Here is a 56181-nt window from a genome sequence, read left to right on the forward strand (position 1 = left end):
ACGTAGTTCAGGCCGTCCGAGCACAGCAACCAGCGTTCCCCGGCCTGGACAGCTAAGGTGTCGAGGTCCAGTTCCGGGCTGGCATCGACGTCCCCCAGCACACGCATCAGGACGTTTTTGTGCGGATGCGTCTCGGCCTCTTCCGGGCGCAGACGGCCCTCGTCGATCAGCCGCTGGACAAAGGTGTGGTCGATGCTGACCTGTTCGAACTCACCGTCGCGCAGGCGGTAGGCCCGTGAGTCGCCTATGTGGGCGAAGTGAAGCTTGCCCTCCGCCAGGAGGAGGGCCGTGACCGTGGTGCCCATCCCGGCGAGCTTGGGATTGATGTGGACCAGCTCGGACAGCAGGGAGTTGGCCGTCTGGATTTCGTCGGCGAGGACAGTGCCGGCGTCGCCGTCGTAGTCATCATGATCAAGGTGGATCATGTCCAGGACGGTCGCGGCGGAGGCGACGTCGCCGCCTGCATGGCCACCCATGCCGTCGGCAACGACGGCGAGGTGCCGGCCCACATAAGCGGAGTCGTCATTCTTGGCGCGGATGCGGCCGACGTCTGAACGCGCGGCGTAACGCATGATGAGCGGCCGCTTCAGGGGCGTAGTTTTACCTTCGGCCCTGTCTGCGGGGCGATCGGGGGCAGCCATGGCTACGGCCTCAATTCAATGACCGTCTTGCCGATTCTCACGGGGACGCCCAGCTCCACCGGGAGGGCCCGGGTCAGCTGCTGGTCTGCCAGATACGTGCCATTGGTGGAGCCCAAGTCCTCGATGAACCAGCGGCTGCCTTGCGGGAACAGACGGGCGTGGCGGCCCGAGGCGTAGTCGTCCTCCAGGACGAGGGTCGCTTCCTGTGCCCGGCCAAGGAGAATGGGGCTCGCCGCTAGGGGGATAGTGGTGCCCTTGAGCGGTCCCTCGGTCACCACCAGTTGGCGGGCCTGCTGTTTGACGGGGGCGGGCGCGGGCTCGGCGAGGTCCGGATTCTTGCGCACCTGGCGTGCCGTTGGGGCCCCGGCCGCCGCCTTGCGACCGATCATCAGGTCGCGCCGCATGGCAGAAACAATGCTGAAGATCAGCACCCAGAGGAGGATAAGGAACCCGAAACGCAGGGCCGTGATGGTCAGTTCGCTCATGCGCGGCCGCCTGTGTTGGCGGGCAGAAGGCGGAAGATGATTTTGGTCCGTCCCATCATGATCGTGGCGCCGTCAGCAAGTTCGGAACTGCCCACGATCTTTTGGCCGTTGACGTAGCTGCCGTTCGTGGAGCCGAGATCGATCGCCTGGGCCGGGCCAGACCCCGTCCGGATTTCCAGGTGGCGGCGCGAAACGCCGGTGTCGTCAATGAGGATGTCTGCTTCCGAGGACCGTCCGAGGACAATCGAAGGCGCGTTCAGCGAGTAGCGCTGACCGTCGATGTCCAGTACGGGTTGAAGCTGTGCCGGCTGGCGTGTCGGGGCCGCCGGTACGCTGCCGTGAGCTCCCGGCTGGGCAGGGGCCGAAGGGGCGGAGCTTTTCTCGGTCCGCGAGGTGATGTCGAAATCCCCGGCGCGGTGCTCTTCGTCGCGGCGGAAACTGATCCGAACCGGTCCCTGGAGGGTGTAGCCCTGGCTGCGGACATGGTTGATGACGACGTCGCACAGTTCTTCCGCGAGCGGAGTGCCCCATTCCTGGGCGCGCTGGAAGTCGTCGCTACTAAGGAGCACGTCAAAAACGTTAGGGGCCAAGGTGCGTCCCGCGGCGATCGTAATGGCCTTATTGTCCACCTCGGTGCGGAGCCGGCTCGCGATCTCGACAGGCTCAACCTGGGCGCGAGAACCGGTGGAGAAGACTCCGCGGACGGCCTTTTCGATGCCGCGCTCGACTTTGTCCAGCAATCCCATGGTCCTTCTCCTTTCCTGTTGGCTGCAATGCAGCGCTCGTTCCGGAACTCGGTTTCCAACTTTTGCGAGCCCGCGCTCAGCGGACACTCCTACATCAGATACTACTGGGCGTGTCTGGGAATGGCCTCAATGGACGCCGCCGGGCGGCCGCCGAAATGAGCGCTGGCTGCGCTCTGACGTGCGCGAACATCGCCGACGGGGCCACCCCCGCGGGGCCCAGCGTGACGTTCGACTACAGGGCTTGATAGGCGGGAAATACACCGGGACCCGGGACCTGGACGGCTCGATTGGTGTTTTCCCGCAATTGTCCGTTATGCTTGATCTCGCTGCTTTTACGAGGTTGGCGGTCCGGGAAACCGGCCCTATCCGAGTGGAAGAAGTTGCGCGCGAGTGGCGGAACGGCAGACGCGCTGGCTTCAGGTGCCAGTGTCCGAAAGGGCGTGGGGGTTCAAATCCCCCCTCGCGCACGCAATCGAAAGACCCCGGGAAATCAACGATTTCCCGGGGTCTTTTTTGTCTCCACCCATGCCAGACGCCTGTTCGCCCACGTGAATCCCGACACGCGACCGCGCGCTGGGGGCCCGACCGGCCCGCGTCATGAGTTAGCCAGTGTTTCCAGGGCCCACCCGGTCCACCGAATTCAACGACGAGCGGGACCACCTCACTCCGTCAGCCTGCCGAGCTCATGCTCTGCCTCGATGAGCGTTGCGGCAAGGCGCCCGGGGTTCGTGAGGTGCACCATGTGCCCCTCGTCCAGGGTCAGGACGGGGATCCCGTGGGACCGTAAGTCGATGGCGGTGTCATCGAAGAACTGTCCGCGGGCGCAGTGCACGAACACGATTCGCACGGTGCTCAGATCTCCTGCCTCGTCGGGAAGCTTTTCGTCGACTGCCTTCCACAGCATGGGTGTGAGCAGCGGCGCGGCCCACTCGCGTAGCTGCGGGTCCTCGACTCCGAGTGCCTCGAGCGGGAATGGCGCAAACAGCCATGGACGGTCGGGCAGAGCCAGGCTGGCAAAGGCGTCCCGGAGCGACGGCAAGATGTCCAGGGCGGACTGCCCCGGATTTGGGACGAATGCATCCACGTACACGATCCCCGCGATCCGCTCCGGAACACGGCCTGCGACACCGGCAACCACCATTCCGCCGTAGCTGTGCCCCACCAGGACGACATCCCGAAGATCGTTCGCCTCGACAAGGCTGGTGATCTGATCGATGTGGGACAGCAACCCCACCTCCGGGGTCGCCTCGCCCGCGCGTTCTCCGACGCCGGTGAGCGTCGGCGCGTAAACCTCATGCCCGGCAGCTTCCAGCAGAGGGACGACTCGCGACCAGCACCAGGCCCCGACGAATGAACCGTGCACCAGCACATAGATCCTTGATGTCTTCATGGATTTCATTGTGCTCTTCTGCTCAGGTACTGGGAACGGGTGAAGAGATACCGGGTGCGGACAGCCCTCCTACAGCCCGCGAGGGAGCAGCCAACCCGTACTGGCGCACGTTCGCGCTCTAAGCCACAGCCCGGCGCCCGCCCCTAAGCCGCCCGCAGCGCCCCGAGTCCGGCGAGGAGTGCTTCGAGTCCCAGGCTGAAGGCGACGTCGGCCGGTTTTTCATGGCTGTCCTCGGCCAGGCGCTCGACGGCGGCCGTGAAATGCGGCGTCGAGGCGGCCATGGTCCCGGAATCGAAGATGTCCGCCGGTGCCGTGACGTCGTACGCGGAGCCAAAGATGAACGATTCGATCGCGACAATGGCCGGGACGATGCGCTCCTGGGGAAAGCCAGCCCGGCTGAAACCCGCGCTGACGGCCTCATACATGGCCAGCGTCTTGGGTGCGTCCGTCACCGGCAGCACGGCGATCACCGGGATCAACGGCGTGTGCTTGGAGAACACATCACGGTAGCTCCAGGCCCAGTCCCTCACCGCCTGCTCCCACGGCCCGGTCTCAAACGCGGCGACGTCCACGAACGACGTCAAGTGGTCCTGGACGAGGACCAGAACGTCCCGCTTGGAGGAAACGTGGTTGTACAGCGCGGAAGGCGCCACATTGAGGGTCCTCGCCAGCGCGGCCATGGTGAAGCCGTCGTATCCGCTCTTGCCGATCAGCTGCAGGGCGGCCGCGGTGATGCCGCCCTGATCCAGAACGGCCGCGGCCGGCCGGCCCACGCGGCGGCGGGGCTTGGCGGCGGGGCTGTGTTGATCTGTGGGGCTGTGAGGATCGGCGGGGACGCTGGTTGCTGCCGTCATTCCGGGCCTTTCTTCTTTGCTTGGCTGTCGTTCCGGGACTCAGCCCATTCTGCCCCCAACCTTACGGAAGAAATCCACGTGGCAGTGGGTCTTCCGGGTCTTCCCTGAACCGCAACGAAGGTCTATCATCTAAATGAACGGCATTCATTTAGTGGTCCGCATCACTCAAGCGGCCACGGAGAGGACATCATGCTGGAACTTGACCGCGACGTCGTTATCGTAGGGGCCGGGCCTTCGGGACTGACCGCAGCCCGCGAGCTGAAGAAGGCCGGATTGACTGTGGCTGTGCTCGAGGCACGGGACCGCGTGGGCGGCCGGACCTGGACCGACACGATTGACGGGGCCATGCTCGAAATCGGCGGCCAGTGGGTCTCGCCGGACCAGACGGCACTCCTGGGGCTTCTGGATGAGCTCGGATTGCAGACCTATTCCCGCTACCGCGACGGCGAATCCGTCTACATCGGCGCAAACGGCAAACGCACCTTGTACACCGGTGACACCTTCCCCGTCGGCGAGGCCACAGCCGCCGAAATGGACAAACTCACGGTCCTACTCGATTCCCTCGCCGAGGAGATCGGTGCCGAGGAGCCGTGGGCACACCCCAAGGCCCGCGAGCTGGACACCATTTCCTTCCACCACTGGCTGCGGCAGAACTCAACGGATGAGGAGGCGTGCAACAACATCGGCCTGTTCATCGCGGGTGGCATGCTGACCAAGCCCGCCCATGCCTTCTCCGCCCTGCAGGCCGTCCTGATGGCTGCCTCAGCCGGCTCCTTTAGCAATCTCACGGATGAGGACTTCATCCTGGACAAGCGGGTTATCGGCGGGATGCAGCAGGTGTCGCTGCTCCAGGCCGCTGAACTGGGCGGGGATGTGGTCCTCGACAGCCCTGTCCGGACCATTAACTGGACCGAGGACTCGAGCGGGGGACACCGCGTCACGGCAGTCTCCGAACGGGCCACCGTGACCGCCCGCTTCGTCATCATGGCCGTGCCGCCGAACCTCTACTCCCGGGTGTCCTTCAACCCGCCGCTTCCCCGCCGCCAGCACCAGATGCACCAGCACCAGTCCCTTGGTCTGGTGATCAAGATTCACGCCGTCTACAGCTCGCCGTTCTGGCGCGAGGATGGCCTCTCCGGGACGGCCTTCGGCGCCGGTGCGATTGTGCAGGAGGTTTACGACAACACGAACCACGAGGACCCCCGCGGCACGCTGGTGGGCTTCGTCTCCGACGAGAAGGCCGACGCGATGTTCGAGCTCAGCGCCGAGGACCGGCGCCGCGCCATCCTCGAATCGATTGCGTCCTTCCTCGGCGAAAAAGCCCTGGATCCCGAGGTCTACTACGAGTCCGACTGGGGCTCTGAGGAATGGACCCGCGGAGCTTACGCCGCCAGCTATGACCTCGGCGGCCTCCACCGGTACGGGAAGGACCAGCGCAAGCCGGTCGGCCCCATCTACTGGTCTTGCTCCGACCTTGCGGCCGAGGGCTACCAGCATGTCGACGGCGCCGTCCGGATGGGGCAGATCACGGCCGCCCGGATCGTCGCAGCCGCGGACCGCGCTTCCGTCTCCCGGTAGGCAAGTCGACCAGCAGATAACCCCAACGGTTCAGTTCAGTGAGGAGAGGGACCAGATGCGTTACGTAGTAGGGTATTCAGCCGATGACAGGGGCCATGATGCGGTCAATCTGGCCGTCTCCCTGGCGCTCGGGCGTGGAGCGAGCCTGGACCTCGTGCTCGTGGTACCTGAAGTGCAGCAGTCAGGGCACGCCCTCGCACCCAAGGCTGGCTTCGAAAATCTGCTCAATGAGCAGGCCCAGGAGTGGCTCGACCAGGCGCTGGCACTGGTTCCCTCGAGTGTCCCGGCGCAGGCGCACATCCGCAGCCACGATTCGGACGCGCACGCGCTGATCGAGGCGGCCGAGGAACTGGGCGCGGACATGCTGATCATTGGGGCAACCAGAAGCGGGATCTTCAAGCGGTTCACGATCGGGTCGGTGGCCAGCGCTCTGCTCCACGCGTCGACTGTTCCGGTGGCCCTGGCGCCGCACGGCTATCACCGCCAGGATGCCTTGACCCGGATCAGCTGTGGGTTCGGAACCCGGGCGGGTGCCGAGAAACTGCTCGATTTCGCCCTTGGCATGGCATCGAACAGGGTCGTGCCGCTGCGCGTGGTCTCGCTTTTGGCGCTCCACGGCGGCGATGCCGCCGATGCGGCCGGCGCAGCGGATGCGGCCCGGGAGTACGCGGAGACGCACCTTGCCGCGGCCCTGCCTGACGGCGAGCAGCAGGCCCGGGAGGCAGCCAAGACCGACGTGGTCGTCGCGCAGGGCCGCAGCATCGAGGAAGCAGTGGACCGCCTGGACTGGGAGGACGGCGAGGTCCTGTTAATTGGGTCTAGTCGGCTTGCCAAGGGCCGGTCCATCTTCCTCGGCAGCACGGCCAACCGCATTCTGCGCGCCCTGCCGGTGCCGATGATCGTGGTCCCCAGTGACTATGAACTTAAGCACCTCAACCAGTCAGCATCCAATGACGTTCCCCGAGAGGCAGAAAAATGAGCACCGAACACGCGATGTCCCAGGCCTCGCATCCCGGCCAGAAGCACGACCAGCACGGGCTCAGTGAGAAGGGCCTGAAGGCCGGATCGGTGGGCCTGATTGGCGCCGTCGTCATCGGTATTTCCTGTATCGCCCCGGCGTATACCCTTACGGCGGCACTGGGCCCCACCGTGGCCGAGGTCGGCCTGCACCTGCCCGCGATCTTCCTGGTGGGCTTTATCCCCATGCTGTTGGTGGCGCTCGGCTACCGCGAGTTGAACAACGCCATGCCCGACGCCGGCACGTCCTTCACGTGGGCCTCGCGGGCGTTTGGACCGTGGATTGGCTGGATGGGCGGGTGGGGGCTGATTGCTGCGACCATCATCGTGCTCTCGAACCTGGCGGCCGTAGCGGTGGATTTCTTCTACCTGATGCTGGCGCAGCTGACGGGTAACCCGGACCTCGCTGACCTCACTACGAACCTGCCGCTAAACATCGCCACCACGCTGGTGTTCATTGCCCTCGCCTGCTGGATCTCCTACCGCGGCATGGAAACCACCAAGACTGTCCAGTACGTTCTCGTGGGATTCCAGCTGCTGGTCCTTGGCTGGTTCTCCGTGGCAGCGTTCAGCCACGTCGCCAACGGGACGGCCTTTGACGCCACTGCCATCGCCCCGGACTGGTTCAATCCGTTCGCGGTGGGATCCTTCTCCGCTTTTGCCGCTGGCGTTTCGCTGTCCATCTTCATCTACTGGGGCTGGGACGTCACGCTGACCATGAATGAGGAGACCAAGAACCCGGAGAAGACCCCGGGCCGTGCGGCCACCCTCACCGTGATTGTCATTGTGATCATCTACATGACCGTTGCCCTGGCCACGTTGTCCTTCGCCGGCGTCGGCGACACAGGCCTCGGTGCCGGCAACCCGGAGAATCAGGGCAGCATCTTCGCGGTCCTCGCGGGGCCGGTGATGGGGCCGTTCGCCATCCTGATGTCGCTGGCCATCCTGAGCAGCTCCGCCGCATCGCTGCAGTCCACATTCGTCTCGCCGGCGCGCACCCTGCTGTCCATGGGCCATTACAAGGCCCTGCCGCAAAAATTCGGCAACATCAGCCCCACATACAAGTCGCCGAGCTATGCCACGATTGCCTCGGCTGTGGCTGCCGCGGCGTTCTATGTCATCACCCGCACGACGTCGGAGAATGCTCTGTGGGACACCATCACGGCGCTGGGCATGATGATCTGCTTCTACTACGGCATCACCGCGCTGGCCTGTGTCTGGTTCTTCCGCGCCGAGGCGTTCAGCGGGGCGAAGGCGTTCTTCTTCAAGTTCCTGGCTCCCCTTCTGGGTGGCGTCATCCTGCTGGTCATGTTCGTCAAGACGGCCTATGACTCCATGGACCCCGCGTACGGTTCCGGCTCGTCAATCGGTGGCGTGGGCCTGGTCTTCATCCTGGGCATGGGTGTCATCCTGCTGGGCGTGGTGCTCATGCTGGTGATGGCCAAGCTCCGCCCCGAGTTCTTTAGGGGCAAGGTCCTGTCCCGGGGGCACTGAGCCCGCGGCCGGTTTCAGGAGGGTCTCCGTCCGGCAGCCATTGGAAAGTAAGCACACTTACCAATAGGCTGTTCGGAGGGGGACCTTCCTCCGTTGGAACCAGGACGAGGTGAGAGCATGTCGGATGCCGGAAGCATCAGCAAAGTCACGGACATCATCAACGATTCGCACATCGGAATGTTCACCACCATCAACGAAGCCGGCGCGCTCGTCAGCCGGCCGCTGGCCGTCCAAGAGGTCAAGGACGACGGCGACATGTGGTTCTTCACCTCGGCGAACACCTCGCAGGTGGCCCACCTCCGTGCCAACCCGGCGGTGAACGTGTCTTTCGGCAAGCACACCGAGTGGGTCTCGGTGGCCGGGACTGCCGAAGTGGTGACCGACCGGCAGCTGATCCATGACATGTGGAACCAGGTAGTGGATGCCTGGTTCCCGGACGGACCGGACACCCCCGAGGTGGTCCTGCTCCACGTCGACTCGGACTCCGCCGAGTACTGGACCAGCCCGGGCGGCACGGCGGCCACAGTGCTGCAGTGGATCAAGTCCAAAGTCACCAACAGCCGGATGAGCGTCGGCGAAAGCGGAACGGTCGAGCTCTAGGCCCGCGGAACCGGCGGGCCGCTGCTGGCGAGTATTCGTCCAGCACCGCAATCAGCCACTCCCAATATGCCCCGATGACGGGATGGGTCCTGCCCCGAAAAGCCCAGTGTTTCCAAAGGTCTTCCACGCATAGTAATGGCGTCAGCGGCGGAGGGCCTAGCGAAGCTGAGCCCACAGGGTAGGGAGTTTCCTCGTGATCACTCTTCAATTTAGGGATCGACGTGCAGGGGATGGTGGCCTCGGGCCGCAGGACGGCCCTTCGGCCCCACACGAAGGGGGCGCGGACTGATGGCTGGGCAATCTGCAGAAGAAGGCGGGGTGTCCCGTAGAACCCTATTGAGGTTGGGGGCGGCCGGAGGAGCCGGTGCCGCGCTGGTTGCCGCGCAGGGCCTGGGGGTGCCGTTTCTTGCACAAAGGGGCCTGCTCACAGCGGACGGCGCGTTCGCCGCGACGTCGGCAGCGCTAGGTGACGCGTTGTTCTACATTGAGAAGTTCCCGACGAGCCCGCTGATCCTCTCGCCGTTCAGTGACCAGCTGCCCATCCCGAAGTCGCTCCGCCCGATACCGAAGTCGGTGTACAGCGCCTGGCCGAAGCCGCCGGGGCCCGGACCTGGTCAGCAGAATTCGCTGGGTAACGAGCGGCATCAGATCTGGCCCAGCCAGATCGGCTATCCGGATCCGATCGTCTACAAGATCGACGTGCAGCTTCGGACCCACTCCTTCACCACGTCGCAGGTGTTGCCGATCGACTCGGAGGGACAGCCTACGGAGTCGTTCGACTCATCCGGCAAGAAGTACCCGGCTGGCACGAAGCGGACACTGCCGCCCAGCACGATCTACGGCTTTAACGGCGCCTTCCCCGGCCCGATGATCAACGCCGAGTACGGCAAGCCCGCGCTCGTCCGCTTCGAGAACCATCTGGACGAGAACCCGCTCAACCTTGATCGCCAGGATTTTGGCTCCCCGGACTGGTCCTTCCTGACCCACCTGCACAACGGTCACACCGCGCCCGAGAGCGACGGCAACCCGCACTACTCGATGGTGTCCGGGCCGAAGCACCCGGGCTTCAGGCCGCAGATGTTTGTCGACAACCTGTACCTGAACTGGCCGGCCGGTGGAGACGACCGGGAGAAGCAGAGCTTCTTCTGGTTCCACGACCACACGATGGATCACACCGGCTCAAACGTCTACAAGGGCCTGGTCGGCCTGTATCCCATCTACGACCCGAAGAACGGCCTGGACATGGGGGACGAGCGGCGGGGCCTCCGGCTGCCCGGCGTCCGCACCAACAACTCGGACGGTTCCTTCGACGTCAAGTACGACATCCCGCTGGCCTTCTCGGACTTCCGCCTTGACGACGGCGACACCGTTCACAAGGACATCCACGACGTGCAGGGCGAGTTCCCGGCCGCCAAGAACCCGGCCAAGCACCCCGAGTGGTGGGGCAAGACGTTCTACAAGCACTTCCCCAACCACGGTTTTGTTGGCGACATCTGCACGGTCAACGGGACGGCCTTCCCGGTCCTGGAGGTGAAGCGGCGCAAGTACCGCTTCCGGTTCCTGGACGCCTCGGTCTCGAGGATCTACGACTTCAAGCTGATGAGCTCGACGCAGGGTCCCAAGTCGTCGGCGTCGCTCGGCTTCGTCGATGACGAACTCGAGGGCCAGTACCGCATCCCCGACGGCCAGCAGTCCATGCAGTTCACCCAGGTCGCCTCCGACGGTGGGCTCCTCCCGTTCCCGATCAAGCGGGATTCGTTCGAACTGTGGCCGGCCAAGCGGCGCGAGGTCATCGTCGATTTCACCAGGTACCAGGACGGCACGCCCACCACTAAAGGCGACGTCATCTACCTCACCAATGTCATGAAGATGCCCAACGGGCGGATGTGGTCCAACTCGTCCCGCTTCTTACCCGATCCGGCCTACAAGGTGCCCCTGTTGAAGTTCGTGATCGGGGATAGCGCGCCGGACGACAGCGTGATCCCGGCTGCTCTGACTCCTTTGCGTCCGCTTCCGCCACTGCCGAGCAACTGGCGGAACTTGTTGGACAACCGCCTGATCTTCGAGGTGAAGCGGGGCGCTCTGGGCGGTGAGACCGAGTGGCTCATCAACGGCAAACCCTTCGACCCGACGACGGTGGCGAGGAGTCTGAAAAACAAGGCAGGCGCGACGCCGCTGGCCGCGCAGAGGAAGAACAGCTTCAACCTCTGGGAGGTCCGCAACGGCGGCGGCGGCTGGGTGCACCCCTTCCACCTGCACATGGAGGAGCACCGCACCGTCATGCGTAACGGCAAGGACGTGACTGTTGCAGCAGATGCCGGGCATCCCGACGACGTCTCGAAAGAAGACCTGGCGGCGCTCGACCCGAACGATTCGGTGATCCTTTACCGGGGATTCAGGGATTTCGTGGGGCCGTATGTGGCGCACTGCCACAACCTTGCGCACGAGGACCACGCCATGATGTTCGGTTGGGAGATCACACCATGACGGCCTCCCGCCCCCAAACGAAATCCTGGGGTTGGGGCCTGTCACACCAGACGGGCCCCGGCTCCGACAGCGGACATGCGAGGCAGCGGGATTTGATCGAGGACAAGCGGCTCGCCGACGCCAACATGGACCGCAGCGGTTCGGTCCCGGGCCAGCCAACTGTTCCGTGGCTGACGGTTGTATCCCTGTCTGTTGTGATGGCCTACGCTGACGGATTTTGGATGATGTCGCTGCGCGGTGCCGTTGGGGCCATTGAACGCACGGAGGAGCCGTTCGCGGGCTGGCTTCGTGAGTCCACCCTGGTTCTGCCGGTTTTCGTCTTCGCGGTGCTTGGGGCCCTGGCGCTGGCACTCCATCTATTCGGGCCGGTGCTGCGCAGGTCGGGCACGATCCTGACTGCGCTGCTGATTGTTGCGGCCGGAACCGCCGTCGGCGTGGCACTCATCACGGTCAGCGCGGCCTACGACTATCAGCTGCAGTCTTCCCAACTGCAGCTGATCGGCTCGATGAGCCATACCTGCGCGGAGGGGGACTGCCTGGCGCTGCAAGAGCAGGCGTCGCTGGGGCTCCAGGTGCGCGCTGTGGGCTATGGCAGCGGGATACTCCTGGTCACGAACCTCGTCCTGGTCGGCTGGGTTGTTGCGATTCGGGGCGGCCGATTGAACGTCAGCAGCACCCGGCAGCCAACTGCCCGCGGAAGCGGGATTGACCATCGATGGTTGTTTCTGGCTGCGACGCTGCTCGGCAGCGCGGCCATCCACGCTGCAGTCGTACCGGAGCATCTCAGCGAGTGGGCCGGCGCCGGTGTCTTCTTCGCCGTTCTCGCCGCAGCCCAGATTGCCGCGGGCCTCTTATCGCTCGGACGGCGGCACCGCGCCGTGCTCGTGGCCGTCACGGCAGTTTCGATTGTTCCGCTGGCGCTGTGGTTGTGCTCCCGGACCGTCGGACTGCCTTTCGGACCAAACGCCGGTGTCCCCGAATCGACCGGTCTGGCGGACATCGCCTGCTGCGTCCTGGAACTGGGCACCCTGCTCGCTGCAGTTGCCCTACTCCGTGACAAGGGCCGGCTCCCCGCACGACAAGCAGTGTCAGCCCACATCCGATCGCTCCCGGTTGTGGCGGCGATCGCCATTGGCGTCTTGGGTCTCGCCGGAACCGGCCCAAGCTGGTCCGGCAACCCGGGTGGCTCCGGGAACGAGTCGGTCCAAGTCCACCACCATTGAGGTGCACCGGCTCAGTTTCCGCTAGTCGATGATTTTCAAGCCGGTGCCCCAGTTGAAGGTTGGATACGCGGGGTTGGCCTGCAGCCCCATCACCAGCAGTTGGAAGCCCTCCAGCTCGCGGGCGTGGCGTAGCCCGCCCACTTGGAGCGGACGGAGTCCGGCGGCTTCGGCGAAGGCCGCGACCTCGTTGCGGGCTTCTTCGGAGTCCGAGGCAATGAACACATCCATTGGCGGCCCGCCGTCGGTCACGGAGCCGAGCGGGCCGGCGAAGGTGGTGTTGAAGGCCTTCACTACCTGTGCGCCCGGCAGCAGCGCGGCGATTTCCTCGGCCGCCGACGTCCCCGGGGCGACAACCAGTGAATCGAAGGTCTCGGTGTCGATCGGATTGCTGATCTCCACCACGGTCTTGCCGCTGAGGGTATCGCCGAAGTGCGTGGCAACTTCCTTGGCCGGGCCGTAGTACAGCGCGAGGACGACGATGTCGCCCTCGGGAACCTCGCTCAGGCCGCCGGGGCTGGTGTTGCCGCCCAGTTCAGCAGCGAGCCTGGCGGCATTTTCCGGCGTCCGGTCCAGAACCTGGACGGAACGGCCGGCAGCGACAGCCCGGATGCCGATCGCCCGTGCCATGTTGCCGCTGCCGATAATCGTGATGTCAGTCATGATGGAACCTTTCCGAGGTTGCCGGAAACTGCTGGGATCAGCAATTCCGCGAATTAGCTGTGCGCGTGGTCCGGACCAGGCAGCCCGGTGTGGCTGACGCCGGCCGCTCGTTCGGCGGCAGCCAGGGCATCTTCCAGCCGTTCCACAGCCGGGGCGTAGGCGGCATCGGTAGAGGCACGATCCGCGGTGCCGCCGAGGCGCTCGGCGGCCTTGATCGCCCGGATCAGCGCCGCCGTTTCCGGCTGCCGGGGGTCGCTCATCGCGGGATAGTCAATCGAAAACCCCGGATCCAGTTCGTACTGCTGCCACCGGGCGAGGGCACGGCGGTGCCGTGCGGCCGCCGCCTCGTTCTTGAGCTGGGTCTCACGGCCGGCACGGCGGGCATCCTGCCTGGCCAGCAGCCGGGGAGCCGCCGCCAGTGCCGCCCCGCCCGCCCCTGCGGCCAGCATCCCGAGGGCCAGGCCGGCCCAGGGCCAGGCGGAGGAGGCAAGGATGATGGCAGGAACAACGACGGCGAGTCCGGCGAAAACGTCCCAAAACGCGCCGTCGGCGCCTTCTGAGAGTCCGTCCTTAATGGCCAGGTGCTTGCGGGCGAAGTAGACCGAGGCGAAAGCCGCTCCGGCAACCAGGATGGCGAGGGCGAGGAACTGCCAGGCCGCGAGGGCACCGGATAGTGAAAGCGTCATTGCACACACCTCCCCGGAACGGTCCCGGGCGGGCGCTGTTCCGCTAGTTCCATTGGAATCCCTGGCGGCGGGGCCGTCAATGCCCCGCCGGCCGAGCTGATGTCGGCCGCCACAATGGGAGCCAAGGCCGGCTGCGAGGGCTGTGCCGCGGTTCCGTCACGGTTCCTCCCGGCGTAGCCTAGGGGCCATGCGACTGAAAATGTGCAGTATCCACGTCAAGGATCCAGCCTCGGCCCATGAGTTCTACACAGGCACGCTGGGCTTCGAAACGCTGATGGCCATGCCGGAGCACAACCTCTTCATCGTCAAGGATCCGGATGGTGCCGGGGGCGCCGGACTGCTGCTGGAACCCAGTGACAACCCGATCGGCGCTTCCTACATGAACGCCCTGCACGACGCCGGGATTCCAGCGATCGTCTTTGGCGTGCCGGATGTGCGCGCCGAATACGACCGGCTGGCGGCCAAGGGAGTGATGTTCCAGGCGGAGCCGTCCGACGGGCCTGGCGGGACCAGTGTGGTGATGGACGACGGCTGCGGTAACTTCGTGCAGCTGCACCAGGACTAGCTGCCGGGCCAACCGCACCCTGGGCGTGGCCTAGTGGCGCAGTTTGTCCTTGTCGGGGTGCTCGTCGCCGATGTGGCCCGGGGGGTGCGGCCAGAACGCGCGCCACGAAGGAGGCATACTCCTCCATATAGTGGCCCAGCAACTTGGCCGTAAATAACTTGGCCGTAAATAGGGTCCGGAAGGCGGCGCGTGCCGCTATTCGGCCTTGGCGCGGGCTTTCTTGGCGTCCTTCTTGGCGGCCTCGTCCTTGACGCGCTGGGCCTCGGCGCGGACGGCGGCGTGGGTGGCGCGCTCGGCGACCAGCCATGCCGGGGGAGCCTGGAGCAGCGCGGTGATTTCCGCCGTCGTCAGCGCTTCCTCAACACCACCGCGGGACAGGCCGCTGATGGAGATGTTGAGCTTCTGCGCCACCACGGGACGCGGGTGCGGACCGTTGCGGCGCAGTTCCGCGAGCCACTCCGGCGGGTTGGCCTGGAGTTCGGCGAAATCGGCGCGGGTGATGACCGAATCCTGGAACTCCTGGGGTGTCGCCGGCAGGTAGATGCCAAGCTTCTTGGCAACGGTGGCCGGCTTCATGGACTGGGAGTTTGCAGAGGTCATAGTTCAAGGGTATCCGGCGGGCCGCCCGCAGGGCGCCAGACCAGTACCAAAACAGCGCCAGACCAGTACCAAAACAGCGCCAGACCAGTACCAAAACAGCACCAAACCAGCTCGGTGCAGCCGTCGGGGCGGACCCCCGCGCCGTTCCGGGAGGTACTGTGAACATGTGTCCGCAGCAGAAGAAGCACCCCAGACCCCCGACGAAACCGCCGTCGACCCAGCCGTTGCCGTTGGGCGCGAGCTGCGCTTCGCGTACGTCGCCGGTGTGACACCCGGAAAATGGATCCGGCGCTGGGAGGAGCGGATGCCGGATGTGCCGCTGCACTCCTTTATGTCCGACGACGGCGGGCAGCTCGCCGTGCTCCGCGACGGTTCCGCGGACCTGAGCTTTGTCCGGCTGCCGGTGGAACGCGAGGGCCTCAGCGTCATCCCGCTCTACGAGGAACAGCCCGTGGTGGTGGCGCCCAAGGGGCACGAGATTTCTTTGTTTGAGGAAGTGAGCCTGACGGACCTGTCTGCGGAGGCCTTCCTCGACGTACAGGAACTCGGCGGCCCGGAGACGGCCCTGCAGGTGGTGGCATCCGGTGCAGGGCTGGTGATCCTGCCGATGTCCGTGGCCCGGCATTTCAACGTCAAGGACACCGTTGCGCGGAAGCTCACGGGTGCGCCCGGCACGGAGATCGCCCTGGCCTGGCCGAGCGATTCGACGGACGAGGTGATCGAGGAATTCATCGGGATTGTCCGCGGACGCACCGCGGCGAGCTCCCGCCAGCCCTCGGCGCAGCAGGAGAAACCCAAACGCGAACCCAAACCGGACCGGCGCGGCACCGGAGCGGCCAAGAAGCCCAAGGTGGCGCAGCGATACGCGCCCAACCCGGACAAGGGCCGCGGCAAGGGTTCCCGGAAAAAAGGGAAGCGCTAAGGCGCAGCCCGCTCCCGGCGTGCGCTACTTGGCGCAGGCGTCCTGAAGAGCCTTAACCGATTCGGCCGGAACCTGGTCGCCGGAGTCGGCGATCTGGCGCAGCGGGGTGGTGATCTCAGCGGGTGCACCCGCGGCTTCCGCACTGGTGACAAGACCGCCCAGCAGCTCCTTGTCCTTGGCGCTGACCAGGCCGTTCTGCACGATGGCGCAGGCCTGCTTCTTCACTTCATTGCCGGCCGCCGTCGCAGCCTGTGACGCCCCGTCGTTCACGGCCTTTTCGGTAGCGTCCTGCACTTGCCCACAGCCGGTAAGTCCGATCAAGAGGGCGGCAGCGGCAAGGGCGGCGAGACGTCGTTTCATCCACCCACCCTAACAAGCGCGGCTTGTGCCGGACTGAGGAAAAAGGGCAAACGCCGGGCCGTAGCCGTGCGGGCACCGGCGCGCATAGGCTCGGTGAGTGGACATCGTCGAGTTCCTGACCGCACGCATTACAGAAGACGAAGCCGCCGCCCTGAAACTGCTCGGCGACCCCACGCTCGCCGTCTCCGGCGAGTGGTATGAACGCCGCCTGCTCCGCGAGTGCGAGGCCAAACGCCAGCTCATTGGCATCATTGAATCCGCCCGCCAGTCCGTGCTGGCCACTTTGGTCAGCGAGGAACCCGCCGACGCCGGATGGGTGCCGGACGTCATTGAATGGACCACGCTGTCCCTGCACACCCTGGCCCTGCCGTACGCGGACCACCCCGAATTCCAGGCCCGCTGGCGGATCACCGGATAGGGCGGTCAGCGGTCGGCTCCTGAGATGCTGACGGGTCCCGGAAACCTGCAGGAAATCTCCGCGGCCTACGCTGGTCACACCGTGGCATCCGCGGTCCGCCAGCCGGCCGGTTCTTGAAGGGATTCGTCATGCACCTCTTGCCCCGTGAGCAGGAAAAGCTCATGATCGTGGTCGCGGCGGACCTCGCCCGCCGCCGCCAGGCCCGCGGGCTGAAGCTGAACTTCCCCGAGGCCGTGGCCGTCATCAGCTACGAACTGATGGAGGGCGCCCGGGACGGCCGGACCGTGGCGGAGCTCATGAGTTACGGAACCACCCTGCTTGACCGCGATGACGTGATGGAGGGCGTGCCGGAAATGATCCACGACGTCCAGGTCGAGGCCACCTTCCCGGACGGCACCAAGCTCGTCACCGTTCACGATCCCATCCGCTAAGGGGCTTCCATGATTCCTGGAGAATACGTGCTCAGCGCCACGCCGCTGGTGATCAACGCTGGCCGCGAGGCGGTGACCGTCGCGGTGACCAACACCGGTGACCGCCCCGTCCAGGTGGGCTCGCACTATCACTTTGCCGAAGCCAATCCGGCGCTGCAATTTGACCGGGCGGCCGCCTACGGCCGCCGGCTGGACATCCCGGCCGGCACGGCCGCGCGGTTCGAACCCGGGGACAGCAGGACTGTCCGGCTGATCGAGCTCGCGGGCAGCCGGGAAGTGTACGGCCTCAGCAACGCCGTCAACGGCACACTCCGCAACCCCGGACTCCATGTTTCCCAAGGGGAAGGTGACGCACAGTGAGTTTCGAGCTATCGCGCAGGCAGTATGCGGACCTCTACGGCCCGACGACGGGCGACGCGATCCGCCTGGCCGACACGGATCTGTTTCTTGAGATCGAGAAGGACCTTACCGTTTACGGCGAGGAAGTGGTGTTCGGCGGCGGCAAGGTGATCCGCGACGGCATGGGCCAGAACGGCCAGCTGACCCGGGACGGTTCTGGCGGTTTTGGTTCCGGCGGCGGAGTCCCGGACACCGTGATCACCAACGTCGTGGTGCTGGACTACACCGGCATCTACAAGGCCGACGTCGCGCTCCGCGACGGCCATATCGTCCGGATCGGCAAGGCCGGCAACCCGCAGATCACCGACGGTGTGGACATCGTGATCGGCGCGAGCACCGAGATCATTGCGGGCGAGCGGAAAATCCTGACCGCCGGCGGCATCGACTCCCACATCCACTTCATCTCCCCGGACCAGGTGCCCGCAGCCCTGTGCAGCGGCGTGACCACGATGGTCGGCGGCGGCACCGGTCCCGCCGAGGGCACCAAAGCCACCACGGTCACGCCCGGAAAATGGCACATCCACCGAATGCTGCAGGCCGCCGAAGGGCTCCCCATCAACATCGGACTGTTCGGCAAGGGCCACGCGTCCGCGGTCGATCGGGCTGAAAGTCCATGAGGACTGGGGCTCCACCACGTCCTCGATCGACACGTCGCTGCAGGCCGCGGACCAATACGACGTCCAGGTGGCCATCCACACCGACACCCTGAACGAGTGCGGCTTCGTGGAGGACACCATCCGGGCCATCGACGGCCGCGTGATCCACACCTTCCACACCGAAGGGGCCGGGGGCGGCCACGCCCCGGACATCATCAAGATCGCCGGGCTGCCCAACGTCCTGCCGGCCTCCACCAACCCCACCCTGCCGCACACGCGCAACACCATCGAAGAGCACCTGGACATGCTCATGGTCTGCCACCACCTGAACCCCGACATCCCGGAGGACGTGGCATTCGCGGACTCCCGCATCCGTGCCGAGACCATCGCCGCCGAGGACGTCCTGCAGGACCTGGGAATCTTCGCGATCACGTCCTCCGACTCCCAGGCCATGGGCCGGGTGGGCGAGGTGGTCATCCGCACCTGGCAGGTGGCGGACAAGATGAAGAAACAGCGCGGCGTCCTCAAAGACCCTGACGGGGGCAGCCACGGCGCCGCGTCCGGTCTCGGGGCGGAAAGCGACAACTTCCGGCTCAAACGCTACGTGGCGAAATACACCATCAACCCCGCCATCGCGCAGGGCATGGCCGACTCCATCGGCTCCGTGGAGGTCGGCAAGTTCGCCGACCTGGTGCTCTGGGACCCCGCGTTCTTCGGAGTGAAGCCGGACCTTGTGCTCAAGGGCGGCCAGATCGCCTACGCCCTCATGGGTGACGCCAACGCCTCCATTCCCACCCCGCAGCCGCGCACCATGCGGCCGATGTTCGCCGCCTACGGCAAGGCCCTGCAGCAGTCCTCCATCACCTTCCTCTCCCAGGCCGCCATCGACGCCGGGGTCCCGGCCGAGATCGGACTGGAGAAGGTCATCCGACCGGTGTCCGGCATCAGGAACCTCACCAAGGCGGACCTCAAGTACAACGGCGCCACCCCGGACATCGAGGTGGACCCGGAAACGTATCAGGTGAGGGTCGACGGCGAGGACGTCACATGCGAACCGTCGGACGTCCTGCCCATGGCGCAGCGCTACTTCCTTTTCTAGGCTTCCAGAGGAGACCACCATGATCATCGAAAAGGTCCTCGGCAACACCCACGACCTCCCTCCCGGTCCGGACCCGTACTTGGGGCTGCACCGGGAAAAGGTGGTGCTGCCCAGCGCCCAGCTGGTCAAACGCATCCAGCGCGTCACCACCGATCACGGGAAGGAACTGGGCATCCGCCTCCCCGCCGGTTCCGGGGACCTGCGCGACGGCGACATCCTGCACGTGGCCGACACCAACATGATCGTAGTGTCGGTGCTGCCCACCGATGTCCTGGTGATCGCCCCGCGCTCCATCCACGAAATGGGGGTGGTGGCCCACTCCCTGGGCAACCGGCACCTGCAGGCCCAGTTCTTCGACGCTTCCTCGGAGTATGGGGCGGAGGTGATGGTCTGCCAGTACGACCACACCGTGGAGGACTATCTCAAACACGTCGGAGCGCCCTACGACCGCCAGACGCGCGTGATGCCCGTCCCCTTCCGCCATGCCGAGCACTCGCACTAGATCGGCGCCAGAAGCGCCAGCGGGTGAAGGGGGCCGTGCCCGCTACCAGCTCGCGTTGCAGCAGCTGACGGATTCCGCGCTGCCTACCGGGGCGTTTGCGCACTCGCTGGGGTTTGAAACGTACATTGAGCGCGGGCTGGTGCATGACGAGGAGTCGTTCGGGGTGTGGCTGGCGGCCTTCATTTCACAGCAGCTGACATACTCCGACGCCCTGGCCATCCGGTTCCTCTATGAGGACGTTCCGGTTGCCGAACTGGATGCGTTGCTGACCGCCCAGCTCCTGCCCCGGCAGCTGCGCGAGGCCAGCGTCAAGATGGGGACCCGGCTGCTGGAGATCGGGGCCGAGATTTTTCCGTCCCCAGGACTGGCCGAGTACCAAGATCTCGTGAGGTGCGGCCGTGCCGCCGGGCACCAACCGCTGGCGTTCGCCGTCGTCGCCCGCTCCCTGGCTGTCCCGCTGGGCGAGGCCCTCGCCGCTTACCTGTTCGCCGCCGTGACGTCGTTGACGCAGAACGCCGTACGGGCAATTCCGCTGGGACAGAACGCCGGCCAGCGGCTCCTGCGGAAGGCGGCCGACGACGTCGCTGCCGCAGTTGAGCGGGCCGGCCACCTCACGGCCGTCGACTTTGGCGCCGTCAGCCCCGGACTCGAAATTTCGCAGATGCGGCACGAACGCCAGCGCGCCCGCATGTTCATGAGCTAACCGAGCCGTCCAAGAAAGGCTGTACGAGAAATATGTCTGGAGAAGAATATGTCTGAGCCCATCAAGATCGGCATCGGCGGCCCGGTGGGCGCCGGAAAGACCCAGCTCGTGGAGCGGCTCACCCGCCACATGAGCCGGGACATCTCCATGGCGGCCATCACCAACGACATCTACACGATCGAGGACGCCAAGATCCTCGCCGCCAACGGCATCCTCCCGCTGGACCGGATCATCGGCGTCGAAACCGGCGGCTGCCCGCATACCGCCATCCGAGAGGACACCTCCATGAACACGGCAGCCATCGAGGAGTTGAAGAAGCGGCACCCCGATTTGCAGGTGATCTTCGTGGAGTCGGGCGGCGATAACCTCTCCGCCACCTTCAGCCCCGAGCTGGTGGACTTCTCCATCTACATCATCGACGTCGCCCAGGGCGAGAAGATCCCGCGCAAGGCCGGCCAGGGCATGATCAAGGCCGACCTCTTCATCATCAACAAGACCGACCTCGCGCCGCACGTGGGCGCGGACCTCGCCGTCATGGAAAGGGACTCACGCGAATTCCGGGGCGAGAAGCCGTTCTGCTTCACGAACCTCAAGACCGACGAAGGGCTGGAGCGCGTCATCGAATGGGTGCGGCGGGACGTCCTGATGCTCGACCTGGCGTCATGACGACGGTTGTGCCGGCTCCGGCGGCTTCGCCGGATTTGGGGCCGTGCCCGTCCCCGGCCGCTCCCAACTCTCGCAAGCTCGAGTCTGGGCCCTCGCGGCGGGGGGCCCCCCGCGAGGCCCGCCACGCCGCGGCCCCAAAATCCGGCCTCGCCGCCTCAGCGGTCAAGTCACCGATGGGGGAGCTCGAACTCGTCGTCACTAATCGTGCAGGACGTTCTGTTGCCACGCATCAGTTCCATCGGGGGGCTTTGAGGGTTTTGCGGCCGCATTACTTGGATGGCAGCGGGCAGGTTTGTTATGTGCTCGTCAATCCGGGCGGGGCGTATTTGGGGGCAGATCTGTATGTGATTGACGTGGAGGTGGCCGATGGGGCGAAGCTGCTGCTCGCCACGCAGTCGGCCACCAAGATCTACCGGACTCCGGGATCCTTTGCCGAGCAGCGGATGAGGCTGCGGCTGGGGGAGGGGGCGCGGCTGGAGCTCGCCCCGGACCAAGTGATCGCCTACCGGGAGGCCAGCTACCGGCAGAATACCCACGTCACGGTGCGGCCGTCCTCGAGCCTGATCATGGCCGAAATCATCACCCCCGGCTGGTCGCCGGACGGGGCCTCGTTCCGGTACGAGGAGCTGCGGCTGCGGACCGAGATCCGGGTCGAGTCCGGGGGAGCGGGCGGGCTGCTGGCCCTGGACAACGTGCTCATCCGCCCGTCCCTGGGCGATGTCACCGGCATGGCGTTCATGGAGGGCTTCAGCCATCTGGGGTCGCTGATCGTGGTGGACCCGCGGGTGAACCAGGCCCTTGCCGACGAGCTCCACGAGATCACGGCCGGGTATGGCGCCCGCACCGGCATCTCGCTCACCGCCGCCGTGCTGGGAACGACCGGGCTGGTGCTGAGATCGCTCTCGAACAGCACGGAGGAACTCCGGCGCGTCCTGGGAGCCGCCACTGCCCTACTGCGCAAGCGCTGGTACGGCCAGGATCCGCTGGATCTACGGAAGTACTGATGGCCGGGACCCGGCAGAGGGCCGCGCTGCACCGGCTTCGGGCGCTGACCACCGGGCCGCCGGCCTGATCAGAGCCGCCGCGCCCCCTCTGCCGGCAGGACGGCGAACACGTCCGGAACCGGCAGCCCGCGGGCGGCGAAGCCGGCCAGGACCGCGGACCGGGCCCGATCGGCGTCGCTCACCGGAACCAGGGCGATGGCCGAACCGCCGAACCCGCCGCCGGTCATTCGGGCACCGACGGCCCCGTTGGCGCGGGCGGTGTCAACGGCCAGGTCCAGCTCCGGGCAGGAGATCTCGAAGTCGTCCCGCATGGAGCGGTGGCTGGCGTCCAGCAGTTCCCCGATGGCAAGCGGCCCGTGGGTCCCGAGCAGTTCCGCGGTCCGGGCCACCCGTTCGTTCTCGGTGACGATGTGCCGGACCCGGCGGAACGTCTCGTCGTCGAGAATCCGCTCGGCCCGGGGCAGGTCGGCGGCACCGAGATCCCTAAGGGCGCCCACGTCCAGGGCCCGGGCGCCCTGGACGCAGGAGGCCCGGCGCGCGGCATACCCGCCGCTGGCATGGGCGTGCGAGACCCTGGTGTCAATGACCAGGCACACCAGCCCGGCTTCCGCCAGGCCAAGCGGCACCGGGCGGGAGCTGAGGTCGCGGCAGTCCAGGTAGACGGCGCAATCCTCGGTGCCCAGCATTGAGGCGGACTGGTCCATGATGCCGGTGGGGGCGCCGACCACGTTGTTTTCGGCGCGCCGCCCGATGTCCGCCAGGTCGGCGCGGTCCAGACCGGCTCCGGTGAGATCGGACAGGGCAAGGGCGACGGCGCACTCCAGGGCCGCGGAGGAGGACAGGCCGGCGCCGACCGGGACATCGGAGGACACGAACAGGTCAAAGCCCGGCACCGGAATGCCCGCGCGTTCCAGCTCCCAGGCCACGCCGGCCGGATAGGCGGACCAGCCCGCAGCCTGGTCCGGGGTGAACGTGTCGAGATCGAATTCGACCGGTTCCGCGCCCGGGAACCCGGAGGCCAGCCGCACCGTGCGGTCTGCCCGGGCTGCCACGGCGACGGTGGTGCTGCGGTTGATGGCGAAGGGCAGCACGAGGCCCTCGTTGTAGTCCGTGTGCTCGCCGATCAGGTTGACCCGTCCCGGTGCCTGCCACACGCCGTCGGGGTGCCCGCCGAAGTGGCCGGCGAAGGCGCCGGTCAGAACGTCCGCCAAAGCCGTTCCTTTGCTGTCGATGTTGGTCATGGGGTTCCTGTCCTGGCATCCCGGAGCCGGGCGGCGACCTCTTCGGGCGTCGTGTCGTTGATGAAGGCGCCCATGGCGGCCTCGGAGCCGGCCAGGAACTTGAGCTTATCCGCGGCCCGCCGGGGCGAGGTGAGCTGCAGGTGCAGGTAACCGGACCGTCGCAGCACCGGGTCAACCGGGGCCTGGTGCCAGGCGCTGATGTACGGCGTCGGGCTGCCGTACAGGGCGTCCAGCCGGCCCAGGAGCTCCGGGTACAGCACGGCGAGCTCGTCGCGTTCGGCGCCCGTCAGCGCCGCCAGGTCCGGAACCTGGCGGTGCGGGACGAGGTGGATTTCCAGCGGCCAGCGGGCCGCGAAGGGGACGTAGGCGCTGAAGTACTCACCCTCGAGCACCATGCGGGCGCCGTCGGCGCGTTCGCCCGCCAAAATGGTCCCGGTCAGGGTGGCCTTTCCGCCCGCCGCGTCGTGGAACTGCCGGGCGGCCGCGGCCATCACCGCGGCCCGCGGCGTGACATAGGGATAGGCGTAGATCTGGCCGTGCGGGTGGTGCAATGTCACGCCGATGTCCTGGCCGCGGTTCTCGAAGCAGAACACCTGCGCCACGCCCGGCAGTGCGCTCAATGCCTCGGTCCGGTGCGCCCAGGCGTCGATCACGGTGCGCACGCGCCGACTGCTGAGCGCGGCGAACGTCCCGGTGTGCTCCGGGGTGAAGGCCACCACCTCGCACCGGCCGCCGGCGATTCCGCGGGTTCCCCAGCCCGGCGATGCCGGGGTGGGTGCGAAATCCGGTCCCAGCGACGGGAAGCGGTTTTCAAACACGGCGACGTCGTAATCCGCGGCCGGGATCTCGGAGGGCCGCGCGTCGGTGCTCGGGCACAGCGGGCACTCGTCCGCCGGCGGCAGGTGCGTCCGGTGTTGCCGGTGCGCGGCGACCGCCACCCAGTCCCCGGTCAGTGCGTCGTACCTGATCTCCCCGGAGGGTCCGCGTTCGGGAAGTTCGCGGCGGTCCCAGGACGGGCGTGGCCGGGGACGGTCGGAGTCGTCGAAATATAGCAGTTCGCGCCCGTCGGCCAGGCGTGTGCTGGTGACCGCGGACACCGACGCCGGGGCGTCGCTGCGGCTGATGATGCTGGTCATGGGGTTCCTTCAGGGGGTGGGGACCGGGCGGTCAGAGGGCCTGGACGTGCAGGAGCAGGGCGTGCTCCGGGTTCAGGAGCGGCAGGGGCAGGCCGACGTGCCGCAGGAAGGCGCCGGTGGCAACGGCCCCGTCTTCCAGCCAGGCGGGCGGCTGGACCTGGGTGTAGGTGTGCGCGTAGTCGCCGTCGAGGGGCGTGGGTAGCTCGGCCCGGACGCGGTAGTTCCGGGTCGGGTCAAGGCCCGGCAGCGACACCAGTCCGGGGACCTCGGCCGGGGCCGACGCCAGGGACACGGCGGCGAACAGCGCCTCACCGGCGTCGTGCGCAACCACACCGTGAACACTCAAGGTGGGCTCGGCGGTGTCCGCGTTGACCCGTTTGCCGGAGTGGATCAGTGCGCGGTGGCGCTTGTACAGCGCAATCACGCGGCGCAGCGTTGCCCGCTCCTGGTCCGTGGCCGCGCGGATGTCCCACTCCATGCCGAAGTGGCCAAAGAGCGCGGTGATGGCGCGGAAGGAGATGTCGTGCGTGCGGGCCGTGGTGTGCGAGGTGGTGGGTCCGATATGCGCGCCGACCAGCTCCGGCGGCAGGATGGCTTGTGTCCAGCGCTGGATGGTCTGGCGTTCCAGGGCGTCGTTGCAGTCCGAGGCCCACACGCGGTCCGTGCGCTGCAGGATGCCGAGGTCCACCCGTCCCCCGCCGGAAGAGCAGCTTTCGATCTCCACGTCCGGGTGCGCTGCCTTGAGCGCGTCGAAGAGCCGGTAGGCCGCGAGCGTCTGCTCGTGGACGGACGGGCGGCCGCCGCGGCCGTGCTCGGTGAGGTCCCGGTTCTGGTCCCACTTGAGGTAGGCGATGTTGTTTTCGCGCAGCAGGGCGTCGAGGCGGCCGTAGATGTACTGCCAGGCCTCCGGATTGGCGAGGTCCAGGACGTGCTGATTGCGCCACGTGTGCGGGAGCCGGCCGCCGTCCTTGTAGGAAAGCACCGACGGGCCCACGATCCACTCCGGGTGCTCGCGGGCGACGTCGGAGTCCAGGTTGACCATCTCCGGCTCCACCCACAGGCCAAACTCCATGCCGTGCCCGGTGACGGCGTCGATCAGCGGCGTGAGGCCTCCGGGCCACACACCCTCGTCGACGAACCAGTCGCCCAGGCCCGCGTGATCGTCGCGGCGGCCGCGGAACCAGCCGTCGTCCAGGACGAAGCGTTCCACGCCGAGCCGGGCCGCCGATTCGGCGAGTTCCAGCAGGGGTTCGAGGCTGTGGTCAAAGTAGACCGCCTCCCAGGTGTTGAGCACCACCGGGCGTACCCGCCCGGACGTGGTGTCCACGTGCTGCGGCCGGGCGCGGAACCAGTGGTAGAAGGCCTCGGTGATGCCGTCCAGGCCATGGCCGGAATAGGCGGCAAAGAGCGACGGCGTCCGGTAGCTGCCGCCGGGGTGGAGCACCACTTCGCCGGAGCCGAGCAGCTCCGCGGCACCGAGCATGCGCCGGCCGTCGGTGAGGCTGTCGAGGTACTGCTCGTGGTTGCCGCTCCAGCCGAAATGGGTGGCCCACACCTGGCCCCGGCGGTTGGAGAAGCCGGCGGTCCCGGCGGCCACGAGCAGCGAGGAATCGTGGCCGGTCCGGCCGTGCCGGCCGGTGCGGACCCAGGTTCCCTGCTGGACGGCGTGCCGCTGCGGGTGGTTTTCGCGGCACCAGCGTCCGGTGAGATCGAGCAGTTCCGTGGCGTCCCGCGGCACCGGCAGCACCGTGGCGAGTTCTTCGAGCTGGTATTCTGCCGTGCCGTTGTTGGTCAGAGTGTGGACCAGCTCCAGGAGGCCGCCGGGGTGGAGGGTGAGCTCGGAGCTGACGTCCAGTCCGGCCTCGGAATCACGGTGGATGATCAGTACCCCGCGGCCGCCGTCCTGCACCTGGGCGGAAACCACCCGCAGGGCCGGCGAAAAGTCCTGGCCGGGGCCGCCGTCTGCGTTCCGGTGCCCGCGGAGGCCCGGCCGTCCGGCCCAGCCGGAGGAGGCCTGCGGGAGCAGCCCGGCGGTGACAGGGACATCGAGGGCGGAGTGGGACACGGGCCCGCGGAGGATCGCCAGATCGGGGAGGTGTTCGCCGAGGTCGGCGCCCCAATGGACGATCTCGGCCTCGCCGGAGTCGAAGGCCAGCAGGAGGCTGGTGCCGGCAGAACGCAGGTGCACGGGGTGCATGGGATTCGCTTTCAGTTGTGCGGAAGTCAGGTGCTGGTGCGCGGGATCCCGGCTGGGACCCCGCGCAGCGGGCGCCGCCGTTGCCGGCGGCTATGGCTTCAGAGGCCTACTTGAACAGGGCGTTGACCTGGTCGTTGGCTTCGGTGAGGGAGCTGGCAGGCTTCTTGCCGGACAGCACTGCGTCCATGGCCGGCTTCATGATGCCGTCCACCTTGGCTGCCTTGTCCGCGATCGGGAACAGGAACGTGGTGCCGTCCTTGACCTGCTGGGTGAAAGCGGAGACGTCCGTGCCCTTGGCCTTGAACGCTGCGGCTGCCTTCTCGGAGGAGCTGGTGATGGCCGGGAACACGACGGCCTTGGAGGCTACGACGTCCTGGCAGGCGGAGGAGGCGAGGTATTCGACCCATTTGACCGAGGCTGCCGGGTTCTTGGTGCCGGCCCAGATGGAGTCGGCCAGGCCGTTGAACATGCTGGCGCGCTTGCCTTCGGGGCCCTTCGGGGTGGGGGCGATGCCGGTCTGGATACCCTTGTAGCCGGTGTACTGGCCGATCAGCCAGTCGCCGGTGGTGTTGATCGCGGCCTTGCCGGCGCCGAAGTTGTCCGACATGCTGGCGCCTACAGTGGTTTCAAGCTTGGGCATGTAGCCCTTGTCCGCCAGGCCGGCCCACCAGGCAATGGACTCCTGGAACTTGGGGTCGTCGTAGTTGAACTTGGTGCCCCAGGGGTTCTTGTCGGTGTGGGTCCAGCCGGTGGTGCCGGTGAGGTAGCTCCACTGCGTCTGGCCCTGGCCCGAACCGGAGGACTCCAGGCCGAGGCCGTAGACGGCCACGTTGTTCTTGTCGAAGCCGGCCTCATCGCCGCGCACACCGTTCTTGTCCACGGTCAGGTGCGCGATGGCCTTTTCGTAGCTGCCGCCGTCCTTCGGGTTCCAGTCCAGGTTGGCCATTTGCTCGGCGGTCAGGCCCGCGGAGTCCGTCATGGCCTTGTTGTAGAAGAGGCCTACGGTGTCCCAGTCCTTGGGCAGTCCGTAGCGCTTCCCGTCCTGGCCGACCCAGAGCTCGGCCAGGCCCTTGTTGTAGCTGTCCAGCTTGATGCCGTCCTTGGCGACGGCGTCGTCGAGGGGGAGCAGTTGCTTCTTCGCGGCGTACTCGGGGTACTTGGAGAGGTGGTCGGTGAAGACGTCGGGGGCGGTGCCGGCAATGAAGCCGTTGGTCAGTGTGGTCCAGTAGTCGTCCCAGCCGCGCTGGGTGATCTTGACCTTGATGTCTGGGTTGGCCTTGGTGAAATCGTCCGCGCACTTCTGGTAGGCCGGGAGCTGGTTGGCGTCCCACAGCCAGTAGTTGATTTCGCCCTTGGCGTCGGCCGAGGGGGCGGAACCGCCGCAGGCGGAGAGGGAGATGGCGATGGCTGCGGCGGCAGCGACGGCGCCGAGGGTCTTCTTCATGGTGGACCTTTCATGGAAGTGCTTCTTTGAGGGGAACGCTTATTGACGGGGAGTGCGTGCTGGGTCGGGGTTACTTGATGCCGGAGAAGCCGATGGAGTTGACCACCCGCTTGCCGAAGGCGATAAAGAGCAGGAGGACGGGCAGGGCCGCGATCAGGGTTGCGGCCATCAGGCCAGCCCAGTCGGGGGCGCCCTGCGGGGACTGGGACTTGAAGACGCCCAAGCCCACGGTGAGGACGCGGACGTTCTCGTCCTGGCCCACCAGCAGCGGCCAGAAGTACTCGTTCCACTGCCCGATGAAGGTCAGCAGCGCCAAGGTGGCCAGCGGGGCCGCGGCGTTCGGGAGCACGATCTGGAAGAAGATCCGCACGTGCTTGGCGCCGTCGAGCATGGCGGCCTCTTCCACCTCGCGGGACATGGAGAGGAAGAACTGGCGCAGGAAGAAGATGGCGAAGGGGGTCATGAACAGGAACGGCAGGGCCATGCCGGCGAAAGTGTTGAGCAGGCCCAGGTTCTTGATCATCAGGAAGTTGGGCAGGGCTGTGAAGATTGGCGGGACCATCATGGTGGCCAGGAACAGGCCGAACACCACGTTCCGGCCCGGCCAGCGGAGCCGGGAGAAGGCGTAGGCGGCCATCGCGCTGAAGAAGACCTGCCCGGCGGTGGTGACGGTGGCGAAGATGATGGAGTTCCGCAGGTACAGCCAGAAGTTGATGGCGGCGCCGGAGCCGCCCTCGGCGATCGCTTCCTCGGGGCTCTGCAGCCCCAGGACTCGCTTGAAGGCGCCGAGGCTGAAGTCGGCCGGCAGCAGGTTGCTGGCGTTCGAGGCGAGGGAGGCGTTGCTGGATAGTGCGGTGCGGAGCATCCACAGGAACGGCGCGATCGTCACGGCGACGGCGACGGCGACGAGGGTCCAGGCGCCGACGCGGCGCCAGTTGACCGGCTTCCTGGGAGCTGTAGCGGTGGTGGCGGGATTCTTGCGGGAAGGGGCGGAGGTAGTCATGGCTGGGGTTCCTTAGTCCAGATCCGATTCGTTGCCCTTGAGGAACTTCATCTGGACGAAGGCCACAAGAGCGAGAATGACGAAGAGAATGACGGACAGCGCCGAGGCGTAGCCGAAGTCGGATTCACCGAATGCCTTTTGGTAGATGTACATCTGGATGACGCGGGAGGCATTGATCGGGCCGCCGCCCGTGGTCACTGCCACGGTGTCGAAGACCTGGAAGGAGCCGATCACCGTGACCACCAGGACCAGCACCAGCACGGGGCGCAGGAGCGGCATCGTGATGCTCCAGAAGGTCCGGGTCGGGGAGGCGCCGTCGAGCGAGGCGACCTCGTACACGTGCTTGGGGATGGACTGCAGGCCGGCGAAGATCAGCAGGGCCGTGTATCCCATGTGGCGCCAGACGTTGACGCCGGCGATGGTGGGGATGGCCCATTGCTCGCTGCCGAAGAAGGCGATGCGCGGCAGGCCCATCCAGTTGATGACCTCGTTGACGATTCCGAGCTGGTAGTCGAGCATCCAGAACCACAGCAGTGCGACGATCACGTTCGCCACCAGGAAGGGCAGCAGCAGGGCGCCGCGGATGAAGGTGGACTTGGCGACGTTGTGCATCAGGAGCGCCAGGCCGAGGGCGATCGCGGTCTGGAAGCCGATGTTCAGTGCCACGTACTGGACCGTCACGGCCATGGCGTTCCAGAACAGATCGTCGGCGAAGATCGCGGTGTAGTTCTTAGTGCCGATCCAGGTTGGATCGCCCAGGACGCTGTACTCGGTGAAGCTGAGGTAGACGCCGCGGATGCTCGGCACAAGGTAGAAGGCAACGAAGCCCAGCAGGGCCGGGGCGATGAAGAAGAGGGCGACCCTCAGGTCGCTCCGGGGTCGGCGCAGGCGACGGGGGGCAGCGTTGCCCTTTCCCGTTCCCGTGCCGGTCGCCTTGCGGGCCTGAACGGCTCCGCGGGCAGTTGTGGTGGTCATTGGTGGGTCCTCCGCAGTTACGTGGTGCTGTGACGTGGATTACAACTGGGAGATGAATCTACACGAGTAACTTTCCGATGCGCAACCGTTTCGTTCATGTTTCCGGGCTGAAAAATTCCGCTCATCATGATCTATTGACTCGAGTAGAAACCGGTGTGAAACTTGCGTGCATGACATTCTCACTAGGTATCGTTGGCGCCGGCCAGTTCGCAGGCGCCTTCGCCAAGCTCTTCAACGCCCACCCCGAAATTTCAGAAGTCCATATCACCGATGTCCTGCCGGAACGGGCCGAGGCCCTCCGGGAGCGGCTCGGCCTGGCCGGGACGTATCCCAGCTTCGAGGCCATGCTCGACGGCGGCGTGGACGCCGTCGCAATCTTCACCCAGCGCTGGACGCACGGGCCGCTGGTGCTGCAGGCGCTCCGCGCGGGCAAGCATGTCTACTCGGCAGTGCCGATGGCCATCAGTGAGGACGAGATCGCCCGGATCATCGACGCCGTCCGCGAGACGGGCCTGACCTACATGATGGGCGAGACCAGCTACTACAACCCCGCCACTGTGTATGCCCGCAAGCGCAGGGCCGAAGGCGCCTTCGGCCGCATTTTCTATGCCGAGGGCGACTACGTGCACGACATGGACCTTGGCTTCTACGAGGCCTACCAGTACAGCGGCGGGGCGGACTGGAAGCGCACCGCCAGCTACCCGCCCATGCTGTACCCGACCCACTCCACGGGCGGGGTGCTGGGCGCGATCGGCGGCCATGCCGTCAGCGTCAGCTGCATCGGCGTCTCCGACGAACGCGGCGACGGCGTGTTCGACAAGGACGTCAGCATGTTCGGCAACGACTTTTCCAATGCCACCGCGCTGTTCGAACTCTCAACCGGCGGCTCCATGCGCATCAACGAGATGCGCCGCGTCGGCTACCCCTCCCACCTGCGCGAAAGCCGCTTCCGGTACTTCGGCACCGAAGCCAGCTTCGAGCAGCTGGCCACGGTCAGTGTGTGGCAGGACAAAGAGTCAGTGACCGATGTCAGCGCCGAACTGGACACCCACGCCACGCTCGCTGCCGACGATCCGGCGCTGGCCGACGTCGCACCGGCCCTGCGGGACGCCTTCAGCTCCGGTCTGGCCGCGGTGCACGACGCCGGCCGGCTCCCCGCCGAGTTCCGCGGACTTCACAACGGGCACGAGGGCAGCCACCACTTCCTGGTGGACGACTTCGCCACCGCCGTCGCCACCGGAACGCTGCCGCCGGTCAATGCCTGGGAAGCCGCCCGCTACACCCTTCCGGGCATCGTCGCGCACGAGTCCGCCCTCCGCGGCGGGGAGCGGCTGCCCGTGCCGGACCACGGTGACGCCCCCGCCGGGCTGCCCGCGCACGTCTCCAGTGAGGAAGGCTTTGCCGCCGAACTCCGGCGGTAGCATGGTCCCTGTGCCACATTCGCCAGCCCCCGCCAGGCCCACGATCACCCGCAAAGACGTGGCCCGGCTGGCTGGCGTCAGCACCGCCGTCGTCAGCTATGTGGTGAACGGCGGACCCAAGCGGGTCTCCCCGGTGACGGCCGCGAAAGTGCGCGAGGCCATCAGCGCCCTCGGGTACCGGCCGAACGCCGCGGCGAGGGCCCTGAAGCTGGGCTCCAGCGAGATGCTGGGCATGGTGGTCCCGGACACCACCAACCCCTTCTTCGCCACCCTGGCCCGCGCTGTGGAGGAAGCCGCGGCGGCGCGCGGCTACGCGCTGCTGCTGGCCAACTCGGGCGGATCGGCGGCCAACGAACGCCGCCAGGTCCGGAACCTCGCGAGCCGCCGGGTGGACGGCGTCTTCCTCTCCAGCGTGCTGTTCGAACCCGACCTGACCGAGCTTGAGCACTCGGAGATCCCCGCCGTGCTGCTCAACCACAGCAGCGAGGTGCCGGGCTTCAACTCGGTCGGCGTGGAGCTGCTCGAAGGCTCCCGGCGGGCCGTTGAGCACCTGGTGGGCCACGGCCACCGCAACATCGCGTTGGTCATGGGAATGAACGCCGGCAATGACCTCGACGCGCGCGAGATCGGGTGGCAGCGAGGGCTGGCCGAGGCCGACCTCCCGGAAGGGCCCATCCTGCGTTGCGACTTCGACCGCCAGGGCGGCTACCGGGCCGGGCAGCGGCTGCTCGCTGCCGCCGACCGGCCCACCGCCGTGTTTGTCAGTTCCGACCTGCAAGCCGTCGGCCTGCTGCGCGCCGTGTATGAGGCCGGCCTGCGTGTCCCGGAGGACCTCGCTGTCTTCTCCTTCGACGGCTCGGCCGAGGCGGAGTACAGCTGGCCGCCGCTGAGCACGGTCGCGCAGCCCGTACAGGCCATGGCCGAGGCTGCCGTCGAGGCACTCATCGACTCCGACAGCGGCTCACCCACCAGGAACAGGACCTTCCCCGTGGACCTGGTCCTGCGGGCGTCCTGCGGCTGCGTGCCGTCGCCCGCCGTGCCGGCCAGGTAAAGTCCCTTCCTCTGACATCGTTGCCGTCCCCTGCGGGCGGCGGGGGCTAAATGGACTATCGTTAGCGCTAACAGCAGCCGGGAGCCAGGCGACCTGCGGGCGTCATGCGCCCTCCCAGAGGTTGATTCCATAGGTTGATTTCACGGTAAGTTCACACCGGCGGACGACATCGGAGCGAAGGGAGCCTCGCATGGGGAACAGCAATGACCGGCGGCTGCCGCGGCTCGAAGACGTCGCCGCGCTGGCCAAAGTTTCCCACCAAACTGTGTCGCGGGTGATCAACAACCACCCGAACGTCAGCACGGCAACAAGGGTGCGGGTGGAGGCAGCGATTGCCGAACTCGGCTACCGGCGCAACACGGCCGCCCGGAGCCTGGTGACCCGGCGCACCCAAACCATCGGTGTCCTGGCCTCGGAACTCGGGCAGTACGGCCCGGCGAACACCCTGTTGGGGGTCCAGCAGGCCGCCCGCGAAGCAGGGTATTTCGTGAGCATTGCCGCGATCAAAGGGGCCGGGGCGAAGGCCATTTCGGATGCGGTGCGGCACCTAACGGACCAGGGCGCGGACGGAATGATTGTGATCGTGCCGCACGACGGGACACTTCAGGTGCTCGAAGGCCTGAACCTGGATCTCCCGGTGATCGTCGTCGGCGGTGCCGGGGAAGGGCGTCTGAGCGGCGCGATGGTCGACCAGAAGCTCGGGGCGCGGCTGGCCGTGGCCCATCTCATCAGCCTTGGCCACCAGCAAATCGGCCATGTCTCCGGCCCGCTTGACTGGGTGGACGGCAAGGCCCGTGTTGACGGGTGGCGCGAGGAGCTGGCGGAAGCCGGCCTCCCGGACGACCTTTTGGTCGAGGGGGATTGGAGCGCGGGCAGCGGGTACCGGATCGGGAAGCTGTTGGCAGAACAGCGCAGCGCCACGGCGGTATTCGTCAGCAACGACCAGATGGCGCTCGGACTGCTGCGGGCGTTCGGCGAGAAGGGCATCCGCGTCCCGGAGGAAATCTCGCTGGTCGGCTTCGACGATCAGCCCGAATCCGCCTACTTCATGCCGCCGCTGACCACCGTGCGCCAGGACTTCGAGGAGCTCGGAAAACGCTGCATGGACTTGATACGCGCCCAGATCGAGGACGAAGCCGGCAGCGGCGCCTTGGTGGTCAAGCCTGAGCTCGTGGTCCGCGCCAGCACTGCGCCCCGCCCCCGCCTCTCCTAGGGCCGAAGCTTTCCGTTTCCGGCCAAGCACGACCGGTCTTCTTGACACCATGTTTGTTAGCGCTAACAATAAGGGAGTTCGCAATGTTGCGGAACCTATTGGAGGATTTGATGGACTTCTCAGTGGACGGAACCGACAACTTTGTCATCGGTGTGGATTACGGCACGCTTTCGGGGCGGGCCGTCGTCGTCCGGGTCCGGGACGGCAAGGAACTGGGCAGCGGAGTCTTTGACTACCCTCATGCTGTGGTCTCGGGCGAGCTCCCCGAGGACACGGCGGGCGCCGCCGGGATCCGGCTTCCGGGCGAGTGGGCGCTCCAGGTGCCCGACGACTACCGGGAGGTCCTGCGCCACGCGGTGCCCGCGGCGATCGCCGACGCCGGAATCGACCCGGCCGCCGTCGTGGGGATCGCCACGGACTTCACGGCCTGCACCATGGTTCCGGTCAAGGCAGACGGCACCCCGCTGAGTGAACTGCCCAACTTTGCCGACAGGCCGCACGCCTATGTGAAGCTCTGGCGCCACCACGCCGCGCAGCCGCAGGCGGACCGGATCAACGCACTGGCCGCCGAACGGGGCGAAAGCTGGCTCCCGCGCTACGGCGGGCTGATCTCCTCCGAGTGGGAATTCGCCAAAGGACTGCAGCTGCTCGAGGACGACCCGGAAAGTTACGCCGCGATGGACCGCTGGGTGGAAGCCGCCGACTGGATCGTCTGGCAGCTCTGCGGCAACTACGTCCGCAACGCCTGCACGGCCGGGTACAAGGGGATCTACCAGGACGGCCGCTACCCGTCCGAGGACTTCCTGGCCGCCCTGAATCCGCGGTTCAAGGATTTCGTGTCCGCCAAGCTGGAACACACCATCGGCCGGCTCGGCGACGCCGCCGGTTATCTCACCGCCGAGGCCGCCGCCTGGACTGGCCTGCCCGAGGGGATCGCCGTTGCGGTGGGCAACGTGGACGCGCACGTCACCGCACCGGCCGCCAAAGCGGTGGAGCCGGGCCAGCTCGTGGCGATCATGGGCACCTCCACCTGCCACGTCCTGAACGGCGGCGAACTCCGGGAAGTGCCGGGCATGTGCGGCGTCGTCGACGGCGGCATCGTGGACGGGCTCTGGGGTTACGAGGCCGGGCAGTCCGGGGTGGGGGACATCTTCGGCTGGTTCACCAAGTTCGGCGTTCCGCCGGAATACCACCAAGCCGCGGCCGCCGCCGGTCTGGGCATCCACGAATATCTCACCGAACTCGCGTCCAGCCAGGCGATCGGCCAGCACGGCCTGATCGCGCTCGACTGGCACTCCGGCAACCGCTCCGTGCTGGTGGACCACGAACTCTCCGGCATCATCGTTGGCCAGACCCTCGCCACGAAACCTGAGGACACTTACCGGGCACTCCTGGAGGCCACAGCCTTCGGCACGCGGACCATCGTGGACGCCTTCCGCGACTCTGGCGTCCCGGTCACCGAGTTCATCGTTGCCGGCGGGCTCCTGAAGAACAAGCTGCTTATGCAGATCTACGCCGACATCACAGGACTGCAGCTCTCCACCATCGGCTCCACCCAAGGTCCAGCGCTGGGTTCGGCCATCCACGCCGCCGTCGCTGCCGGAAGGTACCAGGACATCCGGGAGGCCGCGGCCGCCATGGGTGCTGCGCCGGGCGCGGTCTACACACCGATCCCGGAGAACGTCGCGGCCTACGAAGAACTGTTCCGGGAATACCGGACACTCCACGACTACTTCGGCAGGGGAACCAACGAGGTCATGCACCGGCTCAAAGCTATTCAGCGCAACGCCGTCCGTCCTCTCTTCACCGCCGGGGTGTCCGCATGAGCACGCTGCCGGAATCCATCGCCCGGCTCCGCAGCGAGGTCTGCTCGCTGCACGCCGAACTCACGCGTTACCAGCTCGTGGTCTGGACGGCGGGAAACGTCTCGGCCCGCGTTCCCGGCTACGACCTCATGGTCATCAAACCGTCCGGCGTCTCCTATGACGAGCTGACGCCGGAACTCATGGTGGTCACCGATCTCTTCGGCACGCCGGTGAGCTCGCTCAGCTCCGGAGCCGACGGCGCGACGGTCGAGTGGGCCAACCCGGACCTCACGCCGTCCTCGGACACCGCGGCGCACGCCTACGTCTACCGCCACATGCCCGACGTCGGGGGAGTGGTGCACACCCATTCGACCTACGCCACGGCCTGGGCTGCCCGGGGAGAGCCGATCCCCTGCGTGCTGACCATGATGGGTGACGAGTTCGGGGGGACGATCCCTGTGGGCCCGTTCGCGCTGATCGGGGACGACTCGATAGGCCGCGGCATCGTGGACACCCTGGCCCGGTCCACCTCGCCGGCCGTGCTCATGCAGAACCACGGGCCCTTCACCGTGGGCAAGGATGCCCGCTCCGCGGTCAAAGCCGCTGTGATGTGCGAGGAAGTGGCCAAGACGGTCCACGTTTCCCGCCAGCTCGGCGAGCCCGTGCCGATCGACCCGGCCCAGATCGACTCGCTCTACGCCCGCTACCAGAACGTCTACGGCCGCTAGGCCCAAAAACCGGCCGCTAGGCCCAAAAACCGGCCGCTAGGCCCAAAAACCGGCCGCTAGGCCGCCAACCCGCCGTCGCTCTCTACCTTCCCCAGGAGAAAACATGTCTAACGCCAACAACACGTCCCTTGAGCAGTACGAGGTCTGGTTCCTCACCGGCAGCCAGCACCTCTACGGCGAGGACGTCCTCAAGCAGGTCGCTGCGCAGTCGCAGGAGATCGCCGACGCGCTGAACGCCTCCGCCGACGTACCGGTGCAAATCGTCTGGAAGCCCGTGCTCACGGACTCGGACGCCATCCGCCGCACCGCCCTGGAAGCCAACTCGGATGACGCCGTGATCGGCGTGACCGCCTGGATGCACACGTTCTCACCGGCCAAGATGTGGATCCAGGGCCTGGACCTGCTCCGCAAGCCGCTCCTGCACCTGCACACCCAGGCCAACGTCGAACTGCCGTGGGCGGACATCGACTTCGACTTCATGAACCTCAACCAGGCCGCGCACGGCGACCGCGAGTTCGGCTACATCCAGTCCCGCCTCGGCATCCCCCGCAAGACCGTCGTCGGGCACGTGTCCAACCCCGATGTCTCCCGCCAGGTGGGCTCCTGGCAGCGCGCCTCGGCGGGCTGGACCGCGGTCCGGACGCTTAAGCTGACCCGCTTCGGCGACAACATGCGCAACGTCGCCGTCACTGAAGGGGACAAGACCGAGGCTGAGCTGCGCTTCGGCGTCTCGGTCAACACCTGGTCCGTTAACGAACTCGCCGACGCCGTGCACGGCGCCCCGGAGGCCGACGTCGACACCCTCGTCGCCGAATACGAGCGGCTCTACGACGTGGCCGCCGAGCTCCGCGCCGGTGGCGCCCGGCACGAGTCGCTGCGCTACAGCGCCCGGATCGAACTGGGGCTGCGATCCTTCCTCGAGGCCAACGGCTCGGCCGCCTTCACCACCTCTTTCGAGGACCTAGGCGCACTGCGCCAGCTGCCGGGCATGGCCGTGCAGCGGCTCATGGCCGACGGCTACGGCTTCGGCGCCGAGGGCGACTGGAAGACCGCCACCCTGGTCCGCGCAGCCAAGGTCATGGGCTCCGGGCTCCCCGGCGGCGCCTCGCTCATGGAGGACTACACGTACCACCTCGCCCCGGGTCAGGAAAAGATTCTCGGCGCCCACATGCTCGAGGTCTGCCCCTCCCTGACCACCACCAAACCCCGCGTGGAAATCCACCCGCTCGGCATTGGCGGCAGGGAAGACCCGGTCCGCATGGTCTTCGACACCGACGCCGGCCCCGGGGTCGTGGTGGCGCTGTCCGACATGCGCGACCGCTTCCGCCTCGTGGCCAACGCCGTCGACGTCGTGGACCTCGACGAGCCGCTGCCCAACCTGCCGGTGGCCCGCGCACTCTGGTCGCCCAAGCCGGACTTCTCCACCTCCGCCGCTGCTTGGCTGACGGCCGGGGCCGCCCACCACACCGTGCTGAGCACAGCCGTCGGCATGGACGTCTTCGAGGACTTCGCCGAGATCGCCCAAACCGAGCTGCTCACGATCGACGAAGGCACCACCATCCGGGGCTTCAAGAAGGAGCTGGCCTGGAACGCCGCCTACTACAAACTGGCCGGCGGTCTGTGACCGGGGGCGAATACGGGCTCCGGCACGGGGCTAACACCGCCGTCATCACCGCCTGCGGGCGGCGGTGCGGGCTATCCCTTCGCATTGTCGATCATCGCGCGCTACCGGCTGGACGGCGACGGTCTGGGCAGGCGTGCGTCATCGTCCGGGACCCGGGCGGGACCGGCGTCGGCTTGAACCCGGAGCCACGCACCGCGTGGCTTGGCGCATTCTTGCGGCGTGAGGGCACGCCGCCGGACTGACGCAGATCAAACGGCCAATGTGCGTTGACTCACATGTTTCGAGAAGCTATCTTTGACCATATTGTTAGCGATAACAATCGGCCGCAGTTCCCTTGCAGGCTGAATCCCCGTTCCATTCAGACCTCCGCATTCCTCCCGCTGTCACCGCCCCGCAGGGGCACAATGACGTGCAGGACTGCGATCAGGAGCAACTTCGCGGACTATGCGTCCGCGGAAGGAGAAAATTGTGAAGATCAGGAAACTCCTGGGCGCCGTTGCGGTTGTCCTCGCTGTGACCGTAGGGGCCACCGGCTGCGGCAGTCGGCCCGGCACGGCCGCCCCGGCCGCCAGCGCCGATGCTGCCGGCTCGCTCGTCGGGATCTCGATGCCGACGCAGACCTCGGAGCGGTGGATCGCCGACGGCAAGAACGTCTCGGATTCCTTGACGAAGCTCGGTTACAAGGCCGACCTGCAGTACGCCAACGATGACATCCCCACGCAGGTGGCGCAGATCGAGAACATGCTCACCAAGGGCGCTAAAGCCCTGATCGTCGCGGCCATCGACGGCACCACCCTTACCGACGTCCTTGCCAAGGCGAAGGAACAAAACGTTAAGGTCATCGCCTACGACCGGCTCATCAACGGCACGCCGAATGTCGACTTCTACACCACTTTCGACAACTACACGGTGGGCGTGCAGCAGGCCACTTCGCTGCTGACCGGCCTGGGCCTCGTTGACGCAAGCGGCAACAAGGTCGAAGGCAAGGGTCCGTTCAATGTGGAGCTCTTCGCCGGCAGCCCGGATGACAACAATGCCAACTTTTTCTGGACCGGCGCCATGGACACCCTCAAGCCGTACCTGGACGCCGGGACCCTGAAGGTACCCAGTGGCCAGACCAAGTTTGAGCAGGCCGCCATCCTGCGCTGGCAGGCCCCCGTGGCCCAGAAGCGCATGGAGGACATCCTCACCGCCGCATACAGCTCCGGCACCAAGCTCAACGGCGTTCTGTCCCCGTATGACGGCCTCTCCATCGGCATCATCTCGGCCCTGACCAGCACCGGCGGTTACGCCAAGGGCAGCCTGCCGATCGTCACCGGCCAGGACGCCGAAAAGGGTTCGGTGAAGTCCATCATCGCCGGAGAGCAGTACTCCACGATCTTCAAGGACACCCGCCAGCTGGGAGCCCAGGCCGTCAAGATGGTCGACGCCCTCATGAAGGGCCAGGAGCCCGAGGTCAACGACACCAAGACCTACAACAACAAGGTCAAGGTGGTCCCCGCCTACCTGCTCAAGTCCGTCATCATCACGGACGAGAACTACAAGAAGGAACTCATCGAATCCGGCTACTACAGCGAGGCCGACGTCAAGTAGCCACGTCGAAGGGTGGCGGGCCGCCGTCGAGTCCGGGCCGCCACCCTTCCCGTAGACCCCTGCAGCCGCAGGAGGTCTCAAGCACTACCAGGCAGTGAGAATTGGCGATGAACACACCCATTCTTCAAATGCGAGGAATCACCAAGACCTTCCCGGGCGTGAAGGCCCTCCAAGACGTCACCCTGCAGGTGAACCGCGGCGAAGTCCACGCCATCTGCGGTGAAAATGGCGCCGGGAAATCCACCCTCATGAAGGTGCTGTCCGGCGTCTACCCGCACAGCTCCTTCGATGGCGACATCCTTTTCGAAAACGAAGCCTGCACCTTCTCCAGCATCAGCGACAGTGAGAAACGCGGAATCGTGATCATTCACCAGGAACTGGCCCTTAGCCCCTATTTGTCGATCGCCGAGAACATCTATCTCGGCAACGAACAGGCCAAGCGCGGTTGGGTGGACTGGCGCAAGACCAACCTGGAGGCCGCGAAACTCCTGGCCCGGGTGGGGCTGAGCGAAAACCCGGTCACCCCCGTCCAGCACATCAGCGTGGGCAAGCAGCAGCTCGTGGAAATCGCCAAGGCGCTATCGAAGGAGGTCAAGCTCCTCATCCTCGACGAGCCGACGGCGGCCCTCAACGACGAGGACTCGAGCCATCTGCTGGACCTGATCCTGCACCTCAAGGGCCAAGGCGTCACCAGCATCATCATCAGCCACAAACTCAACGAAATCCGCAAGGTCGCGGACGCCGTCACGATCATCCGGGACGGCAAGACGATCGAAACCCTCCGCCTGGGCGGCGGCGAGATCACGCAGGAACGCATCATCCGCGGAATGGTGGGCCGGGACCTGGAAAGCCTCTATCCGGACAGGGAACCCCGGATCGGCGAGGAAGTCCTGCGGATTGAGGACTGGTCCGTCCGACACCCGCAGGACTCCAGCCGGATGGTGGTCAACAACGCCAGCCTCAATGTCCGCAAGGGGGAAGTGGTGGGACTGGCCGGGCTGATGGGCGCCGGCAGGACGGAGCTGGCCATGAGTGTCTTTGGGCGCAGCTACGGCACCGCAACCTCGGGGAGAGTCTTCAAGCACGGCACGGAAATCAACACCTCCACCGTCTCGGCCGCCATCAAGCACGGGATCGCCTACGCCACCGAGGACCGCAAGCTCTACGGCCTGAACCTCATCGAGGACATCAAGCGGAACGTTTCCATGGCGGCGCTGCGCAAGCTGGTGAAGGGCGGCTGGGTGGACAAGAACCAGGAAACCCTGGTGGCCAACGACTACCGGAAGAACATGAACATCAAGGCTCCGTCGGTCGCCGCCATCACGGGCAAGTTGTCCGGCGGCAACCAGCAGAAAGTGGTGCTGAGCAAGTGGATGTTTTCCGATCCGGACGTGCTGATCCTCGACGAACCCACCCGCGGGATCGACGTCGGCGCGAAGTTTGAGATTTACACGATCATCGCGAAGCTGGCCGCGGAAGGAAAGGCGGTCATTGTGATCTCCTCCGAACTGCCCGAACTGTTGGGCATTTGCGACAGGATCTACACCCTGTCCGCCGGCCACATCACCGGCGAGATCCCGATCGCCGAAGCATCGCAGGAAACCCTCATGCACTACATGACCAAAGAGAAGGAATAGCGAACATGTCCGCCCTCCGAGAATCCCTGGGCTTCCTGACAAGCCGCCTCCGCCAGGTTGGCATCTTTGTCGCCCTGATCCTGATCGTCCTGCTGTTTCAGATCCTGACGGACGGGATCCTGCTGGAGCCCCAGAACGTCACCAACCTGGTGGTCCAGAACAGCTACATCTTGATTCTGGCCATCGGCATGGTGATGGTGATCATCGCCGGCCACATCGACCTGTCCGTCGGTTCGGTCGCCGGGTTCATCGGCGCCATCGCCGGGGTCATGATCGTGCACTGGGGATGGGAATGGTGGATCGCCATCCCCGCCTGCCTGATCGTTGGCGCGCTCGTGGGTGCCTGGCAGGGCTACTGGATCGCGTACGTCGGCATTCCCGCCTTCATCGTCACCCTCGCCGGGATGCTGATATTCCGGGGCCTGACACTGATCACCCTCAAGAACCAGCAGATCACGCCGTTCCCGGCCGAGCTGCGGGCGCTGGGCGGCGGCTTCCTGCCGGACATTTCCGGTGGCACGTCGGTGCTGGAGTGGCTGACGGTCATCCTTGGTGTCGGCGCCACCTTGGCGCTGGTGGTCCAGGCAGTCAAGGAACGCCGGATCCGGATGAAGTTTGAAGTCGAGAATGAGCCGATGGCGTGGTTCGTCACCAAGACCGCGTTCATCGCCCTGCTCATGCTGACCATCACCTTCCTGCTCGCCAGCTACAGGGGCACCCCCATCGTCCTGATTGTTCTCGCGGTTCTGGTGATCGTCTATACGGCCCTGATGAACAACAGCGTCTTCGGACGCCATACCTACGCACTCGGCGGCAACTTGCACGCAGCCGAGTTGTCCGGCATCAAGACCAAGGCGGTCACGTTCCGGCTGTTCGTGAACATGGGCGTCCTTGCCGCGCTGGCTGGCCTCGTGTTCACGGCCCGGCTCAACTCAGCCCAGCCGGCCGGCGGCACCGGCTTCGAACTGGACGCCATCGCAGCGGCGTTCATCGGCGGCGCCGCGGTCACTGGTGGCATCGGGACCGTGGCCGGGGCCATGATCGGCGGCCTCATCATGGGTGTGCTGAACAACGGCATGTCGATCCTTGGCCTCGGCACCGACTACCAGCAGCTCATCAAGGGCCTGGTGCTGCTCCTCGCCGTCGGCTTCGACATCTTCAATAAGAACCGCAGCGGCAAGGGCGGCGGGGCCGCGATCTTCAAGAGCCTCAAACTGAAAACCCCGCCCGCGGCGGGTGCCGACGCCGGGAAGCCGGCGGATGAGCGTCCGGTTCCGGTGGCGGCCGGACAGTAACGCGGGATAGCACAGACTGCTGCGACCCGGGTTGGCCTCCAGAGGCCAACCCGGGTCGCTCTTTATCGCGGGGGTCTTCGCTGCGCTGCTAGCGGGCGGCCGCCGGCTGGTCCTCCGCGGCAGCTGCCGGCTCGCCGGCGATGATGGCGTCGACTTCAGCCTTTTCCTTGGCGCCCCAGGTTTCGCGGGTGTTCAGCACGCCGATCAAGCCAATGACGCCTACCAGGACGTACAGCGAGGCGCCCCCCGCCCACCCGAAGACGGAGGCCAGGAGCACGGCCAGGAAGGGCGCGAATCCGGAAATGGAGGCGGCCACCTGGTAGCCGATGGAGGCGCCGGAGGTCCTGGTGTTGGTCCGGAACAGCTCCGCGAACCAGGCGCCCTGCGTGCCGGTAAACGTGGCGTGGATGATGCCGATGCCGATCACGAACGCCAGGACGATCAGGAACGGGTTGCCGGTGTTGCTGAGCAGGAACATCGGGAAGCCGAAGACAATGACGGCGATGGTTCCGCCGAGGTAGAGCTTGCGGCGGCCGATGCGGTCGGTGAGCGCGCCGGCGACCAGCGTGACCGGGATGGCCAGAAGGCTGGCGATCACAATGCCGGTCAGGCCGATGGCCCGGTCCTCGGGGTTGTTCTTCGTGATGTAGGAGAGCAGGTACGTGGCCGTGACGTAGTACGCGCAGCTCTCCACGATCCGCAGGGAGATCACCCGCAGGATGTTCCGCCAGTCGTTCTTGACCACGGTGGCCAGCGGGTTCTTGACGATCGCGCCCGTGGCCTTGGTGTGTTCGAACTCGGGGGATTCCTCAAGCCTCATCCGGACAACGAGGCCGACGACGATCAGGACGGAGCTGGCGAGGAACGGCAGCCGCCAGGCCCAGTCGGTCTGCAGGGAGGCGGAGAGCAGGAACGCGGCGTTGGCCAGCGTGATGCCCAGCGGGTTGCCTGCCTGCGGGATGGCCGCGAAACGGCCGCGCTTCTTCCACGGTGCGTGCTCGAACGTCATCATGACGGCGCCGCCCCATTCAGCACCGAAGGCCAGGCCCTGGATCATCCGGATGATGACCAGCAGGATGGGTGCGAGGATGCCGACCTGGCCGTACGTGGGGAGGCAGCCGATCAGGACGGTGGCGATGCCCATGGTCAGCAGCGCGCCGACCAGCACGGGCTTGCGGCCGTACTTGTCGCCGAGGTAGCCGCCGACGGCACCGCCGATGGGCCGCATCAGGAAGCCCACCGCCAGGGTGGCAAAGGCCAGAAGTGTTCCGACCACAGGGTCCGTGTTGGGGAAGAAGACCTTGCCGAAGTACAGGGCCGCGGCCGTGCCGTAGGCGACGAAGTCGTAGTTTTCCACGCACGTGCCGGCGGCCGAGGCCACGGCGGTCTTGATCTTTCCGGGTGACCCGTGGGCGGCCTGGCGCGGCCGGTCCGTGATTGCTGCCGTCATATTCTATATCTCCTTTGATATTGCTGGACAGCCTTGGGCAGCATGCCGAAGGCCAGGTAAACGATTGGTGGTGCGGTGCCGTCCGGTCAGATTTCGGCGGCCAGTTCCCGTGCTCCCTCGAGCTCCATTTCGCGCAGCTTTTGGACGCGCCGGATGGTGTCTTCGTCGTTGTCGAATTTCGCGTCGAGGAACGACTGGAGGACTTCCTTGGCGGTGGCCCTGCCGATCAGCCAGGCGCCCATGGCGATTGCGTTCGCGTCGTCGTGCTCCACACTCTGGTGGGCAGAATAGACGTCGTGGCCCAGGGCGCACCGGATGCCCGGGATCTTGTTGGCCGCCATCACGGCGCCCACCCCGGTGCCGCAGACCAGCACGGCGCGCTCGGCCTCGCCGGAGCGGACCAGATCGCAGGTGGCCCGGGTGATGTCCGGGAAATCGACCGGCGCCTCGCTGGGCGCGCCGCAGTCGATGACCTCATGGCCGAGGTCCTCCAGGACTGACTGGACAAACGATTTGAGGGGGAAGCCGGCGTGGTCGTTGCCGAGTGCGATTTTCATGGGTCTCCTTAGTTCGGAACGACAGGGCTGGAAAATGCTGTGATCGGGTTGGCGGGGTTCGGATTGGCTGGGTTCGGATTGGCTGTGTTCGGATTCGCGGGGTTCGGCGCGGACGCCGGTAGTTCACGCGCCCATGGAATCGATTCCATGGCGCCGGCGCGCGTGACTGCAAGTGCCGAAGCGCGCGTGGCGTGAACCATTGCGGCAGACAGGTCGCTTGGGTTGTCGGCCAGAGATGCGGCGAGGTAGCCCACGAACGTGTCGCCGGCTCCCGTGGTGTCCCGGGCGGCTACCTTGGCGGCCGGCACATGCACCAGACTGCCATCGAGGACTGTGAAGGACCCTTCCGCGCCGGCGGTGCAGACGATGGCCGGACCCAGGACAGGCGGAAGAGTCTGGACCAGCTCCCGGTGGTTGCCGGGTATTCCGCCGAGGCCGGCGAGAACCTGGATTTCCTGCTCGTTCACCACGAGGAGGTCGACGTCGTCGAGCAGGCCATCGATCTGCCGGGGGGCGGGGGCGGCGTTGAGGATGACGAATGCGCCGCGGCTCTTCGCGATGTGCGCAGCCTGCCGGACCAGCTCCGTCGGGATCTCGAGCTGCAGAACCAGGACGTCGCCGGCCTGGACGGCGGCGAGTCCGGCATCGACGTCGGCCGCTGTGATCCCGGAGTTCGCGCCCGGACTGACGATGATCTGGTTTTCGCCGTGGTCGTCGACGGCGATGACCGCCGTTCCGGTGGCGTCGGTGCCGCTGACCCGGACGTGACCGGCGTCGATGCTGGCCTCGGTCAGAACCTCAAGGATCCGTCGGCCATGCGCGTCGCCGCCGACGGCGCCGGTGAACTTCACTGTGGCGCCGGCCCGGGCCGCCGCGACGGCCTGGTTGCCGCCCTTGCCGCCGGGGCTGAACGTCGCGTCCGAACCCCGGACGGTCTCGCCCGCCCGCGGCAGGGAACGGACGCGGATGTTCTGGTCGATATTGAGGCTTCCGACCACAAAAACCGTGCTCATTGGACCTGCTCCTTCGGTGGTGTCGGACGGTGCCCCAGGCCGCAAATCAGAGGGGTCGGACTGGACGGCGTTGCTGTTGTCACGGCAGCCCCTTGCTTGGGTCCGCAGCGCCCGAGGAGGCGCGGACAATGAGTTCACTCGGGAGGACGACCGAGTCCGGCTTCTGCCCGTCGATCACCTCGAGCAGGAGCCTGACCGCGGTCCGGCCCATCGCCTCTACATCGTGGGAGATGACGGTCAGCGGCGGATCGAGCAGGGAGAACCATTCGATGTCGTCGAAGGCGATGAGGGCCATGTCCCGTCCGATGCGCAGGCCCTTGCGGTTCAGGGTGGCCAGCGCGCCGACGGCCATGGGGCTGTCGGCGGCCAGGAGTGCGGTTGGCGGCTGCGCGAGGCCCAGCAGGTGGTGCGCGCCGGCCGAGCCGCTGGCGGACTGGAAGTCGCCGAAGTACGTCAGTGCGGGATCGGCGCTGAGCCCGAACTCGCGGGCCGCGCGGGAGTAGGACTTGAGCCGGTCCCGGCCGGTGGACGTGGTCTGGGGTCCGGCGATGTAGCCGACGCGCTCGTGGCCCTGCCGGACCAGATGCTCCACGGCTTGGCGGATGCCGACATCACCGTCGGTGGTAACGCTCGGCACATCGATTCCGTCGACCGTCCGGTCAACGAACACCGTGGGGATGTCCCGTTCCAGCAGGGCGCGCAGGCTCGAGCTCCCTTCGCCCTGCGGTGCGGCGATCACGCCGTCCACGCGCTGCGAAATAAAGGTGTCCAGGTACCGGTCCTGCTGCGGGATGCTCTCGTTGGCGTTCCCCAGCAGGGTGACAAGCCCCTCCGCGAGGGCCGCCTGCTCCGCGGCGTGCGCCAGGTCGGCGAAGAACGGGTTACGGATATCTGAGAGGAGCAGCCCGATGACGTTGGTCCTGGTGGAACGGAGCGCGCGAGCCTGGGCGTTGGGGTGAAAATCCAGCTCGGCGACGGCGGCGGCGACCTTCTGGCGCGATTCCGCGGACGTTGCCGGGTTTCCGGACAGCACTCTGGAGGCCGTGGCGGACGAGACGCCGGCCAGTGCTGCCACGTCCTTGATGGTGATGGAAGGTCCCGTCACTGCTGCGCCTTTCGCCCTTGAACTGCTCTGGAAAAGTCTGTGGAATCGATTCCATGGAATCGGTTCCACAAGTATGTGACGCTGGCTACAGTCTGTCAAGGGTTGCTCGCGATCGGGATGAAGGGCGGGCTCGATCAGCTGCGACGCACCGAATCTCCGGCGACGGGGACGGCGACGGCGGATGCGCTCAGCGACGCGGTATGACCCGGCTGTATGCGCCGGCGACGCGCAGTTTGACCCGGCTGGATTTGCCCGGCGACGCGGGATGTGTTCACCGACGCGCGAACTCCCCCTCGACGCGGGAATACAGGCGTCGGCAGGAAATTTGCGCGTGGCCAGGCTGAATGGGGGTCGCAGGACCGGATGCGGGGCGCGGGACGGGGCCCAGCCCAGCGGCAGTTCACTCGCCGTGGACGGCGGCCTGGCGTTCCTCTGACCGGTTCAAATAGGCCAGCAGCAGCTCCCCGGCGCGGTCCAGGTCCCCGGCTTCCAGGGCCCTGCAGATTTCCTCGTTGTCCGGCAGGTAGCCCCGGTAGAAGTGCGCGTCCACGGTGGCCTTGTGGAAGAACAGCCGCATCTCGGCCAGGACCTGGGACATGATCGTATCCAGCCGCCGGCTGCCTGCCAGGGCCACGATCGCGCCGTGGAAATGCTGGTTGGCGTTGCCCAGGCCCTCTTCGTCGTTGGCGGCGGCCGCGGCTTTGCCCTCTTCCACGGCCGCGCGGACCGCCGCCACCCGCTCCGGGCTGCCGCCGCCGCGGATCGCACTGACTTCAATGGCGCGGCGCACCGTGTAGACGTCGTGGATGTCGCCAGCCTCCAGGCTGGCCACGAAGACGCCCCGGTTCGGGTGCCGGACCACCAGGCGCTCGGCCGCTAGTTCGGCGAAGGCCTCGCGGACCGTGTTGCGGGAAACGCCCAGATCCTCGGCGATGGTCGATTCTGTGAGCCGCGTTCCCGGCAGGAGCAGGCCCTCCGCCAGCTGCAGGCGCAGTTCGGCTGCCACCCGGTCCGCCACGGACGGCACGGCCACGCGCAGCCGCGCCGCCGCCGCGCCCAGGGCGGGGCCGGCATCAGCATCGGAAGTCGTCATGGTGCCGAATCTACACGATTGTCTGAACGTTGAATCGTCGGATTGTTGAACAATCGGCAAAAGTGATGCATCCTTAGTAGGGGGCTATCATGAGACGAGGATCACAAATGGCGACCATTGACCTGAACAGCGACGTTGGCGAGTCCTTCGGACGCTGGACCCTGGGCGACGACACGGCGATGTTCCGCTCTGTCTCCAGCGCCAACGTGGCTTGCGGATTCCACGCGGGTGACCCCAGCGTCATCCGCCGGACCTGCCGCGAGGCGATTGCCGCCGGCGTAGTGATCGGCGCCCACGTGGGCTACCGCGATCTGGCCGGGTTCGGCCGCCGCTTCCTGGACGTTGATCCGATCGAACTGGCGGACGACGTCGTCTACCAGATCGGCGCGCTGCAGGCGCTGGCCGCCGCCGAGGGCGGCACGGTCCGGTACGTAAAGCCGCACGGCGGGCTCTACAACGCGATCGTGGCGCACACCCGCCAGGCGAAGGCCGTCGTCGACGCCGTGAAGTCCGTTGACCCGAACCTCCCGATCCTGGGCCTGCCGGGCTCGGAAGTGCTGCGCCTCGCCGAGGCTGCCGGCCTCCGCGCGGTCACCGAAGCCTTTGCCGACCGCGCCTACAACCCGGACGGCACCCTCGTTTCCCGTGCGCTCCCCGGAGCCGTGCTGGAGGACCCCGCTCTCGTCACTGAGCATGTCCTCCGGATGGCCACCGATTCCGCCGTCCGCACCATCGACGGCTCCATCCTGAAGATCCACGCAGAGAGCATCTGTGTGCACGGCGACTCACCGGGAGCCGTCACCATGGCCGCTGCAGTGCGTGAGGCGCTCAACGCCGCCGGGATCGACACCGCCGCGTTCGTCTAAGGCACCCGCCTTCGTCCCGGCCGAAGCTCACAGCAGCGTGCCGGACCCACCCCAAACGCTGGCTCCACCCCTAGCAACAGGCAGCACCCGCACACCTGGAGGAAAACCATGACCACACCGCAGCAGGCCACCCCGGCCGCCAGCAAGAAGAGGATGCCGCCCGGCGCCCTCAAGGCCTACGTCGCGAGCCTCACCGGTACGTCGCTGGAGTACTACGACTTCGCGATCTACTCCGTGGCCTCGGCCCTGGTGTTCCCCAAGGTCTTCTTCCCCGGGAACGACGAATACGTCGGGCTGCTGCTGTCCTTCTCGACCTTTGCGGTGGGCTACCTCGCCCGTCCCATCGGCGGCGTGATCTTCGGCCGGCTCGGTGACAAAATCGGCCGCAAGCACGTCCTCGTGACCACCCTGCTACTGATCGGCATCGCAACGGTCGTGATCGGCGCGCTCCCGGGCTACGCCACCATCGGCCTGGCAGCTCCCGTCATCCTGGTTCTGCTGCGCCTGGCACAGGGCATCGGCGTCGGCGGCGAATGGGGCGGAGCGGTGCTGCTCTCCAGCGAATTCGGTGACCCGCGAAAGCGCGGTTTCTGGTCCTCCGCCGCCCAGATCGGCCCGCCCGCCGGCAACCTGATGGCCAACGGCGTCCTGGCCATCCTCGCCGCGACCCTTAGCAACGAAGACTTCCTCTCCTGGGGCTGGCGCGTGGCCTTCCTCGCCTCGGCCATCTTGGTGGGCTTCGGCCTGCTGATCCGGCTCAAGCTCGAGGAAACTCCCGTCTTCAAGGCCATTAAGGCTCACGGCGAGGCGCCCAAGGCCCCCATCAAAGAGGTCTTTACCAAGGAACCGCGCGCTCTCGTGTCGGCCGCACTGTCCCGCATTGGCCCGGATGTGCTGTACTCCCTGCTCACCGTCTTCATGGCCGTCTATGCCACTAAGGAACTGGGCATGACCACGAGTAACGTCCTCACCGCCATCCTGATCGGCTCGGCCTTCCAGCTGGTCCTGATCCCCGCCGCCGGCGCCCTCACGGACCGAGTCAACCGCCGTCTCGTCTACGGCATCGCCGCCGTCGGAACCGCCGTGTACATCCCCCTGTTCTTCCTGATGATCCAGGGCAAGTCGGTCCTCATGCTGACCATCGGCATCGTGATTGGACTGGCGTTCCACGCCTTCATGTACGGCCCGCAGGCCGCCTACATCACCGAACAGTTCCCGGCCCGGCTGCGCTACGCCGGCAGCTCGCTGGCTTACACCATCGCCGGCGTGTTCGGCGGCGCCATCGCACCGTTGGTCTTCACCGCCCTCTTCGCCTCCAGCGGCAACTGGTTCCTGATCGCCGGCTACCTCGCGGTCGCTTCGATCGTGACGGTGATCGGGCTCGCCATCGGGCGCAATCCGCATACCGACGAAGAAGAGCGGCTCCTGCAGGAATCCCACGCCTGAGCCCTTCGGATCCGGTTCAGCGGATCCTGTCCACCGGCACAATTTCTCCGGCAAAATTTCTCCGGCACTATGAGTGAGGCACCTCGTGATTGAGACAGCAGGGGAACCCCCGAAGGTAGAGTACGCAGCACTTCATAGGGTCCGTTCCGTGCGGGCCGTGGGAACGCGCGCGGTCCTGGCCGAGCTCTCCGGCACCCAGGACGTGCTTGCCCTGCAGTCGCTGCTGCTGGAGAAGCCGCTGCCGGGCCAGCAGGATGTCCTGGCCGCGGCCGAGACCGTCCTGGTCAAGGCCGATTCCCCGGCCTCGGCCCGGCGCATCGCCGCCCGGCTGCTGCAGCTGGACCTCACCGCACCCGTGCAGCTCGACGGCGGCCTGGTGGTCATCGACACCGTGTACGACGGCGAAGACCTCGCCGAGGTCGGGAGGCTCACCGGCCTCGGCACGGAGGGCGTGATCGCCGCCCATTCCGGCCAGGTCTGGACCGTGGCCTTCGCCGGCTTCGCGCCCGGCTTCGGGTACATGGTGGGGGAGAACCAGCAGCTGGAAGTGCCCCGGCGCAGCTCGCCGCGCACCGCCGTGCCCGCAGGTTCCGTGGCGCTGGCCGGCAACTATTCGGCCGTGTACCCGCGCCGTTCCCCGGGCGGCTGGCAGCTGATCGGGCGCACCAGCGCCCGAATGTGGGACCTGGGCCGGGACCAGCCCGCCCTGGCCGCCCCCGGCCACCGGGTGCAGTTCCGCCCCATCCGGGCTGAGGTCATGCTCGCCGCTGATTCAGTCACTGAATCATCCGCTGATTCAGCCGCAGAGACGGCCGCAGAGTCTGCGGCTGAGAACGCCGGCACCGCGCCGCAGCCGGCTGCGCGGGACGTCGCCCGCGGACTCCGGATCGTTTCGCCCGGGATGCAGAGCCTGATCCAGGATCTCGGCCGGCATGGCCACTCCGGCCTGGGCGTCTCCGCCGCCGGTGCGCTGGACCGGGCCTCGCTGCGCCGGGCCAACCGGCTCGTCGGCAACGCCCCCGGCGCAGCGGCCATCGAGACCGTGGCCGGCGGGCTCAAGGTCCAGGCCGTGGCGGACCAGGTCCTGGCAGTCTCCGGCGCACCGTCGGCACTCAGTATCGAGTCGGCGCCGGACAGCACCGGCGAAACGTGGCACCGCGCGGTGCCGATCGCCGCCCCGTTCGCGCTGCTCGACGGCGAAACGCTCAGCCTTGGGGCGCCGCGCAGCGGCTTTCGCAGCTACCTCGCCGTCCGCGGCGGCGTGGATGCGGCCCTTGTGCTGGGCAGCCGCTCCACGGACACGATGTCCGGGATCGGCCCGGCGCCCCTGGCCGCCGGCCAGGTGCTGGCCGACGGCGGGGAGGCCGAGTCCGGCGTCGTCGGGGCTCCGGAACTGCAGCCGGACTACCCGGGCACCGGGGTGACCGTCCTCGACGTCGTCCCCGGCCCCCGCGCCGACTGGTTCGATCAGGCGGCGCTGGACTCCTTCACCGCCCAGGACTGGTCCGTGCTGCCGCAGTCCAACCGCGTGGGCATGCGGCTGGACGGGACCCCGCTGCAGCGCAGCCGCCAGGGCGAACTGCCCAGCGAAGGCACCGTGGCGGGCGCCCTGCAGGTCCCGCCGGAGGGCCTGCCTGTGCTCTTCCTGGCCGACCACCCCATCACCGGGGGTTACCCGGTGATCGCCGTGGTGGTCGACTCCCAGCTTGACCTCGCCGCGCAGGTGCCCATCGGCGGGAAGATCCGCTTCCGCTGGGCCGAATTCGCCGCGGCCGAGTCCGAGGCCACCGACGGCGGCACCACTGAACTCGGCACCACCAAACACGCCACCACCGAAGAAGAAGCGAGTAACTGATGCGCAAGGTCCTGATCGCCAACCGTGGAGAAATCGCGGTCCGCATAGCCCGGGCCTGCGACGACGCGCAGCTAGCGTCCGTCGCCGTGTACGCCGACATCGACGCCGACGCCCTGCACGTCTCCGCCGCCGATGAAGCCTTCAGCCTGGACGGCAACTCGCCCGCGGACACGTACCTGAACATCCCCAAGCTCCTCGCCGTGGCGGCCGAGTCCGGAGCGGACGCCGTCCACCCCGGCTACGGCTTCCTCTCCGAGAACGCCGACTTTGCCCAGGCGGTCCTGGACGCCGGACTGACCTGGATCGGTCCGACGCCGGACGCCATCCGGTTGCTCGGCAACAAGATCACGGCCCGCGACGCAGCCGTCCGGGCCGGCGCACCCCTGGTGGCCGGCAGCGACGGTCCCGTCGACACGGCTGCCGAGGCACGGGTTTTCGCCGAACAGCACGGCCTGCCCATCGCCATCAAGGCCGCTTTCGGCGGCGGTGGCCGCGGCATGAAGGTGGTCCGGGTCATCGACGAGGTCGAGGAAGCCTTCGACTCCGCCGTCCGGGAAGCAGTGGCCGCCTTCGGCCGCGGCGAGTGCTTCGTGGAGCGCTACCTGGACCGTCCGCGCCACGTCGAGGCGCAGGTCCTGGCGGACACACACGGCAACGTGGTGGTCGTCGGAACCCGCGACTGCTCACTGCAGCGCCGGCACCAGAAGCTCCTGGAGGAGGCACCCGCGCCGTTCCTCAGCGACGAGCAGACCAGCCTGATTTACGACGCCGCCAAGGCCGTTTGCCGCGAAGCTGGCTACTCCGGCGCCGGCACGGTGGAATTCCTGGTCGCGACGGACGGCACCGTGGCGTTCCTCGAGGTCAACACCCGGCTCCAGGTGGAGCACCCCATCACCGAGGAAACCACGGGGATCGACCTGGTCCAGGAACAGTTCCGGATCGCCGCGGGGGAGCCGCTGCGCCTCACCGAGGACCCGAAGCCGCGGGGGCACGCCTTCGAATTCCGGCTCAACGCCGAGGACGTGGGCCGCGGCTTCCTGCCCTCGCCCGGCACCATCGGCGAGTTCGCCGGCCCCACCGGCCCGGGCATCCGCCTCGACACCGGCGTCCGCTCCGGCTCCTTCGTCGCGCCGCAGTTCGATTCCCTGCTCGCGAAGCTGATCGTCACCGGCGCGGACCGCCAGCAGGCCCTGCGCCGCGCCCGCCGGGCCCTCGCCGAAATGCGCATCACCGGGGTCGCCACCGTTCTGCCGTTCCACCGGGCAGTGCTGGAATCCCCGGACTTCACATCCGAAGACGGGCTGGGCATCCACACCCGCTGGATCGAAACCGACTTCGCGGACAAGATCCCGGCCGATCCCGATTACAGCACCGCCGCGCCCGACGGCGAACGCCGCACCATCACCGTCGACGTGGACGGACGGCGCCTCGCCGTCGGCCTTCCGGCCGACCTGCTGGACGGCTGGGCCCGCTCAGGCGGGCCCAGCCCTGCCGGCGTGTCCGTGGAAGCAGCGTCCGACGGCGGTGCTGGCGCTGCCGACCCGGGCGAGCTGCGCGCCGACATGGCCGGGACCGTGGTGAAGTGGCTCGTTGAACCCGGCGCCGAGGTAGCGGCAGGGGACCCGGTTGTGGTCCTCGAAGCCATGAAGATGGAAACCCAGGTCTCGGCTCACCGGGACGGGACTGTCACCGACGTCCGCGCGGCAGCCGGGGGAGTGGTGGCTGCCGGGGCTGTGCTGGCGCTGATCGGCTAGGTTCCCGAAAGTCCGGCGGGGCCGTCTCGCCGGTTTCACTGACTCGCTTTCGCCGGTGGATGACCGGCGCCGGTGTTCGGATCAATTCCCTCGGGATCGTCGCGCGGGGATGGCGTCGCCAAGGCTCAATTGCGCAGACACCGACTGGCAATTGATTGGCGGCCAGAACGTCGATTCCCAGACCGAACACCGACAACCGATCATGTGTCGCCCTGCCGCCGGCAGTCGAGTCAATAGCGTCAAGTTAGGGTTTGAGAGTTTCCGGAGCCATCGTCAGGAAAGAAACAACCGAACCCTATTCTGACAACCTCTTGGCCGCCTGCCTGACGTCAGGTTGGGGTGTGCCTTACTTTGCGCAGGCCTGGTGGTTCAGCGGTTGACGTAGCTCATGTGAGTGGAGTTGTAGCGGTCACCGTGGACACCGAGGCGCTGGGCGAGGGCGTTGAGGTCGGCGATCTCGTCGGAAGAGAGCGCGACCTGTGTGGCCTCGGCGTTCTCCTTGATGCGGGCTGTGCGCCGGGTACCGGGAATGGGTACGATCCACGGCTGCTGGGCAAGCAACCAGGCCAGCGCGATCTGCGCTGGTGCCGCATCCTTCGCCCTGACCAGGTCAGCAACATGTATGACGAGGGCGTGATTGGCGGCGAGGTTCTCCTGATTGAAGCGGGGGACGCGGTGGCGGATGTCGCCGTTTGTGAAGGTGGTGGACGTATCCACGGTGCCGGTGAGGAAGCCCTTGCCGAGGGGGCTGAACGGCACGAACCCGATGCCGAGTTCCGCGAGAGTGGGCAGGATCTCGGCCTCAGGGTCGCGTGTCCACAGCGAGTACTCGCTCTGCAGCGCGGTGATGGGCTGGACGGCGTGCGCGCGGCGGATCGTGGCGGCAGAGGCCTCGGACAGGCCGAAGTGGCGGACCTTCCCCTCAGCGATCAGCTCGCTCACGGTGCCGGCGACGTCCTCGATTGGCACGTCGGGGTCGACGCGGTGCTGGTAGAACAGGTCGATCACGTCGGTGCGCAGCCGCTTGAGGGATTCGTCGGCGACGCGCCGGATCTGTTCGGGCCGGCTGTCCAGTCCCACGGACTTTTCGTCCTGGATGTCCCAGCCGAACTTCGTGGCGATCACGACCCGGTCACGGATCGGCTGAAGGGCTTCGCCGACGAGTTCTTCGTTGTCATAGGGGCCGTAGACCTCGGCGGTGTCGAAGAAGGTGACACCCTGGTCAACGGCGGATTGCAGCACCGCGATCATCTCATCGCGACTGCCGGGGTTGGGTCCGTAGCTCTGGGACATGCCCATGGCGCCGAGCCCGATCGCCGAGACTTCCAGGCCTTGGCCGAGTGTTCGTGTGTGCATGGTCATGCCTCCGTGGTGTGGTCGGGTGCGTTGGTGTATTCGTTGTCGGTAACGTGTTCGAGCCAGGTCGTTGTGGTGGCGGGGTCGTCGGCGTTTTCTAGCATGGCCAGGTGTTCCATGAACCGATCCGGTGCTGCGCCGTGCCAGTGTTCTTCTCCGGGAGGGGTGTAGATGGTCTGGCCGGGTACAGCGCGGATGGCAGTCCCGTCGCGGGTACCGATCAGGGCGACGCCGGCGGTGATGTGCAGCGTCTGCCCGTTGGCGTGGGAGTGCCAGGCGGTCCGGGCACCCGGTGCGAACCGCACGCAGGCGACGACCATTCGCTGGCCGGGCTCCTGGGGAGCGGCGATCGGGTCCACCCAGACGTCGCCGGTGAATTGCGCCGGCGGGTTCTTGCTGGTGGCGGACTGCGGAAGCTGTTTCATCGTTTCGTTTCCTTTGGTTCGGCGGCATGTGTCATCTTTAGGGCGGCGCCGTGCTGTTGCTGTTGGGTGGCGGCCCAGCTGGCAAGCAGTTGGAGGCGTTCCTCGCTCGGGGAGGCGGGCTCGGCGGTGTAGATCAGGAACGACAGGCCGGGTTCTGCCGTCAGCTCCAAACCCTCGTAGGTCAAAGTCAGGTCGCCGACCTCGTGGTGGTGGAAGTTCTTCGTGCCCGTACCGTGGCGGCGCACGGTATGGGCTCCCCACCGGGTGCGGAACGCGTCACTGCGGGTGGAGAGCTCGCCGATCAGGTCATGCAGCTGCGTGTCGCGCGGGTCGCGGCCGGCCTCGGTGCGCAGGATTGACACGGTGACGTCAGAGGCGGCTTCCCACTCTGGGTAGAAATTCTTAGCGCGTTCGTCGAGGAAGCAGAACCGGGCGAGATTGCCCTGCCCTGGCCCGTCGAAGACGTGATCGTAGAACGCGCGGCCCAGGGTGTTGGCGGCGAGGATATCCATCCGTCCGTTACGGACGAACGCGGGCCCGTTAGTGATCACATCCAGGGCGCGGGTCAGGCTCTCCCGGGGCACCCACGTCTTCGGTTTGCGCTTCCGTACCGGGGCGGAAGCGCCGTTGGCGACCCGGGCGAGATCGAACAGATGCTCCCGCTCGGCGTCGTCGAGCTGCAGGGCGCGGACCACCGATTCGAGGACAGCGTCGGAGACGCCTGTTAGGTTGCCGCGCTCGATCTTCGCGTAATACTCGACGCTCACGTCGG

At 66.8% G+C, this 56181-nt stretch carries 51 protein-coding genes, 1 tRNA gene and 1 pseudogene (2 of these 53 cut by a window edge); 30 read left to right on the plus strand and 23 right to left on the minus strand.

Translation table 11 applies throughout. The features are described from left to right. The 3 genes in view from AC1DKQ_RS05930 to AC1DKQ_RS05940 are tightly spaced (at most 2 nt apart) and all read right to left on the minus strand, a layout consistent with a single transcriptional unit that may run on beyond the window. Positions 1-641, minus strand: partial view of a PP2C family protein-serine/threonine phosphatase gene (locus tag AC1DKQ_RS05930; protein WP_476883100.1) — the start only. 1207 nt of this gene lie to the left of the window's left edge; only the first 641 of its 1848 coding nucleotides appear in the window; the start codon lies at positions 639-641; its stop codon lies off the left edge, out of view. A 2-nt stretch (positions 642-643) separates the two neighbouring features. Continuing rightward, complete coding sequence (locus AC1DKQ_RS05935; protein ID WP_476883101.1) at positions 644-1126, minus strand: FHA domain-containing protein FhaB/FipA; 483 nt, start codon at positions 1124-1126, stop codon at positions 644-646. Beyond that, the gene (locus tag AC1DKQ_RS05940; RefSeq protein WP_476883102.1) at positions 1123-1872 is read right to left on the minus strand and encodes an FhaA domain-containing protein; all 750 of its coding nucleotides are present in this window, start codon (positions 1870-1872) and stop codon (positions 1123-1125) included. Before AC1DKQ_RS05940 ends, AC1DKQ_RS05935 begins: the two co-directional genes overlap by 4 nt. A 384-nt stretch (positions 1873-2256) precedes the next feature. On the opposite strand from AC1DKQ_RS05940, the gene AC1DKQ_RS05945 reads away from it, so the two are divergent. After that, positions 2257-2339 (plus strand) — tRNA-Leu (locus AC1DKQ_RS05945). A gap of 194 nt (positions 2340-2533) precedes the next feature. Here the strand turns inward: AC1DKQ_RS05945 and AC1DKQ_RS05950 are convergent. Next, entirely contained in the window at positions 2534-3262 is a 729-nt protein-coding gene (locus AC1DKQ_RS05950) for an alpha/beta fold hydrolase (protein ID WP_476883103.1), read from the minus strand. Between the two features lie 143 nt (positions 3263-3405). Further along, positions 3406-4116 (minus strand): TetR/AcrR family transcriptional regulator, encoded by a 711-nt coding sequence (locus AC1DKQ_RS05955; protein WP_476883104.1) that lies wholly within the window; start codon positions 4114-4116, stop codon positions 3406-3408. A gap of 189 nt (positions 4117-4305) precedes the next feature. Between AC1DKQ_RS05955 and AC1DKQ_RS05960 the strand changes: the two genes are divergently transcribed. The 6 genes from AC1DKQ_RS05960 to AC1DKQ_RS05985 all read left to right on the plus strand — a co-directional run bounded on the left by AC1DKQ_RS05960 (position 4306) and on the right by AC1DKQ_RS05985 (position 12515). Next, positions 4306-5694, plus strand: coding sequence for a flavin monoamine oxidase family protein (locus tag AC1DKQ_RS05960; RefSeq protein ID WP_476883105.1), 1389 nt, complete (start codon positions 4306-4308; stop codon positions 5692-5694). A gap of 55 nt (positions 5695-5749) precedes the next feature. After that, complete coding sequence (locus AC1DKQ_RS05965; protein WP_476883106.1) at positions 5750-6673, plus strand: universal stress protein; 924 nt, start codon at positions 5750-5752, stop codon at positions 6671-6673. A 14-nt stretch (positions 6674-6687) separates the two neighbouring features. Further along, a complete protein-coding gene (locus tag AC1DKQ_RS05970) occupies positions 6688-8205 on the plus strand; it encodes an APC family permease (protein ID WP_476883238.1) in 1518 nt (505 codons plus the stop codon). A gap of 117 nt (positions 8206-8322) precedes the next feature. Next, on the plus strand, positions 8323-8805 hold the full coding sequence (locus AC1DKQ_RS05975) for a pyridoxamine 5'-phosphate oxidase family protein (RefSeq protein WP_476883107.1): 483 nt from the start codon (positions 8323-8325) through the stop codon (positions 8803-8805). Between the two features lie 318 nt (positions 8806-9123). Continuing rightward, the gene (locus AC1DKQ_RS05980; RefSeq protein ID WP_476883108.1) at positions 9124-11292 is read left to right on the plus strand and encodes a multicopper oxidase family protein; all 2169 of its coding nucleotides are present in this window, start codon (positions 9124-9126) and stop codon (positions 11290-11292) included. A 92-nt stretch (positions 11293-11384) separates the two neighbouring features. Then, a complete protein-coding gene (locus AC1DKQ_RS05985) occupies positions 11385-12515 on the plus strand; it encodes a hypothetical protein (RefSeq protein ID WP_476883109.1) in 1131 nt (376 codons plus the stop codon). 21 nt (positions 12516-12536) lie between these two features. On the opposite strand, the gene AC1DKQ_RS05990 is transcribed toward AC1DKQ_RS05985, so the two are convergent. Together AC1DKQ_RS05990 and AC1DKQ_RS05995 are read right to left on the minus strand one after the other, a co-directional pair. Next, on the minus strand, positions 12537-13175 hold the full coding sequence (locus AC1DKQ_RS05990) for an NADPH-dependent F420 reductase (RefSeq protein WP_476883110.1): 639 nt from the start codon (positions 13173-13175) through the stop codon (positions 12537-12539). Positions 13176-13228: 53 nt separating this feature from the next. Next, the gene (locus AC1DKQ_RS05995) at positions 13229-13861 is read right to left on the minus strand and encodes a hypothetical protein (RefSeq protein ID WP_476883111.1); all 633 of its coding nucleotides are present in this window, start codon (positions 13859-13861) and stop codon (positions 13229-13231) included. Between the two features lie 187 nt (positions 13862-14048). Between AC1DKQ_RS05995 and AC1DKQ_RS06000 the strand changes: the two genes are divergently transcribed. Next, complete coding sequence (locus AC1DKQ_RS06000) at positions 14049-14426, plus strand: VOC family protein (protein WP_476883112.1); 378 nt, start codon at positions 14049-14051, stop codon at positions 14424-14426. A 195-nt stretch (positions 14427-14621) separates the two neighbouring features. On the opposite strand, the gene AC1DKQ_RS06005 is transcribed toward AC1DKQ_RS06000, so the two are convergent. Then, the gene (locus AC1DKQ_RS06005) at positions 14622-15026 is read right to left on the minus strand and encodes a DUF5997 family protein (protein WP_476883113.1); all 405 of its coding nucleotides are present in this window, start codon (positions 15024-15026) and stop codon (positions 14622-14624) included. Between the two features lie 166 nt (positions 15027-15192). Between AC1DKQ_RS06005 and AC1DKQ_RS06010 the strand changes: the two genes are divergently transcribed. Beyond that, complete coding sequence (locus AC1DKQ_RS06010) at positions 15193-15948, plus strand: LysR family substrate-binding domain-containing protein (RefSeq protein WP_476883114.1); 756 nt, start codon at positions 15193-15195, stop codon at positions 15946-15948. 24 nt (positions 15949-15972) lie between these two features. On the opposite strand, the gene AC1DKQ_RS06015 is transcribed toward AC1DKQ_RS06010, so the two are convergent. Then, entirely contained in the window at positions 15973-16308 is a 336-nt protein-coding gene (locus tag AC1DKQ_RS06015) for a hypothetical protein (RefSeq protein WP_476883115.1), read from the minus strand. A gap of 97 nt (positions 16309-16405) precedes the next feature. Here AC1DKQ_RS06015 and AC1DKQ_RS06020 point away from each other — a divergent pair, with 97 nt between their 5' ends. The 8 genes and pseudogenes from AC1DKQ_RS06020 to AC1DKQ_RS06055 all read left to right on the plus strand — a co-directional run bounded on the left by AC1DKQ_RS06020 (position 16406) and on the right by AC1DKQ_RS06055 (position 22126). Beyond that, positions 16406-16726, plus strand: a complete 321-nt coding sequence (locus AC1DKQ_RS06020) for a DUF6221 family protein (RefSeq protein ID WP_277524979.1) — start codon at positions 16406-16408, stop codon at positions 16724-16726. Positions 16727-16854: 128 nt separating this feature from the next. Then, positions 16855-17157, plus strand: a complete 303-nt coding sequence (locus AC1DKQ_RS06025) for an urease subunit gamma (RefSeq protein WP_476883118.1) — start codon at positions 16855-16857, stop codon at positions 17155-17157. Positions 17158-17166: 9 nt separating this feature from the next. Next, positions 17167-17517 carry an urease subunit beta gene (locus AC1DKQ_RS06030; protein WP_476883119.1) on the plus strand — a complete coding sequence of 117 codons (351 nt, stop codon included), beginning with the start codon at positions 17167-17169 and terminating at the stop codon, positions 17515-17517. Next, positions 17514-19251 (plus strand): annotated as a pseudogene (gene ureC / locus AC1DKQ_RS06035) (urease subunit alpha). Before AC1DKQ_RS06030 ends, ureC begins: the two are co-directional and overlap by 4 nt. 19 nt (positions 19252-19270) lie before the next feature. After that, positions 19271-19753: an urease accessory protein UreE gene (gene ureE, locus AC1DKQ_RS06040; RefSeq protein WP_476883121.1), complete on the plus strand. Its 483-nt coding sequence runs from the start codon at positions 19271-19273 to the stop codon at positions 19751-19753. Then, a complete protein-coding gene (locus AC1DKQ_RS06045) occupies positions 19734-20456 on the plus strand; it encodes an urease accessory protein UreF (protein WP_476883122.1) in 723 nt (240 codons plus the stop codon). The genes ureE and AC1DKQ_RS06045 overlap by 20 nt, the downstream gene beginning before the upstream one ends. Positions 20457-20504: 48 nt before the next feature. Beyond that, a complete protein-coding gene (gene ureG / locus AC1DKQ_RS06050) occupies positions 20505-21122 on the plus strand; it encodes an urease accessory protein UreG (RefSeq protein WP_476883123.1) in 618 nt (205 codons plus the stop codon). A gap of 173 nt (positions 21123-21295) precedes the next feature. Next, entirely contained in the window at positions 21296-22126 is an 831-nt protein-coding gene (locus AC1DKQ_RS06055; protein ID WP_476883124.1) for an urease accessory protein UreD, read from the plus strand. 68 nt (positions 22127-22194) lie between these two features. Here AC1DKQ_RS06055 and galK read toward each other — a convergent pair whose 3' ends face one another. The 6 genes from galK to AC1DKQ_RS06085 all read right to left on the minus strand — a co-directional run bounded on the left by galK (position 22195) and on the right by AC1DKQ_RS06085 (position 30122). Further along, positions 22195-23367 (minus strand): galactokinase, encoded by a 1173-nt coding sequence (gene galK, locus AC1DKQ_RS06060; RefSeq protein ID WP_476883125.1) that lies wholly within the window; start codon positions 23365-23367, stop codon positions 22195-22197. Beyond that, the gene (gene galT / locus AC1DKQ_RS06065) at positions 23364-24503 is read right to left on the minus strand and encodes a galactose-1-phosphate uridylyltransferase (RefSeq protein ID WP_476883126.1); all 1140 of its coding nucleotides are present in this window, start codon (positions 24501-24503) and stop codon (positions 23364-23366) included. The genes galK and galT overlap by 4 nt, the downstream gene beginning before the upstream one ends. 31 nt (positions 24504-24534) lie before the next feature. Next, the gene (locus AC1DKQ_RS06070) at positions 24535-26700 is read right to left on the minus strand and encodes an alpha-galactosidase (protein WP_476883127.1); all 2166 of its coding nucleotides are present in this window, start codon (positions 26698-26700) and stop codon (positions 24535-24537) included. A gap of 106 nt (positions 26701-26806) precedes the next feature. Then, positions 26807-28144 (minus strand): ABC transporter substrate-binding protein, encoded by a 1338-nt coding sequence (locus AC1DKQ_RS06075; RefSeq protein WP_476883128.1) that lies wholly within the window; start codon positions 28142-28144, stop codon positions 26807-26809. Between the two features lie 70 nt (positions 28145-28214). Further along, entirely contained in the window at positions 28215-29147 is a 933-nt protein-coding gene (locus tag AC1DKQ_RS06080; RefSeq protein ID WP_476883129.1) for a carbohydrate ABC transporter permease, read from the minus strand. A 12-nt stretch (positions 29148-29159) separates the two neighbouring features. Next, positions 29160-30122 (minus strand): carbohydrate ABC transporter permease, encoded by a 963-nt coding sequence (locus tag AC1DKQ_RS06085; RefSeq protein ID WP_476883130.1) that lies wholly within the window; start codon positions 30120-30122, stop codon positions 29160-29162. Positions 30123-30292: 170 nt separating this feature from the next. Here AC1DKQ_RS06085 and AC1DKQ_RS06090 point away from each other — a divergent pair, with 170 nt between their 5' ends. The 9 genes from AC1DKQ_RS06090 to mmsB all read left to right on the plus strand — a co-directional run bounded on the left by AC1DKQ_RS06090 (position 30293) and on the right by mmsB (position 42489). Next, positions 30293-31543, plus strand: coding sequence for a Gfo/Idh/MocA family protein (locus tag AC1DKQ_RS06090; protein WP_476883131.1), 1251 nt, complete (start codon positions 30293-30295; stop codon positions 31541-31543). Between the two features lies 1 nt (position 31544). Beyond that, the gene (locus AC1DKQ_RS06095) at positions 31545-32594 is read left to right on the plus strand and encodes a LacI family DNA-binding transcriptional regulator (RefSeq protein WP_476883132.1); all 1050 of its coding nucleotides are present in this window, start codon (positions 31545-31547) and stop codon (positions 32592-32594) included. 190 nt (positions 32595-32784) lie between these two features. Next, entirely contained in the window at positions 32785-33807 is a 1023-nt protein-coding gene (locus AC1DKQ_RS06100; RefSeq protein WP_476883133.1) for a LacI family DNA-binding transcriptional regulator, read from the plus strand. Positions 33808-33917: 110 nt separating this feature from the next. Then, positions 33918-35633, plus strand: coding sequence for a ribulokinase (araB, locus tag AC1DKQ_RS06105; RefSeq protein WP_476883134.1), 1716 nt, complete (start codon positions 33918-33920; stop codon positions 35631-35633). After that, the gene (locus AC1DKQ_RS06110; RefSeq protein WP_476883135.1) at positions 35630-36340 is read left to right on the plus strand and encodes an L-ribulose-5-phosphate 4-epimerase; all 711 of its coding nucleotides are present in this window, start codon (positions 35630-35632) and stop codon (positions 36338-36340) included. The genes araB and AC1DKQ_RS06110 overlap by 4 nt, the downstream gene beginning before the upstream one ends. 103 nt (positions 36341-36443) lie before the next feature. Beyond that, positions 36444-37964 (plus strand): L-arabinose isomerase, encoded by a 1521-nt coding sequence (araA, locus tag AC1DKQ_RS06115; RefSeq protein ID WP_476918441.1) that lies wholly within the window; start codon positions 36444-36446, stop codon positions 37962-37964. Between the two features lie 468 nt (positions 37965-38432). Continuing rightward, on the plus strand, positions 38433-39557 hold the full coding sequence (gene chvE / locus AC1DKQ_RS06120) for a multiple monosaccharide ABC transporter substrate-binding protein (RefSeq protein ID WP_476918442.1): 1125 nt from the start codon (positions 38433-38435) through the stop codon (positions 39555-39557). 107 nt (positions 39558-39664) lie between these two features. Beyond that, a complete protein-coding gene (gene mmsA / locus AC1DKQ_RS06125) occupies positions 39665-41194 on the plus strand; it encodes a multiple monosaccharide ABC transporter ATP-binding protein (protein ID WP_476918443.1) in 1530 nt (509 codons plus the stop codon). Positions 41195-41199: 5 nt separating this feature from the next. Next, complete coding sequence (gene mmsB, locus AC1DKQ_RS06130; protein WP_476883139.1) at positions 41200-42489, plus strand: multiple monosaccharide ABC transporter permease; 1290 nt, start codon at positions 41200-41202, stop codon at positions 42487-42489. 88 nt (positions 42490-42577) lie between these two features. On the opposite strand, the gene AC1DKQ_RS06135 is transcribed toward mmsB, so the two are convergent. From AC1DKQ_RS06135 to AC1DKQ_RS06155, 5 genes are all read right to left on the minus strand, one after another. After that, positions 42578-43939, minus strand: coding sequence for an MFS transporter (locus AC1DKQ_RS06135; RefSeq protein ID WP_476883140.1), 1362 nt, complete (start codon positions 43937-43939; stop codon positions 42578-42580). An 86-nt stretch (positions 43940-44025) separates the two neighbouring features. After that, positions 44026-44496: an RpiB/LacA/LacB family sugar-phosphate isomerase gene (locus tag AC1DKQ_RS06140; protein WP_476883141.1), complete on the minus strand. Its 471-nt coding sequence runs from the start codon at positions 44494-44496 to the stop codon at positions 44026-44028. Between the two features lie 8 nt (positions 44497-44504). Then, a complete protein-coding gene (locus AC1DKQ_RS06145) occupies positions 44505-45509 on the minus strand; it encodes a ribokinase (RefSeq protein ID WP_476883142.1) in 1005 nt (334 codons plus the stop codon). Positions 45510-45588: 79 nt separating this feature from the next. Further along, positions 45589-46614 (minus strand): LacI family DNA-binding transcriptional regulator, encoded by a 1026-nt coding sequence (locus AC1DKQ_RS06150; RefSeq protein ID WP_476883143.1) that lies wholly within the window; start codon positions 46612-46614, stop codon positions 45589-45591. Between the two features lie 400 nt (positions 46615-47014). Next, positions 47015-47707 (minus strand): GntR family transcriptional regulator, encoded by a 693-nt coding sequence (locus tag AC1DKQ_RS06155; protein WP_476918444.1) that lies wholly within the window; start codon positions 47705-47707, stop codon positions 47015-47017. Between the two features lie 107 nt (positions 47708-47814). Here AC1DKQ_RS06155 and AC1DKQ_RS06160 point away from each other — a divergent pair, with 107 nt between their 5' ends. The 4 genes from AC1DKQ_RS06160 to AC1DKQ_RS06175 all read left to right on the plus strand — a co-directional run bounded on the left by AC1DKQ_RS06160 (position 47815) and on the right by AC1DKQ_RS06175 (position 53628). Next, positions 47815-48573, plus strand: a complete 759-nt coding sequence (locus AC1DKQ_RS06160) for a LamB/YcsF family protein (protein ID WP_476883145.1) — start codon at positions 47815-47817, stop codon at positions 48571-48573. Positions 48574-48681: 108 nt separating this feature from the next. Continuing rightward, positions 48682-50019, plus strand: coding sequence for an MFS transporter (locus AC1DKQ_RS06165; RefSeq protein WP_476883146.1), 1338 nt, complete (start codon positions 48682-48684; stop codon positions 50017-50019). Between the two features lie 157 nt (positions 50020-50176). Beyond that, complete coding sequence (locus AC1DKQ_RS06170) at positions 50177-51874, plus strand: 5-oxoprolinase subunit B/C family protein (protein WP_476918445.1); 1698 nt, start codon at positions 50177-50179, stop codon at positions 51872-51874. Then, positions 51874-53628, plus strand: a complete 1755-nt coding sequence (locus tag AC1DKQ_RS06175) for an acetyl/propionyl/methylcrotonyl-CoA carboxylase subunit alpha (protein ID WP_476918446.1) — start codon at positions 51874-51876, stop codon at positions 53626-53628. The genes AC1DKQ_RS06170 and AC1DKQ_RS06175 overlap by 1 nt, the downstream gene beginning before the upstream one ends. A 369-nt stretch (positions 53629-53997) precedes the next feature. Here AC1DKQ_RS06175 and AC1DKQ_RS06180 read toward each other — a convergent pair whose 3' ends face one another. The 3 genes in view from AC1DKQ_RS06180 to AC1DKQ_RS06190 are tightly spaced (at most 2 nt apart) and all read right to left on the minus strand, a layout consistent with a single transcriptional unit that may run on beyond the window. After that, positions 53998-54984, minus strand: coding sequence for an aldo/keto reductase (locus AC1DKQ_RS06180; protein ID WP_476918447.1), 987 nt, complete (start codon positions 54982-54984; stop codon positions 53998-54000). 2 nt (positions 54985-54986) lie between these two features. Further along, entirely contained in the window at positions 54987-55409 is a 423-nt protein-coding gene (locus tag AC1DKQ_RS06185; RefSeq protein WP_476918448.1) for a (R)-mandelonitrile lyase, read from the minus strand. Continuing rightward, positions 55406-56181: the 3' portion of a helix-turn-helix transcriptional regulator gene (locus tag AC1DKQ_RS06190; protein ID WP_476918449.1), read on the minus strand. The gene runs 133 nt beyond the window's last position; 776 of the gene's 909 nt are visible here — the last part of the coding sequence; the start codon falls outside the window, past its right edge; it ends in the stop codon at positions 55406-55408. The genes AC1DKQ_RS06185 and AC1DKQ_RS06190 overlap by 4 nt, the downstream gene beginning before the upstream one ends.

Source organism: Arthrobacter sp. 05L421 (assembly GCF_056397785.1).

Excerpts from the sequence above, each read along its gene's own strand:
- AC1DKQ_RS05935 (WP_476883101.1), bottom strand. The coding sequence starts at position 1,126 with ATGAGCGAACTGACCATCACGGCCCTGCGTTTCGGGTTCCTTATCCTC.
- AC1DKQ_RS05940 (WP_476883102.1), bottom strand. The coding sequence starts at position 1,872 with ATGGGATTGCTGGACAAAGTCGAGCGCGGCATCGAAAAGGCCGTCCGC.
- AC1DKQ_RS05950 (WP_476883103.1), bottom strand. The coding sequence starts at position 3,262 with ATGAAGACATCAAGGATCTATGTGCTGGTGCACGGTTCATTCGTCGGG.
- AC1DKQ_RS05955 (WP_476883104.1), bottom strand. The coding sequence starts at position 4,116 with ATGACGGCAGCAACCAGCGTCCCCGCCGATCCTCACAGCCCCACAGAT.
- AC1DKQ_RS05960 (WP_476883105.1), top strand. The coding sequence starts at position 4,306 with ATGCTGGAACTTGACCGCGACGTCGTTATCGTAGGGGCCGGGCCTTCG.
- AC1DKQ_RS05965 (WP_476883106.1), top strand. The coding sequence starts at position 5,750 with ATGCGTTACGTAGTAGGGTATTCAGCCGATGACAGGGGCCATGATGCG.
- AC1DKQ_RS05970 (WP_476883238.1), top strand. The coding sequence starts at position 6,688 with ATGTCCCAGGCCTCGCATCCCGGCCAGAAGCACGACCAGCACGGGCTC.
- AC1DKQ_RS05975 (WP_476883107.1), top strand. The coding sequence starts at position 8,323 with ATGTCGGATGCCGGAAGCATCAGCAAAGTCACGGACATCATCAACGAT.
- AC1DKQ_RS05990 (WP_476883110.1), bottom strand. The coding sequence starts at position 13,175 with ATGACTGACATCACGATTATCGGCAGCGGCAACATGGCACGGGCGATC.
- AC1DKQ_RS05995 (WP_476883111.1), bottom strand. The coding sequence starts at position 13,861 with ATGACGCTTTCACTATCCGGTGCCCTCGCGGCCTGGCAGTTCCTCGCC.
- AC1DKQ_RS06000 (WP_476883112.1), top strand. The coding sequence starts at position 14,049 with ATGCGACTGAAAATGTGCAGTATCCACGTCAAGGATCCAGCCTCGGCC.
- AC1DKQ_RS06005 (WP_476883113.1), bottom strand. The coding sequence starts at position 15,026 with ATGACCTCTGCAAACTCCCAGTCCATGAAGCCGGCCACCGTTGCCAAG.
- AC1DKQ_RS06015 (WP_476883115.1), bottom strand. The coding sequence starts at position 16,308 with ATGAAACGACGTCTCGCCGCCCTTGCCGCTGCCGCCCTCTTGATCGGA.
- AC1DKQ_RS06025 (WP_476883118.1), top strand. The coding sequence starts at position 16,855 with ATGCACCTCTTGCCCCGTGAGCAGGAAAAGCTCATGATCGTGGTCGCG.
- AC1DKQ_RS06030 (WP_476883119.1), top strand. The coding sequence starts at position 17,167 with ATGATTCCTGGAGAATACGTGCTCAGCGCCACGCCGCTGGTGATCAAC.
- ureE (WP_476883121.1), top strand. The coding sequence starts at position 19,271 with ATGATCATCGAAAAGGTCCTCGGCAACACCCACGACCTCCCTCCCGGT.
- AC1DKQ_RS06045 (WP_476883122.1), top strand. The coding sequence starts at position 19,734 with ATGCCGAGCACTCGCACTAGATCGGCGCCAGAAGCGCCAGCGGGTGAA.
- ureG (WP_476883123.1), top strand. The coding sequence starts at position 20,505 with ATGTCTGAGCCCATCAAGATCGGCATCGGCGGCCCGGTGGGCGCCGGA.
- AC1DKQ_RS06055 (WP_476883124.1), top strand. The coding sequence starts at position 21,296 with ATGGGGGAGCTCGAACTCGTCGTCACTAATCGTGCAGGACGTTCTGTT.
- galK (WP_476883125.1), bottom strand. The coding sequence starts at position 23,367 with ATGACCAACATCGACAGCAAAGGAACGGCTTTGGCGGACGTTCTGACC.
- galT (WP_476883126.1), bottom strand. The coding sequence starts at position 24,503 with ATGACCAGCATCATCAGCCGCAGCGACGCCCCGGCGTCGGTGTCCGCG.
- AC1DKQ_RS06070 (WP_476883127.1), bottom strand. The coding sequence starts at position 26,700 with ATGCACCCCGTGCACCTGCGTTCTGCCGGCACCAGCCTCCTGCTGGCC.
- AC1DKQ_RS06075 (WP_476883128.1), bottom strand. The coding sequence starts at position 28,144 with ATGAAGAAGACCCTCGGCGCCGTCGCTGCCGCCGCAGCCATCGCCATC.
- AC1DKQ_RS06080 (WP_476883129.1), bottom strand. The coding sequence starts at position 29,147 with ATGACTACCTCCGCCCCTTCCCGCAAGAATCCCGCCACCACCGCTACA.
- AC1DKQ_RS06085 (WP_476883130.1), bottom strand. The coding sequence starts at position 30,122 with ATGACCACCACAACTGCCCGCGGAGCCGTTCAGGCCCGCAAGGCGACC.
- AC1DKQ_RS06090 (WP_476883131.1), top strand. The coding sequence starts at position 30,293 with ATGACATTCTCACTAGGTATCGTTGGCGCCGGCCAGTTCGCAGGCGCC.
- AC1DKQ_RS06095 (WP_476883132.1), top strand. The coding sequence starts at position 31,545 with ATGGTCCCTGTGCCACATTCGCCAGCCCCCGCCAGGCCCACGATCACC.
- AC1DKQ_RS06100 (WP_476883133.1), top strand. The coding sequence starts at position 32,785 with ATGGGGAACAGCAATGACCGGCGGCTGCCGCGGCTCGAAGACGTCGCC.
- araB (WP_476883134.1), top strand. The coding sequence starts at position 33,918 with ATGGACTTCTCAGTGGACGGAACCGACAACTTTGTCATCGGTGTGGAT.
- AC1DKQ_RS06110 (WP_476883135.1), top strand. The coding sequence starts at position 35,630 with ATGAGCACGCTGCCGGAATCCATCGCCCGGCTCCGCAGCGAGGTCTGC.
- araA (WP_476918441.1), top strand. The coding sequence starts at position 36,444 with ATGTCTAACGCCAACAACACGTCCCTTGAGCAGTACGAGGTCTGGTTC.
- mmsA (WP_476918443.1), top strand. The coding sequence starts at position 39,665 with ATGAACACACCCATTCTTCAAATGCGAGGAATCACCAAGACCTTCCCG.
- mmsB (WP_476883139.1), top strand. The coding sequence starts at position 41,200 with ATGTCCGCCCTCCGAGAATCCCTGGGCTTCCTGACAAGCCGCCTCCGC.
- AC1DKQ_RS06135 (WP_476883140.1), bottom strand. The coding sequence starts at position 43,939 with ATGACGGCAGCAATCACGGACCGGCCGCGCCAGGCCGCCCACGGGTCA.
- AC1DKQ_RS06140 (WP_476883141.1), bottom strand. The coding sequence starts at position 44,496 with ATGAAAATCGCACTCGGCAACGACCACGCCGGCTTCCCCCTCAAATCG.
- AC1DKQ_RS06145 (WP_476883142.1), bottom strand. The coding sequence starts at position 45,509 with ATGAGCACGGTTTTTGTGGTCGGAAGCCTCAATATCGACCAGAACATC.
- AC1DKQ_RS06155 (WP_476918444.1), bottom strand. The coding sequence starts at position 47,707 with ATGACGACTTCCGATGCTGATGCCGGCCCCGCCCTGGGCGCGGCGGCG.
- AC1DKQ_RS06160 (WP_476883145.1), top strand. The coding sequence starts at position 47,815 with ATGGCGACCATTGACCTGAACAGCGACGTTGGCGAGTCCTTCGGACGC.
- AC1DKQ_RS06165 (WP_476883146.1), top strand. The coding sequence starts at position 48,682 with ATGACCACACCGCAGCAGGCCACCCCGGCCGCCAGCAAGAAGAGGATG.
- AC1DKQ_RS06175 (WP_476918446.1), top strand. The coding sequence starts at position 51,874 with ATGCGCAAGGTCCTGATCGCCAACCGTGGAGAAATCGCGGTCCGCATA.
- AC1DKQ_RS06180 (WP_476918447.1), bottom strand. The coding sequence starts at position 54,984 with ATGCACACACGAACACTCGGCCAAGGCCTGGAAGTCTCGGCGATCGGG.
- AC1DKQ_RS06185 (WP_476918448.1), bottom strand. The coding sequence starts at position 55,409 with ATGAAACAGCTTCCGCAGTCCGCCACCAGCAAGAACCCGCCGGCGCAA.